Origin of the sequence: Cellulomonas uda (assembly GCF_006538705.1) — a bacterium.
In the GTDB taxonomy this organism is placed as follows: domain Bacteria; phylum Actinomycetota; class Actinomycetes; order Actinomycetales; family Cellulomonadaceae; genus Cellulomonas; species Cellulomonas uda.
The window spans coordinates 1-49,859 of sequence record NZ_BJLP01000031.1 but is presented as its reverse complement, the minus strand read 5'-3'; the positions used below and the strand labels follow the sequence as shown (position 1 = coordinate 49,859).

Annotated in this window: 42 protein-coding genes, 1 tRNA gene and 1 pseudogene; 16 read left to right on the top strand and 28 right to left on the bottom strand. The window is 74.3% G+C overall.

Annotated elements, in window-relative coordinates:
- Window positions 1–89: 89 nt before the first annotated feature.
- From CUD01_RS10195 to urtA, 8 genes are all read right to left on the bottom strand, one after another.
- Window positions 90–392, bottom strand: a complete 303-nt coding sequence (locus CUD01_RS10195; protein WP_094181834.1) for an urease subunit gamma — start codon at window positions 390–392, stop codon at window positions 90–92.
- A 22-nt stretch (window positions 393–414) separates the two neighbouring features.
- Window positions 415–4,029, bottom strand: a complete 3,615-nt coding sequence (gene uca, locus CUD01_RS10190; RefSeq protein ID WP_141320816.1) for an urea carboxylase — start codon at window positions 4,027–4,029, stop codon at window positions 415–417.
- A 285-nt stretch (window positions 4,030–4,314) separates the two neighbouring features.
- Window positions 4,315–5,043 carry a GntR family transcriptional regulator gene (locus tag CUD01_RS10185; RefSeq protein ID WP_243861317.1) on the bottom strand — a complete coding sequence of 243 codons (729 nt, stop codon included), beginning with the start codon at window positions 5,041–5,043 and terminating at the stop codon, window positions 4,315–4,317.
- Between the two features lie 54 nt (window positions 5,044–5,097).
- The gene (gene urtE / locus CUD01_RS10180) at window positions 5,098–5,793 is read right to left on the bottom strand and encodes an urea ABC transporter ATP-binding subunit UrtE (protein WP_141320812.1); all 696 of its coding nucleotides are present in this window, start codon (window positions 5,791–5,793) and stop codon (window positions 5,098–5,100) included.
- On the bottom strand, window positions 5,793–6,650 hold the full coding sequence (gene urtD, locus CUD01_RS10175) for an urea ABC transporter ATP-binding protein UrtD (protein WP_141320810.1): 858 nt from the start codon (window positions 6,648–6,650) through the stop codon (window positions 5,793–5,795). Before urtD ends, urtE begins: the two co-directional genes overlap by 1 nt.
- The gene (gene urtC / locus CUD01_RS10170) at window positions 6,647–7,810 is read right to left on the bottom strand and encodes an urea ABC transporter permease subunit UrtC (protein ID WP_141320808.1); all 1,164 of its coding nucleotides are present in this window, start codon (window positions 7,808–7,810) and stop codon (window positions 6,647–6,649) included. Before urtC ends, urtD begins: the two co-directional genes overlap by 4 nt.
- Window positions 7,807–8,691, bottom strand: coding sequence for an urea ABC transporter permease subunit UrtB (gene urtB / locus CUD01_RS10165; RefSeq protein ID WP_141320806.1), 885 nt, complete (start codon window positions 8,689–8,691; stop codon window positions 7,807–7,809). Before urtB ends, urtC begins: the two co-directional genes overlap by 4 nt.
- Window positions 8,692–8,800: 109 nt before the next feature.
- On the bottom strand, window positions 8,801–10,057 hold the full coding sequence (urtA, locus tag CUD01_RS10160) for an urea ABC transporter substrate-binding protein (RefSeq protein ID WP_244937743.1): 1,257 nt from the start codon (window positions 10,055–10,057) through the stop codon (window positions 8,801–8,803).
- Window positions 10,058–10,308: 251 nt separating this feature from the next.
- Between urtA and CUD01_RS10155 the strand changes: the two genes are divergently transcribed.
- Window positions 10,309–11,532 (top strand): pyridoxal phosphate-dependent aminotransferase, encoded by a 1,224-nt coding sequence (locus tag CUD01_RS10155; protein ID WP_094181826.1) that lies wholly within the window; start codon window positions 10,309–10,311, stop codon window positions 11,530–11,532.
- 10 nt (window positions 11,533–11,542) lie between these two features.
- Here CUD01_RS10155 and CUD01_RS10150 read toward each other — a convergent pair whose 3' ends face one another.
- From CUD01_RS10150 to groL, 3 genes are all read right to left on the bottom strand, one after another.
- Complete coding sequence (locus CUD01_RS10150; RefSeq protein ID WP_141320802.1) at window positions 11,543–12,220, bottom strand: SIMPL domain-containing protein; 678 nt, start codon at window positions 12,218–12,220, stop codon at window positions 11,543–11,545.
- Window positions 12,221–12,277: 57 nt separating this feature from the next.
- The gene (locus tag CUD01_RS10145; protein ID WP_141320800.1) at window positions 12,278–12,835 is read right to left on the bottom strand and encodes a VanZ family protein; all 558 of its coding nucleotides are present in this window, start codon (window positions 12,833–12,835) and stop codon (window positions 12,278–12,280) included.
- Window positions 12,836–13,082: 247 nt separating this feature from the next.
- Window positions 13,083–14,708 (bottom strand): chaperonin GroEL, encoded by a 1,626-nt coding sequence (groL, locus tag CUD01_RS10140; RefSeq protein ID WP_141320798.1) that lies wholly within the window; start codon window positions 14,706–14,708, stop codon window positions 13,083–13,085.
- Window positions 14,709–15,021: 313 nt separating this feature from the next.
- Here groL and CUD01_RS10135 point away from each other — a divergent pair, with 313 nt between their 5' ends.
- Window positions 15,022–16,422: a glycoside hydrolase family 15 protein gene (locus CUD01_RS10135; RefSeq protein ID WP_141320796.1), complete on the top strand. Its 1,401-nt coding sequence runs from the start codon at window positions 15,022–15,024 to the stop codon at window positions 16,420–16,422.
- Window positions 16,423–16,464: 42 nt separating this feature from the next.
- On the opposite strand, the gene CUD01_RS10130 is transcribed toward CUD01_RS10135, so the two are convergent.
- The 3 genes from CUD01_RS10130 to CUD01_RS10120 all read right to left on the bottom strand — a co-directional run bounded on the left by CUD01_RS10130 (window position 16,465) and on the right by CUD01_RS10120 (window position 17,802).
- Window positions 16,465–16,668, bottom strand: a complete 204-nt coding sequence (locus CUD01_RS10130) for a cold-shock protein (protein WP_094181821.1) — start codon at window positions 16,666–16,668, stop codon at window positions 16,465–16,467.
- 114 nt (window positions 16,669–16,782) lie between these two features.
- Window positions 16,783–17,397 (bottom strand): LytR C-terminal domain-containing protein, encoded by a 615-nt coding sequence (locus tag CUD01_RS10125; protein ID WP_141320794.1) that lies wholly within the window; start codon window positions 17,395–17,397, stop codon window positions 16,783–16,785.
- Window positions 17,398–17,496: 99 nt separating this feature from the next.
- Window positions 17,497–17,802 carry a DUF3263 domain-containing protein gene (locus CUD01_RS10120; RefSeq protein WP_141320792.1) on the bottom strand — a complete coding sequence of 102 codons (306 nt, stop codon included), beginning with the start codon at window positions 17,800–17,802 and terminating at the stop codon, window positions 17,497–17,499.
- Window positions 17,803–17,905: 103 nt separating this feature from the next.
- Here CUD01_RS10120 and CUD01_RS10115 point away from each other — a divergent pair, with 103 nt between their 5' ends.
- Both CUD01_RS10115 and CUD01_RS10110 read left to right on the top strand, forming a co-directional pair.
- Window positions 17,906–18,583, top strand: a complete 678-nt coding sequence (locus CUD01_RS10115) for a uracil-DNA glycosylase (RefSeq protein WP_244937742.1) — start codon at window positions 17,906–17,908, stop codon at window positions 18,581–18,583.
- Between the two features lie 156 nt (window positions 18,584–18,739).
- Complete coding sequence (locus CUD01_RS10110; RefSeq protein WP_141320788.1) at window positions 18,740–19,576, top strand: SGNH/GDSL hydrolase family protein; 837 nt, start codon at window positions 18,740–18,742, stop codon at window positions 19,574–19,576.
- Between the two features lie 10 nt (window positions 19,577–19,586).
- Here the strand turns inward: CUD01_RS10110 and CUD01_RS10105 are convergent, their stop codons facing one another.
- From CUD01_RS10105 to CUD01_RS10090, 4 genes are all read right to left on the bottom strand, one after another.
- Entirely contained in the window at window positions 19,587–20,702 is a 1,116-nt protein-coding gene (locus tag CUD01_RS10105) for a hypothetical protein (protein WP_141320786.1), read from the bottom strand.
- A 15-nt stretch (window positions 20,703–20,717) separates the two neighbouring features.
- Window positions 20,718–21,398, bottom strand: coding sequence for a signal peptidase I (locus tag CUD01_RS10100; protein WP_141320784.1), 681 nt, complete (start codon window positions 21,396–21,398; stop codon window positions 20,718–20,720).
- 11 nt (window positions 21,399–21,409) lie between these two features.
- A complete protein-coding gene (locus tag CUD01_RS10095; protein ID WP_094181814.1) occupies window positions 21,410–21,826 on the bottom strand; it encodes a hypothetical protein in 417 nt (138 codons plus the stop codon).
- A 238-nt stretch (window positions 21,827–22,064) separates the two neighbouring features.
- Window positions 22,065–23,171: a sensor histidine kinase gene (locus CUD01_RS10090; RefSeq protein WP_244937741.1), complete on the bottom strand. Its 1,107-nt coding sequence runs from the start codon at window positions 23,169–23,171 to the stop codon at window positions 22,065–22,067.
- 107 nt (window positions 23,172–23,278) lie between these two features.
- On the opposite strand from CUD01_RS10090, the gene CUD01_RS10085 reads away from it, so the two are divergent.
- Both CUD01_RS10085 and CUD01_RS10080 read left to right on the top strand, forming a co-directional pair.
- Window positions 23,279–23,950: a response regulator transcription factor gene (locus CUD01_RS10085; RefSeq protein WP_141320780.1), complete on the top strand. Its 672-nt coding sequence runs from the start codon at window positions 23,279–23,281 to the stop codon at window positions 23,948–23,950.
- A 33-nt stretch (window positions 23,951–23,983) separates the two neighbouring features.
- Window positions 23,984–24,060, top strand: a tRNA-Thr gene (locus CUD01_RS10080).
- Window positions 24,061–24,131: 71 nt separating this feature from the next.
- Here CUD01_RS10080 and CUD01_RS10075 read toward each other — a convergent pair.
- On the bottom strand, window positions 24,132–25,061 hold the full coding sequence (locus CUD01_RS10075; RefSeq protein ID WP_141320778.1) for a DsbA family protein: 930 nt from the start codon (window positions 25,059–25,061) through the stop codon (window positions 24,132–24,134).
- A gap of 124 nt (window positions 25,062–25,185) precedes the next feature.
- Window positions 25,186–27,570 carry a serine/threonine-protein kinase gene (locus CUD01_RS17110; protein ID WP_243861316.1) on the bottom strand — a complete coding sequence of 795 codons (2,385 nt, stop codon included), beginning with the start codon at window positions 27,568–27,570 and terminating at the stop codon, window positions 25,186–25,188.
- A gap of 140 nt (window positions 27,571–27,710) precedes the next feature.
- On the opposite strand from CUD01_RS17110, the gene CUD01_RS10065 reads away from it, so the two are divergent.
- The 6 genes from CUD01_RS10065 to CUD01_RS10040 all read left to right on the top strand — a co-directional run bounded on the left by CUD01_RS10065 (window position 27,711) and on the right by CUD01_RS10040 (window position 36,768).
- Window positions 27,711–29,333, top strand: a complete 1,623-nt coding sequence (locus CUD01_RS10065; protein ID WP_141320776.1) for an HNH endonuclease signature motif containing protein — start codon at window positions 27,711–27,713, stop codon at window positions 29,331–29,333.
- A gap of 164 nt (window positions 29,334–29,497) precedes the next feature.
- Complete coding sequence (locus CUD01_RS10060; RefSeq protein ID WP_141320774.1) at window positions 29,498–30,937, top strand: alpha,alpha-trehalose-phosphate synthase (UDP-forming); 1,440 nt, start codon at window positions 29,498–29,500, stop codon at window positions 30,935–30,937.
- The gene (gene otsB, locus CUD01_RS10055; protein WP_279589776.1) at window positions 30,930–31,916 is read left to right on the top strand and encodes a trehalose-phosphatase; all 987 of its coding nucleotides are present in this window, start codon (window positions 30,930–30,932) and stop codon (window positions 31,914–31,916) included. The genes CUD01_RS10060 and otsB overlap by 8 nt, the downstream gene beginning before the upstream one ends.
- A 403-nt stretch (window positions 31,917–32,319) precedes the next feature.
- Window positions 32,320–33,981, top strand: a complete 1,662-nt coding sequence (locus tag CUD01_RS10050) for an outer membrane protein assembly factor BamB family protein (protein WP_243861337.1) — start codon at window positions 32,320–32,322, stop codon at window positions 33,979–33,981.
- A 167-nt stretch (window positions 33,982–34,148) separates the two neighbouring features.
- Window positions 34,149–35,276 carry an ABC transporter ATP-binding protein gene (locus tag CUD01_RS10045; protein WP_141320771.1) on the top strand — a complete coding sequence of 376 codons (1,128 nt, stop codon included), beginning with the start codon at window positions 34,149–34,151 and terminating at the stop codon, window positions 35,274–35,276.
- 202 nt (window positions 35,277–35,478) lie between these two features.
- Complete coding sequence (locus tag CUD01_RS10040) at window positions 35,479–36,768, top strand: DUF4032 domain-containing protein (RefSeq protein ID WP_141320769.1); 1,290 nt, start codon at window positions 35,479–35,481, stop codon at window positions 36,766–36,768.
- Between the two features lie 51 nt (window positions 36,769–36,819).
- Here CUD01_RS10040 and rlmB read toward each other — a convergent pair whose 3' ends face one another.
- The 4 genes from rlmB to CUD01_RS10020 are packed head-to-tail and all read right to left on the bottom strand — an operon-like array spanning window position 36,820 to window position 42,376.
- Window positions 36,820–37,815 carry a 23S rRNA (guanosine(2251)-2'-O)-methyltransferase RlmB gene (gene rlmB / locus CUD01_RS10035; protein ID WP_141320767.1) on the bottom strand — a complete coding sequence of 332 codons (996 nt, stop codon included), beginning with the start codon at window positions 37,813–37,815 and terminating at the stop codon, window positions 36,820–36,822.
- Window positions 37,815–39,248, bottom strand: a complete 1,434-nt coding sequence (cysS, locus tag CUD01_RS10030; protein WP_094181805.1) for a cysteine--tRNA ligase — start codon at window positions 39,246–39,248, stop codon at window positions 37,815–37,817. The genes rlmB and cysS overlap by 1 nt, the downstream gene beginning before the upstream one ends.
- Before the next feature lie 25 nt (window positions 39,249–39,273).
- Window positions 39,274–40,452 (bottom strand): alanine racemase, encoded by a 1,179-nt coding sequence (locus tag CUD01_RS10025; protein WP_141320765.1) that lies wholly within the window; start codon window positions 40,450–40,452, stop codon window positions 39,274–39,276.
- Window positions 40,439–42,376 carry an MFS transporter gene (locus tag CUD01_RS10020; RefSeq protein ID WP_371860781.1) on the bottom strand — a complete coding sequence of 646 codons (1,938 nt, stop codon included), beginning with the start codon at window positions 42,374–42,376 and terminating at the stop codon, window positions 40,439–40,441. Before CUD01_RS10020 ends, CUD01_RS10025 begins: the two co-directional genes overlap by 14 nt.
- A gap of 131 nt (window positions 42,377–42,507) precedes the next feature.
- Here CUD01_RS10020 and CUD01_RS10010 point away from each other — a divergent pair, with 131 nt between their 5' ends.
- Window positions 42,508–43,830 carry a D-arabinono-1,4-lactone oxidase gene (locus CUD01_RS10010; RefSeq protein ID WP_141320761.1) on the top strand — a complete coding sequence of 441 codons (1,323 nt, stop codon included), beginning with the start codon at window positions 42,508–42,510 and terminating at the stop codon, window positions 43,828–43,830.
- A gap of 95 nt (window positions 43,831–43,925) precedes the next feature.
- Window positions 43,926–44,945 (top strand): NADP-dependent oxidoreductase, encoded by a 1,020-nt coding sequence (locus tag CUD01_RS10005; protein ID WP_141320759.1) that lies wholly within the window; start codon window positions 43,926–43,928, stop codon window positions 44,943–44,945.
- A 35-nt stretch (window positions 44,946–44,980) separates the two neighbouring features.
- Here CUD01_RS10005 and CUD01_RS10000 read toward each other — a convergent pair whose 3' ends face one another.
- Complete coding sequence (locus CUD01_RS10000; RefSeq protein WP_141320757.1) at window positions 44,981–45,886, bottom strand: LysR family transcriptional regulator; 906 nt, start codon at window positions 45,884–45,886, stop codon at window positions 44,981–44,983.
- Between the two features lie 72 nt (window positions 45,887–45,958).
- On the opposite strand from CUD01_RS10000, the gene CUD01_RS09995 reads away from it, so the two are divergent.
- Window positions 45,959–46,999: an EamA family transporter gene (locus CUD01_RS09995; RefSeq protein ID WP_424945248.1), complete on the top strand. Its 1,041-nt coding sequence runs from the start codon at window positions 45,959–45,961 to the stop codon at window positions 46,997–46,999.
- Here CUD01_RS09995 and CUD01_RS09990 read toward each other — a convergent pair.
- The 3 genes and pseudogenes from CUD01_RS09990 to CUD01_RS09980 all read right to left on the bottom strand — a co-directional run.
- A pseudogene (locus CUD01_RS09990) lies at window positions 46,939–47,382 on the bottom strand (2-C-methyl-D-erythritol 2,4-cyclodiphosphate synthase); the annotation flags it as partial. The gene CUD01_RS09995 and the pseudogene CUD01_RS09990 sit on opposite strands and share 61 nt — an antisense overlap.
- Window positions 47,379–48,161 (bottom strand): 2-C-methyl-D-erythritol 4-phosphate cytidylyltransferase, encoded by a 783-nt coding sequence (ispD, locus tag CUD01_RS09985; RefSeq protein WP_141320818.1) that lies wholly within the window; start codon window positions 48,159–48,161, stop codon window positions 47,379–47,381. The gene ispD and the pseudogene CUD01_RS09990, both read right to left, overlap by 4 nt.
- Window positions 48,162–48,257: 96 nt before the next feature.
- Window positions 48,258–48,740: a CarD family transcriptional regulator gene (locus CUD01_RS09980; protein ID WP_048341557.1), complete on the bottom strand. Its 483-nt coding sequence runs from the start codon at window positions 48,738–48,740 to the stop codon at window positions 48,258–48,260.
- Window positions 48,741–49,187: 447 nt separating this feature from the next.
- On the opposite strand from CUD01_RS09980, the gene CUD01_RS09975 reads away from it, so the two are divergent.
- On the top strand, window positions 49,188–49,757 hold the full coding sequence (locus CUD01_RS09975; RefSeq protein ID WP_174773862.1) for a hypothetical protein: 570 nt from the start codon (window positions 49,188–49,190) through the stop codon (window positions 49,755–49,757).
- Window positions 49,758–49,859: the final 102 nt, after the last annotated feature.

Sequence of the window (49,859 nt, the reverse complement as noted above, 5' to 3'; positions counted from 1 at the left end):
CGTTGAGCACCACCGGCTCGTCCTCGCGGCCCGGTGCGAGCCGCACCGCGCCCGGCCCGCTCGTCGTCGTGCCTGCCATGTGCCGCCCCCTACGCGATCGGCTCGTGGATGGTGACGAGCTTGCGCCCGTCGGGGAACGTCGCCTCGACCTGCACGTCCGGCAGCAGCTGCGCGACACCGTCCATCACGTCGTCGCGGCCCAGCACCTGCCGGCCCTCGACCATGAGGTCCGCGACCGACCGTCCCTCGCGGGCGCGCTCGACCACCCACGTGGTGAGCAGCGCGACCGTCTCCGGGTAGTTGAGCCGCACGCCGCGCGCGAGCCGGTCGCGCGCGACCATGCCCGCGACCGCGAGCAGCAGCTTCTCGGTGTCCGACGGCGTCAGGTGCACGGGACCTCCTTCGTCTTCGTCGTCACGGGCCGACCGCCACGACCGCGAGCGCCTCACCGGGCGCGACCTGCTGACCGGGTTCGACCAGCACCTCGACGAGCCGCCCGTCCACCGGAACCGGCACGGCGAGCTCGAGCTTCATGGCCTCGAGCGCGACGAGCGCGTCGCCCGCCCGCACGCGCTCGCCCACCTGCGCCTCGACGCGCCACACCGCACCGACCATGGGCGCCTCGACGAGCACGCACCCCGGCGGGGCGGTGCGGGTCGCGACGCTGACCGGGGGTGCGGTCGCGGCCTCGTCGGGCGCGTCGATCTCGCCCGCCGCTGCCCACGCGGCGCGCTCGGCGGCGAACGCCTGCGCGCGGCGAGCGGTCACGGCCGCGATCTCGGCGGCGTCCCGCGCGAGCGACTCACGGTGCTCGCGCGCCGAGAACCAGCCGTCCTCGACCTCGAGCGTGCGCCGCCCGGACGCGAGGTCCTCGCGCCACCCCTGCAGCTCCTCCGGCGTGACCGCGTGCCACACGATCCGGTCGAAGAACCGCAGCAGCCACGGCACCCCGGGCTCGAACGCCCCGTGCTGCGCGTACGACGACCACACCGGCACGGTCCGCCCGACGAGCTGGTACCCGCCCGGGGAGTCCATGCCGTACACGCACAGGTACTGCCCGCCCAGACCGACCGTGCCCTCCGCGGTCCACGTGCGCGCGGGGTTGTACTTGGTCGTCAGCAGCCGGTGCCGCGGGTCGAGCGGCACCGCGAGGGGCGCGCCCAGGTACACGTCACCGAGGCCCAGCACGAGGTACTCGGCCGCGAGCATCGTCGCGAGCACGTCGTCCACCGAGTCGAGCCCGTTGACGCGCCGCACGAACTCCGCGTTCGACGGCAGCCACGGCGCGTGCGGCCGCACCCCCGCGACGTACCGCCCGACCGCTGCGCCGACGACGGGGTCGTCGAACGACAGCGGCAGGTGCACGCGGCGCGACGGCACGACGAGGTCGTCGGTGTGCGGCAGCGCGTGCTCGAGCTCGACGAGCACGCCGACGAGCGTGCGCACCGGCAGGGCGTCCGGGTCGACGTGCACGTGCAGGCTCCGCACGCCCGGCGTCACGTCGACGACCCCGACGAGCCCGCCGCGCACCCGAGCGCGCAGCGCCTCCGCGAGCGCGTGCACGCGCACCCGCAGGCCCAGGTCGAGCACGGGCGGGCCGTACTCGACGAGCACGTTGTCGTCGCCGCCGCGCAGGTAGCGCACGCGTGGCCGCCCGACCGTGTCGTTCGCGTCGCCCGGGACCACGGCGAGCACGCCGTCGTCGCCGTCCGGTCCGGTCGCGACACCCGGCGGCAGCAGTGCCGCGGCGCGCAGGCGCTCGTCGGCGCGCAGGCGCTCGGCCGTGCGGGTGGGGACCGCGTCGAGGCGCACGGTGTCCCCCGGGCGGATCTGGCCGAGCTTCCACCGGTGCCCCGAGACGACCGTCACCGGGCACGCGAACCCGCCGAGCGACGGGCCGTCCAGCCCGAGCAGGATCGGGGTGTCGCCGCTGATGTTGAGCGCGCCCACCGAGTACGGGGTGTCGTGCACGTTCGACGGGTGCAGGCCCGCCTCGCCGCCGTCGGGGCGGGCCCAGCGCGACCGCGGGCCGGACAGGCGGATGCCCGTGCGGTTCGCGTGCGCCTGCACCTGCCACGTCGCGTCCAGGAGCGTGGCCATGTCCTCGCGCGTGAGGAAGTCCGGCGCCGGGTGCGGGCCCTCCTGCACCGCGAGCCGCCAGGCGTGCGTGAACCGGGGCCGCAGCTCCGCCGGGACCGGCGCCCGGTCCGGGCTCGGGTCCGCGAGGGTCGCGGGACGCAGGACGTCGCCGACGACGAGCGCGCGACCCGTGGTCCCGCCGAACCCGCCGAGCGTGAACGTCGAGGCCGACCCCAGGTAGCGCGGCACGTCCAGGCCGCCCGCGAGCAGCACGTACGTGCGCAGGCCGGCGCCGGAGGGCGCGCCCACGTCGAGCACTCCCCCGGGCGGCACCTCGACGGGCTCCCACTGCTCCACGGTGCGGCCGTCCACGCGCACCGGCGCGGGCGCTCCCGTGACGCACACCGTCGCGGCGTGGCTGAACCGCAGCCGCGGCCCGGTGAGCGTGCACTCCAGCCCGGGCGCACCCTCGTCGTTGCCGAGCGCACGGTTCCCGAGCCGGAACGACAGGTCGTCCATCGGGCCGGACGGCGGCACGCCGACCTCCCACAGCCCGCGCCGCCCCGGCCAGTCCTGCACGGTCGTCATGTCCCCCGCGCGCAGCACCTCGACCCACGGCTCGTCGTCGACGACGTCCGCGAGCAGCGCGGTGTCCACCCGGCCCGCCAGCACACGCGGGTGCGCCACGGCCGCCCGCAGCTGCGGCAGGTTCGTCTCGACCCCGTCGACGCGCGTGCCCGCGAGCGCGTGCGCCGCGCGCGCGAACGCCTGCGCACGGTCGTCACCGTGGACGACGACCTTCGCGAGCAGCGGGTCCCAGTGCGGCGTCACCCGCTGCCCCGGCTCGGCCCACGTGTCGACCCGCACGGGCGGGAGCGTGACGTGCGTGAGCGTCCCGGTCGAGGGCAGGCCGCCGCGCCGCGGGTCCTCCGCGTAGACGCGGGCCTGCACCGCGTGCCCGGCGGTCGGCACGTCGTCGGGTCGGCCCGCGAGCACGTCCTCGCCGTCCGCGAGCCGCAGCATCCACGCGACCAGGTCCACGCCCGTGACCTCCTCGGTCACGGTGTGCTCCACCTGCAGCCGCGCGTTCACCTCCAGCAGCGCGGCCTCGCCACGGTCCAGGTCGACGACGAGCTCGACCGTCCCCGCCGAGCGGTACCGCGCGGCGGCCAGCAGGTCCCGCGCCCACGTGCGCAGCTGCGCGTGCAGCTCGTCGGGAAGACCGGGCGCGGGCGCCTCCTCGAGCACCTTCTGGTGGCGGCGCTGCAACGAGCAGTCGCGCGTCCCGAGCGTCACGATGCGCCCCGACCCGTCGCCGAACGCCTGCACCTCGACGTGCCGCGCACGCGTCACGAGCCGCTCGACGACCATCGCGGGGTTGCCGAACCGCTGCGCCGCGACCCGACGCACCTCCTCGACCGCCGCGGCCAGCGTCGCGGCGTCCGCGCACCTGCGCAGCCCGAGCCCGCCACCGCCCGCGACGGCCTTGAGCATCAACGGGTAGCCGATCTGCTCGGCCGCGCGCAGGGCGTCGTCGGCCGTCGTGACGAGCCCCGACGCCGCGAGCACCGGCACGCCCGCCGCGAGCGCCGCCTGCCGTGCGCGGAACTTGTCGCCGAACGTCGCGACCTGGCCGGGCGTCGGCCCGACGAGCGTGATTGCCGAGCTCTCCACGTCCGCCGCGAACACCGCGTCCTCGGACAGGAACCCGTACCCCGGGTGCAGCGCGGTCGCCCCCGACCGGCGGGCGGCGTCCAGCACGCGCCCGCCGTCGAGGTACGCGTGCGGGTCGGCACCCAGGTGCACGACGTCGTCGGCCAGCCGCACGTGCGGCGCCGCCGCGTCCTCGCTCGTGCACAGCGCCACCGTCCGCCACCCGAGCCGCCGCGCGGTGGTGATGATCCGCACCGCGATCTCCCCCCGGTTCGCGACGAGCAGCGTGCCGACCATGCCGTCTCCTCGTCGTCGTCCCTGGTCGCGGTGCGTATACACCGACGTATCCGGGACGGTACGAACCGGATGTTTCGACTCCGGACGCCGGGTGTGAACGCGGCGTTACGCCACCTGCACCCCCGACCCCGCCGAGACCGTCATCGCTCCGGGTCTGGTCCGCCGGAACCGGAGGAAACGCGGGGTCGACGAGGACCACCCCGCCGAGACCGTCATCGCTCCGGGTATGGCGCGCCGGAGCCGGAGGAAACGCGGGGTCGGCGGGGCGGGTGCGCCGGCGCGGGGTCAGCCGGCGAGGGCCATGCGGGTCATGGCGCTCGTCGCGCGCTCCATGACGACCTCGAGGGACTCGCCGACGTGCTTGTGCAGCGCGGTGAGCGCCTCGGGCAGGCGGCGGGCCAGGACGAGCTCGACGATCTCCACGTGCTCGTCGATGGTCGTCGCGATGCGGGAGGTCTCGACGAAGTCGTGCATGCGCACCGCGCGGATCTTCTGGTTCACGGCGACGAGGGCCTCGGTGAGCTGCGCGTTGCCGGAGGACGCGGACAGGACCTGGTGGTAGCGCTCGTCGAGCAGGACGAACGACGGGTCCGGCGCGGGCGGGTCGTCGCGCAGGCCCACCCAGAACTCGAGCTCGGCGCGCAGCGCGGCCTCGTCGTGCACGACGGACGGGTTCTCGATCGCCCGCTGGATGCCGCGCAGCTCGAGCGTGATGCGCAGCTCGTAGAGGTTGCGCAGGTCCTCGAGCGACGGCACGACGACGGCGTACCCGAAGTCGGTGCGCTCCACGAGCCCGTCGGACAGCAGGCGGGACAGCGCCTCGCGCACCGGGGTGCGGGACACCTCGAACGCCTTGCCGAGCTTGGGCTCGGTGAGGCGCTCGCGCGGGCTGATCCGGCCGTTGAGGATCTCGTCGCGCAACCGGTGGTAGACGATCTCGCGCAGCGACAGGCCGTCGGTGGGAGTGCTGGTGCTCTCCCGTGCGGCCGGCTCGGAGCCCGGTCCGGTGCTCATGGACATGGAGCGTATCCCCCCTGCTGACGCGAGCCGCCCGTGGACGCGGCGACGTCAGATCGCCATCGCCGCACGCACGTCCTCCTCCTGGTCGAGGCCGCCCGCGCCCTCGCTCGTAACGCGCCCGGACTCGAGCACGTAGTAGCGGGACGCGGCGGACAGCGCGAACCCCACGTGCTGCTCGACGAGCAGCACCGCGAGCCCGCCGGCGGCCGTCAACGTCGTGATCGCGTCCTCGATCTCCTGCACGACGTTGGGCTGGATGCCCTCGGTCGGCTCGTCGAGGATCAGCACCTTCGGGCCCGTGATGAGCGCGCGGGCGATGGCGAGCTGCTGACGCTGACCGCCGGACAGCAGGCCCGCTCGTCGTCCCAGCAGGCCGCGCAACGCCGGGAACAGGTCGAGCGACTCGTCGAGCCGGCGCCGCCCGGCCGCACCCGCACCGTCCGCGACGAGTTGCAGGTTCTCGCGCGCGGTGAGCGTGCCGAACGACTGCTGCCCCTGCGGGACGTACGCGAGGCCGCGGCGCACGCGCTGGTGCGGGCGCAGCTTCGTGACGTCGTCGCCGTCGAGGCGGACGCTGCCCGAGCGCACGGGCAGCAGCCCGACCGCGGCGCGCAGCAGCGTCGTCTTCCCGGCGCCGTTGTGGCCCATCACGGCGGTGACGGAGTCCGCGTCCACCGCGACGTCCACGCCGTGCACCACGGCGGTGCGCCCGTACCCGACATGCACGCCGGTCAGCTCCAGCATCACGCCACCTCCCCTGCGGCGCCCCGGGCGCCGGCTCCCCGGCCCAGGTACACCTCGACGACCGACGGGTCGGCCTGCACCTGCGCGACCGACCCTTCCGAGAGCACGCGCCCCTGGTGGAGCACCGTCACGGACGACGCGAACGTCCGCAGGAACTCCATGTCGTGCTCGACGACGACGACCGTGCGCTGCTCGCCGATGCGTCGCAGCAGCTGCCCGGTCTGCTCGCGCTCGGCGTGGGACATGCCGGCGACGGGCTCGTCGAGCAGCAGCAGCCGCGCGTCCTGGACCAGGAGCATCCCGATCTCGAGCCACTGCTTCTGGCCGTGCGCGAGGACCCCGGCCGGGGCGTCCGCGAGCGCGGTCAGGCCGATGGTCTCGAGCGCCTGCGCGACCTCGTCGGGGATCCCCGAGCGCCGCCGCAGCAGGGTCGGCAGGCGCCGACCGGAGCCCGCCGCGATGTCGAGGTTCTGCAGCACCGACAGCTCGTCGAACACGCTCGCGGTCTGGAACGTGCGTCCCACACCCGCCCGCACGATGCGGTGCGCGGGCCTGCCGACCAGGTCCACGCCGCCGAACCGCACCGAGCCGCTGCACCGGGCCAGGCCCGTGATCGCGTCGACGATCGTCGTCTTGCCGGCGCCGTTGGGCCCGATGAGGAAGCGCAAGTCGCCCTGCGTGACCGTGAGGTCGACCCCGTCGACCGCGACGAAGCCGTCGAACTCGACGCGCAGCCCGCGCACCTCGAGGTAGTCGTGCCGGAACCGGGACTCGGGTGCCGCGATCACGGCCTCGAGGGCCTGCGGGTCGAGCTGGACCTCGACCTCGTCGGCCGCGGATGTCGTGTCGTCGCTCATGCCGTCCTCCCGGCGCTCGCGGTGGCCTCGTCGTGCTCGTCCTCGTCGGACGCCTGCTCGTCGGACGCGTGCTCCTCGTCGGACGTGCCCACGGGCTCGTCGGGACCAGGACGACGACGCCGCAGCCGCAGCCTGCCCAGCGTCGCGAAGCCGTCCGGCAGGAACGCGACGACGACGATGAACAACCCGCCCAGGAAGTACGTCCAGAACGACGGGAACCGCTCGGACAGGCTCGTCTCCGCCCACGAGACCGCGATCGACCCGACGACCGGGCCGAGGAGCGTCGCGCGTCCGCCGATCGCGACGCCGACGAGGAACGCGATCGACGGCACGACGCCCACGTCCGCGGGCGAGATGATCCCGACGATCGGCGCGAACAGCGCCCCGCCGATCGCGGCGAACGCGGCCGCGAGCGCGTACGCGAGCACCTTGACGAGCGCCGGGTCGTAGCCCAGGAACCGCACGCGGTTCTCCTGGTCGCGCACGGCCACGAGCAGCTCGCCGTACCGCGAGCGCATGACCAGGCGCACGACGAGCACCATCACCAGCAGCGTGCCCGCGGCGATGTAGTAGAGCATCTGCTTGTTCACCGGGTCGGCCAGGTCGAACCCGAAGAAGGACCGGAACCCGTTGAGCCCGTTGGTCCCGCCCGTGACCTTCTGCTGGCCGATGAGCAGGATCGCGAACGCGGCGGCGAGCGCCTGCGACAGGATCGCGAAGTACGCACCGCGCACGCGGCGCGTGAACACCGCGAGGCCGAGCAGCGCGGCGAGGCCTGCGGGCAGCAGCAGGATCGCGAGCACCGTGACGACCGGGCTGCGGAACGGCTCCCACCACGCCGGGACCGTGCCGTCGCCGTACAGCAGCATGAAGTCCGGCACGCCGCCCGGGCCCGCGTCCGCGAGCTTGAGGTGCATCGCCATGAGGTAGCCGCCGAGGCCGAAGAACACGCCCTGCCCGAGCGTGAGCATCCCGCCGCGCCCCCACGCGAGCCCGATGCCGACCGCGACCATCGCCAGGCAGCAGAACTTGGCGAGCAGGTTGAGCCGGAAGTCCGACAGCACACCGGGTGCGACGACGAACAGCAGCAGGCCCGCCACGCCCACCCCGACGAGCAGGCGCGCCCGCTCGTGGCCCCAGATCCGCGCGACCGCGCTCATGCCAGGCTCCTCGTCCGGACGGCGACGAGCCCCTGCGGCCGGACCTGCAGGAACGCGACGATGATGACGAACACGAGGACCTTCGCGAGGCTCGCGGTGCTCGAGTACTCGATGCCGGCCTGCAGCAGCCCCAGCCCGAGCGCCGCGATCACGGCCCCCTTGAGCTGACCGATGCCGCCGACGACGACGACGAGGAACGCGTCGACGATGTAGTTGGTGCCGAGCGTCGGGCCGATCGACCCGAGCAGCGTGAGCGCGACCCCGGCGACCCCCGCGACCCCGGAGCCGAGGAAGAACGTGAGCCGGTCGGTCGCGCGCGTCGAGATGCCCGCGGTCTCGGCGAGGTCCCGGTTGGCGACCGTGGCGCGGATGCGGCGTCCGAGCGGCGTGAGCCTGAGCGCGAGGCCGAGCGCGACGACCGCGAGAGTCGCCAGGCCGAGGATGAACAGCCGCGTCTTCGGCACGCCCACGCCGAGGATCTCGACCGCGCCGGACAGCCAGGCCGGGGCGCGCACGTCGACGTTCGGCGCACCGAACACGTCGCGCGCGAGCTGCTGCAGCACGAGCGCGACGCCGAACGTCACGAGCAGCGTGTCCAACGGCCGGTGGTACATGCGGGAGATCAACGTGACCTCGAGGACCAGGCCGAGCAGACCGCCGACGAGGAACCCGATGACGAGCGACACGAGCAGCGAGACGCCCGCGTCGGCGACCACCTTCTGCACGACGAACGCGGTGTACGCGCCGGCCATCATGAACTCGCCGTGCGCCATGTTGATGACGCCCATCTGCCCGAACGTGAGCGCCAGGCCGAGCGCCGCGAGCAGCAGCACCGACCCGAGGCTCAGCCCGGCGAAGAGCTGGGAGACCAGGGCTTCCATGCACCCCGTCCTTCCTGCGTCCCGGGTGGGACGCGGCCGACCTCCCGCGGGAGGGGGCGGTGACCCGGCGCACGGAGAGAACGCCGGGCCACCGCCCGTCAGGGGTGGGTCAGGACAGGCCCTCGGCCCAGTCGTAACCCTCGAGGAACGGGTCCGGGTCGATCGGGCCGTCGGACTCCCACACCGGGTAGATCAGGCCGTCGGCGTCGATCTTGCCGATGAGCGCGGTCTTGGCGATGTGGTGGTTGTCGCCGTTCACCGTGACCGTGCCCTCGGGGGCGTCGAACGTCACGCCGTCCGCCGCGGCCTGCACGTCCGCGACGTCGAACGACTTCGCCTTCTCGACCATGCCCTTCCACAGGTAGAGCGAGGTGTAGGCGGCCTCCATCGGGTCGGAGGTCACGCGGTCGTCGCCGTACTTGGCCTTGAACGCCTTGACGAAGGTCGCGTTCTGCGGGCTCTCGACCGTCTGGTAGTAGTTCCAGGCAGTGAGCTGGCCGACGATGTTGTCGACGCCGATGCCGCCGACCTCCTCCTCGGCGATCGACACCGAGACCACCGGCGTCGTCTCCGCCGTCAGGCCGACGTTCTTGTACTCCTTGAAGAACGCGACGTTCGAGTCGCCGTTGAGCGTGTTGAACACCGCCTCGGCGCCCGAGCCCTTGAGCTTGGTGACGATCGTCGAGAAGTCCGTGTGGCCGAGCGGCGCGTACTCCTCGCCGACGATCTCGATCCCGTTCGCCTCGGAGTAGGCGATGATCTCCTTGTTCGCGGTCCGCGGGAACACGTAGTCGGAACCGACGAGGAAGACCTTCGTCACCCCCTGCTCCTTGAGGTAGTCCATCGCGGGGATGATCTGCTGGTTCGTCGTCGCGCCCGTGTAGAAGATGTTCGGCGACGCCTCGAGGCCCTCGTACTGCACGGGGTAGAACAGCAGGCTCTTGTTGCTCTCGAAGACCGGCAGCATCGCCTTGCGCGACGACGAGGTCCAGCCGCCGAACACGGCCGCGACGCAGTCCGACTTGATGAGCTTCTCCGCCTTCTCGGCGAACACCGTGGGCTCGGACGCGCCGTCCTCCGCGACGATCTCGAGCTTCTTGTCGAGCACGCCGCCCGCAGCGTTGATCTCCTCAGCCGCGAGGTCGAGCGCATCCCGGACGGTCTGCTCCGAGATCGCCATGGTGCCGGACAGCGAGTTGAGGAAGCCGATCTTGATGCTGTCGCCGTCCGTCTTGACGCATGACGCCGCCGAGGTGGACGACGCCTCGTCGTCCGTGCGGGAGCCGCAGGCGGACAGGGCGAGGAGGGCGACGAGCGCCCCGGAGGACAGTGCGAGCGCGCGGGTGGTGCGGATCGATCTGGTCACGGAGGAGACCCTTTCGTCGGGGCTGTGCTCACGAGCGGAACCGGACGCGGGCTCAGGAACCGCGCGACACCGCGCTGTGTCCCGGGGTGTATACATCCCTGTGCCCATGACGCAGGACGGTAGGGACCGGGTGTTTCGGGCACCGACCCGAAGGCGTGAACGGGGTGTTTCGGACGTGTCCCGATCCGGTCACGCCCGTCCCGGCCGGGCGCGGGCACCGGCACGGGCGCGGCCGGGCCTACGCTGCCCTCATGCACCTGCGTCCCCTCGACCAGTCGGCCAAGCTGCAGCACGTCCTGTACGAGATCCGCGGGGCGACGCTCACCGAGGCGGCACGGCTCGAGGCGGAGGGCCACGCGATCCTCAAGCTCAACACGGGGAACCCCGCCGCGTTCGGCTTCGAGGCGCCGCACCAGATCGTGCGCGACATGATCGCCGCGATCCCCACCGCGCACGGGTACAGCGAGTCGCAGGGCATCCTGTCCGCGCGGCGAGCGGTCGTCACGCGCTACGAGACCGAGCCCGACTTCCCGACGTTCGACGTCGAGGACGTCTACCTCGGCAACGGCGTCTCCGAGCTCATCACCATGGTCATGCAGGCGCTGCTCGACGAGGGCGACGAGGTGCTGATCCCCTCCCCCGACTACCCCCTGTGGACCGCGATGACGTCGCTGTCCGACGGCAAGCCGGTGCACTACCGCTGCGACGAGTCGCAGGGCTGGCAGCCGGACCTCGAGCATCTCGAGTCGCTCGTCACGCCGCGCACCAAGGCGCTCGTCGTCATCAACCCCAACAACCCGACCGGTGCGGTGTACTCACGCGAGACGCTCGTCGCGCTCGCCGACATCGCGCGCCGGCACTCGCTGCTGCTGCTCGCCGACGAGATCTACGACCGGATCCTGTTCGACGGCGCCGTGCACACGCCGCTCGCGTCCGTCGCGCCCGACCTGCTGTGCCTGACGTTCAACGGGCTGTCGAAGACGTACCGCGTCGCCGGGTACCGCTCCGGGTGGATGGTCGTCACCGGACCGCGGGAGCACGCGTCCGGGTTCCTCGAGGGCATCCAGCTGCTCGCGTCCACGCGACTGTGCGCGAACGTGCCCGCGCAGCACGCGCTGCAGGCCGCGCTCGGCGGCGTGCAGTCGATCGAGACGCTCGTCGCGCCCGGCGGACGCCTGCACGAGCAGCGCGACGTCGCCTGGCGCGGGCTGACCTCGATCCCGGGCGTCACGTGCGTGCGCCCCGACGGCGCGCTCTACCTGTTCCCGCGCCTCGACCCCGAGGTGCACGAGATCCACGACGACGCCCGCCTGGTGTACGACCTGCTCGTGAGCGAGCACATCCTGCTGGTGCAGGGCACCGGCTTCAACTGGCCGGACCCGGACCACCTGCGCATCGTCACGCTCCCCGAGGCGCGTGTCCTCGGCGAGGCCGTCGAGCGCCTGGGCAACTTCCTGGCCTCCTACCGCCAGTAGCGCGCGACCCTCAGGACGCCGCGAACCGCGCGTGCACCCGCACGGCGACGGACAGCTCGTCGGGCTTGAGGTCGAGCCGACCCTCGGCGGCGTCCGCGACCATCGCGCGCGCCGCGGCGAGGACCGGCGGCTCGTCGCCCGGTGAGCCCGGACCCGGGTCGCCCAGCATCCCCGGCTCGGCCACCGCGAGCGGCCGCACGTCCCGCATCCCCAGCGCGCGGGCGTAGGCGCGCGCCCGGTCGATCGCGTCCGCGACCGCGCGCTCGCGCGCGTCCTCGAGCAGGCGCGTGCGGGTCGGGTCCGTGAGCGCCCACTGCACGCCCAGCACAGTGACGCCGTCGAGCACCGCGACCTGCTCGACCCACGCCGCGAGCCGCGCCAGGTCCGCGAACGTCGCCTCGAGCTGCACCGACGCGTGGTGCACGAGCGGCGGGCGCGCACCCTGGTCGCTCCACGGGCGCTGCGCCCACACCGCGACCCGCTGCGACGCCCACCACGTGACCGGCCCGGCGCTCTCGTCGTGCATCGACCGGACCTGGTCGACGAGCCGCGCGTGCGCGTGCGTGGTGCGGCGCACCGCGTCGTCGCGCACGTCGGACTCGAAGCCGACGTCGAGCGACACGGTCCCCCGCTCCGCGGCGTGCCGGTGCTCGAACCGGCCCTCGACGGTGACGACGGTGTCCTGCACACGCCGAGGCTAGCCGCGCACGGCCGCGTCACAGCGGGTGAAAGCGCCGGCTGCGCGTCAGCCCATCGCCTCCGCGCGCAGCACACCGGTCCCCCGCCGCGCGCGCGTCCGTCCCGCGCGACCGCGCAGCGCGACGACGACCGCCGCGCCGACCGCACCCGCGAGGGCCGCGACGAGCACGTCGTCGGTCGCCACGTGCCGCCCGGTGTGCAGGACGTGCTGCAGCCCCTCGACGAGCGCCGCGACCGCCGCCATCGCGAGCGCGGGCCGCACGACACCCCACCGCAGCCGCGCCGAGAGCAGACCCCCACCCACGACGAACAGCAGCGCCGTCCCGCCGAGCTGCACCGCGGGCACCTCCCACGAGCCGGCGTCGAGGCCCGCGGGTATCCCCGTGAACGGGGCGAGGTCCGGTCCCGGGTCGCTCGGGTACGGCAACGGGCGCAGCATCACCGCGAGGAGCGCGATCGCCCACGCGACGACCAGCGCCTCGCCGACCGACCGCCACACCGCGGACGCGCTGCGCTCGACCCCCCGGTACGCCCACGAGCCGAGGAACACCCCACCGCCGACGACCACGCCCAGCACGGTCGCCACGGTCCCCAGATCCGACACGTCACGCCACAGTCCTGTCACCGGAAGCCCCCCGCCCCGTCGCGCCAGGCCGCCTCACCGGACGGCGGAACGACACTACCGGGTGATACCGGGCGCCGACGAGCCCCCCGCACCCGCCGGTCGGCCCGCACATGCCGGACGGGCCGGCCGCCCGAAGGCGACCGGCCCGTCCTGGGTCGTGCAGTGCTGCGTCAGGCGCGTGCGACGCGCCCGGGCAGGACCGGCTGAGGCAGGCTCAGCGGTCGGCTCAGAAGCCGCCGCCGAAGTCCTCGCCGCCGCCGGCGGGGGCCGCGGGGGCCTTCTCCGGCTTGTCGGCGACGACGGCCTCGGTCGTGAGGAAGAGCGCGGCGATCGACGACGCGTTCTGCAGCGCGGAGCGCGTGACCTTGACCGGGTCGTTGACGCCCGCGGCGAGCAGGTCCTCGTACGAGTTGGTCGCGGCGTTGAGGCCGTGACCCGTCGGCAGGTTGCGGACCTTCTCGGCCACGACGCCACCCTCGAGACCGGCGTTGATCGCGATCTGCTTGAGCGGGGCCTCGATCGCGAGCTTCACGATCGCGGCACCCGTCGCCTCGTCACCCTCGAGCGCGAGGTCGGCGAACGCGGTGTTGCCGGCCTGGATGAGCGCGACGCCACCACCGGCGACGATGCCCTCCTCGACGGCCGCCTTCGCGTTGCGCACGGCGTCCTCGATGCGGTGCTTGCGCTCCTTGAGCTCGACCTCGGTGGCCGCGCCCGCCTTGATGACGGCGACGCCGCCGGCGAGCTTGGCGAGGCGCTCCTGCAGCTTCTCGCGGTCGTAGTCCGAGTCCGAGTTCTCGATCTCGGCGCGGATCTGCGTGACGCGACCGGCGATCTGGTCGGCCTGGCCCGAGCCCTCGACGATCGTGGTCTCGTCCTTGGTGACGACGATCTTGCGCGCCTGGCCGAGGACCTCGAGGCCGACCGTGTCGAGCTTGAGGCCGACGGTCTCGCTGACGACCTGGCCACCCGTGAGGATCGCCATGTCCTGCAGCATCGCCTTGCGGCGGTCGCCGAAGCCGGGGGCCTTGACGGCGACCGACTTGAACAGGCCACGGATCTTGTTCACGACGAGGGTCGCGAGGGCCTCACCCTCGACGTCCTCGGCCACGATGAACAGCGGCTTGCCGGACTGGATGACCTTCTCGAGCAGCGGGAGCAGGTCCTTGACGTTCGAGATCTTGCCCTCGACGAGCAGGACGTACGCGTCCTCGAGGACGGCCTCCTGGCGCTCCGGGTCGGTGACGAAGTACGCCGACAGGAAGCCCTTGTCGAAGCGCATGCCCTCGGTGAGCTCGAGCTCGAGGCCGAGCGCGTTGGACTCCTCGACGGTGATGACGCCTTCCTTGCCCACCTTGTCGAGGGCCTCGGCGATGAGCTCGCCGATCGCGGTGTCACCGGCGGAGATGGCGGCCGTGGCGGCGATCTCCTCCTTGGTCTCGACCTCCTTGGCCTGCGCGAGCAGGGCGGCGGTGACGGCCTCGACGGCCTTCTCGATGCCACGCTTCAGCGCGATCGGGTTCGCACCCGCCGCGACGTTGCGCAGACCCTCGCGCACGAGCGCCTGGGCCAGGACGGTCGCCGTCGTCGTGCCGTCACCGGCGACGTCGTCGGTCTTCTTGGCGACCTCCTTGACGAGCTCCGCACCGATCTTCTCGAAGGGGTCCTCGAGGTCGATCTCCTTGGCGATGGAGACACCGTCGTTCGTGATCGTCGGCGCGCCCCACTTCTTGTCGAGCACGACGTTGCGGCCCTTCGGGCCGAGCGTGACCTTCACGGTGTCGGCGAGGACGTTCAGACCCCGCTCGATGCCGCGGCGGGCCTCCTCGTTGAAGGCAATGATCTTGGCCATGTGGCGAGCGATCCTTCGCTTGGGTTCGGGTCGGCCGGTCGGTGCCCGCGACGGACGACGACCGGGCGCGCGGTCTTGTCCCGCACACCCGACGCCTCACCTGACGGCCGGGGTGGTTCTGTCACTCTCAACCCGAGAGTGCTAAGTCAATGGTTAGCACTCGACCCCTGCGAGTGCAAGCACGCGTCCCCGTCCGCGCACCGCCCTTCACGCACCGCGAACACACCCGGCCCACGGCACCCGGACGACGGGGCCCGCGGACGCGAGTCCGAACGGGCCGTCCGGACCGCCCCGCTCGGCTAAGGTCCGGGACGTGCCCGGTGACGACGCCCGCACCTCCCGCAGCCGACGACGCACGCGTCTCGTCGTCGGCGCGCTGGCGGCCGCCGGGGCGGTCGCCGCCGCCGTGCTCCCGGTCACTGCGGCCCGGCCCGCGGCCGCGGCCGCGGAGCCTGCGGCCCTCCCGTACGCGGTGGTCCCGCTGCACCAGACCGGCGTCGCGCTCGCCCCCGACGGCTCGGTGGTCGATCTCCCCGCCGACGCCGACGTCGCCTACCTCGACGGCACACGCGTGCTCGACCCGCGCGTGGGCCACCTGGGCTCGGTGCTGCGCGGCGAGGCGGGTGCGCCCGGCGTCGCCGCGGCACGTCGGCTCGCGGACGAGCAGGCGGCCTGGCTCGCGCAGGGCACGGTCCCGGGCGCCGGCGGCCCCTTCGAGGACCTCGCGCGCGACGCGCTGCTGGACCTGCGCACGCTGCTGCTGCCGGACGGCGCGGTCGTCGCGGGCTGGACGCCGGCCTGGCGGTACGTGTGGCCGCGGGACGCGTCGTTCGTCGCCGTCGCGCTCGCGCGCACCGGGCACCCGGCCGACGCGCTCGACGTGCTGGGCTTCCTCGCCGACGCCCAGCGCGCCGACGGCGGGTTCGAGGCGCGCTACCTGCCCGACGGCTCGGGCCCGCCCGACGACCGCACGCCCCAGACGGACGGCCAGGGCTGGGCCATGTGGGCCGCGGGGCTCGTGCTCGACGAGGTGCCACCGGGCACCGCCCGGACGGCGGCCGCGCACCGACTCGCCCCGCTCGTCGCGGCCGCGGTCGACGGCACCGCCGCGCTGCTCGACCCTCGCGGGCTGCCACCGGCGTCCCCGGACTACTGGGAGCGCGACGAGACCCGGCTGACGCTCGGCACGGTCGCACCGCTCGTCGCCGGGCTCGAGCAGGCCGTCGCGGTGCTGCGGGAGGCGGGCGACGACGAGCGGGCGCTCCTCGCGCAGCGCACGGCGCGCACCGCGGGGGCGGCCGCGGTCGAGACGTTCGGCCCCGCCGGCTGGACCCGCTACCCGGACGGCGCCGCCCACGACGCGGCCTCGGCGTTCGTCCTCGCGCCGTTCTGGCAGGCGCCCGCCGCGGGCGGATGTGACGCGTGGCTGCGCTCGATCACCGAGATGAGCCGACCCCTCGGCGTCGCCCCCGCGGGCGAGTGGCGCCGCGACGGCGTCACGTGGACACCGCAGACCACCCTGTACGCGTGGGTCGCCGCGGAGAACGGCGAGGACGAGCGCGCCCGGGCCTGGCTCGCGGCCGTCGAGACGCACCGCACCCCGACCGGCTCGATCCCCGAGAAGATCCTCGCGGACGGCAGGCCGGCGGCCGTCGCGCCCCTCACCTGGAGCGCCGCGTGCGCGCTGCTGGCGATCGACGCCCTCGACCGCTGACCGCCGCCGCGGGCAGCTACCGGGTGAGCTACGAGGTGAGGCTCAGAGCGGGCGGACCTGGTCGGCCTGCGGGCCCTTGGCGCCCTGCCCGACCTCGAACTCGACCTGCTGACCCTCCTCGAGGCTCCGGTACCCGTCGACCTGGATCGCGGAGAAGTGCACGAACAGGTCCGCACCTCCCGCGTCCGGCGTGATGAAGCCGTAGCCCTTCTCCGCGTTGAACCACTTCACCGTGCCGTGCGCCATGCCGTCAGCTCCTTGCTGGGGAGAACCCCCCACGCCGCTGCGCGGGGTGCGCCGAAGCCTAGTGGGAGCGCACCCGCCGCGAACAGAGCCCGTCGCAGACCTGTGGAGGACGGCTCAGGGCAGCGCGGAGACGAGCACCACGACGACGCCCGACGGCGCCTGCGCGGGGTCGAGCTCCACCGCGGAGATCCCGAGGGCCGAGGCGACCACCGAGGCGGTCGTCGAGTCCTCCTCGGAGGCGTAGTACACCGTCGACGCCTCGGGCTTGGTGCCCGTGAAGTTCGTCGGGACGACCTCGGTGAAGCCGGCCTGCTCGAGCCGCTCGGCGCCCTTCGCGGCAAGGCCCTGGATGCCGGCCGCGTTGTACACCGTGACCGTCGTGGCGAAGTCCGGCGCGGGAGCGCTCGTCTCCTCCTGCGTCGGCTCCTGCTCACCCGCGGGCTCGGTCTCCTCGCCCGTCGGCTCGGCACCCGGCGTCTGCGGCGCGGTGGCGGTCGGCGCCGGCGTCTCGTCGGCGTCGCTGCCGCCGGACGAGATCGGGAGGTCGCCGCCGCGCGTGGCGAACGCGACGATGCCGTACGCCAGGGCCGGTGCGAGCACCAGGACCGCGAGGAACGGCCACCAGCGGCTCCATGCCGAACGGGGCGCGCGGTGGACACCGCGGGGGGCGGTGGGGTCCGGGGGCGCGTCGAACTCGTCGTCCGGGTACGGGTAGTCGGCCTTGCTCACGGCAGGAAGGCTATCCGGCCCGACGCCGTGCGCATGCACCGGCGCGTCGGACACGCTCACGCACGGGTGACGACGCGCGGGCGAGCCGTGCGAGCGGGGTCAGGCGTCGACGCCCAGCCGGCGCGCCGTGCGGGCCCGCTGACGCGACTGGCGCATCCGGCGCAGGCGCTTGACGAGCATCGGGTCGTGCGCCAGGGCCGCCGGGTCGTCGATCAGCGTGTTGAGGATCTGGTAGTACCGCGTGGCCGACAGGTCGAACAGCTCACGGATCGCCTGCTCCTTGGCGCCCGCGTACTTCCACCACTGACGCTCGAACGCGAGGATCTGCGCGTCCCGCTCGCTCAGCCCGTCGACCTCGCCCGCGGGCATCGGCTCGAGCTGTGCGGTCGAGAGGGCTGCGTCCATGAGCGCCAGGATAGGCCGCGAACCACACCGGTGTCATTCGCCCGCCCGAGCCCGGCCGCGGGCCGCGCCCGCGGTTCACCCGCCCGCCGGTAGGGTCCAGCGCGTGGTTCCCGCACCGCTGTCCGAGCTCGTCGCACCCGACTGGGCCGCCGCCCTCGCCCCCGTCGAGGCCCACGTGCACGCCGCCGGGCGGTTCCTGCGCGACGAGGTGGCCGCGGGCCGCGAGTACCTGCCCGCACCCGACGCGATCCTGCGCGCGTTCCACCGCCCGCTCGCCGACGTGCGCGTGCTCGTCGTCGGCCAGGACCCGTACCCCACGCCCGGGCACCCCATGGGGCTGTCGTTCTCCGTGCAGCCCGACGTGCGGCCCGTGCCGCGCTCGCTCGCCAACATCTTCCGCGAGCTCGTCGACGACCTCGACGCGCCCGCCCCGACGAGCGGCGACCTGACGCCGTGGGCGGACCAGGGCGTGATGCTGCTCAACCGGGTGCTCACCGTCCGGCCGGGCGCACCCGCCTCCCACCGCGGCAAGGGGTGGGAGGCCGTCACCGACCGGGCGATCGCCGCGCTCGTCGAGCGTGGCGGACCGCTCGTCGCGATCCTGTGGGGGCGCGACGCGCAGACCCTCAAGCCCGCGCTGGGCCGGGTGCCGACCGTCGAGTCCGTGCACCCCAGCCCGTTGTCCGCGTCGCGCGGGTTCTTCGGCTCGCGGCCGTTCTCCCGCGTGAACGACCTGCTGGTCGCGCAGGGCGGGACCCCCGTCGACTGGCGCCTGCCGTAGTCAGCGCGTGCAGCTCGGCGTCGCACCGTTCTGCGCACCTGCCTCGACGAGGTCGATCTCGACGTACGTCCCGGGGCGGCGGTCCACTCCGGGAACAGCCGCGCAGGTCGATCGCCGTGTCGAGGTCGACCGCGGTCGCGCTGGCGGAGAGGCAGAATGTCCGTCGTGTCGACTGACGAGGGTGTGCGCTGGAGCCGGTACGTGGCCGTGGGTGACTCGTTCACCGAAGGGCTGTGGGACTCGCCCGACGGACGGGCGCCGGCCGACCCGACCGCCCCCCTGCGCGGCTGGGCGGACGTGCTCGCCGCACGCCTGTCCGCACGGCGGGTCGCCGCTGGCGGGGCGCCGCTCGAGTACGCGAACCTCGCGATCCGTGGGCGGCTGCTGCGCCCGATCCTGCGCGACCAGGTCCCGGCGGCGCTCGGCCTCGAGCCCGACCTGGTGAGCCTCATCGGCGGCGGGAACGACATCCTGCGGCCCGCCGCCGACGTCGACCGGCTCGCGCGCGACCTCGAGGCCGCCGTCGCCCGGCTGCGCGCGGCAGGCGTCGACGTGCTCCTCGGGACCGGCGTCGACACCGTGGACAGCGGGCTCCTGCGCGCGACCCGCTCGCGGGTCGCGACGTACAACACGCACATCTGGTCGATCGCGCACCGGCACGGTGCGCACGTCCTCGACCTGTGGGGCATGCGCTCCCTGCGCGACTGGCGCATGTGGGCCGACGACCGCATCCACCTCACCACGCAAGGGCACGCACGGGTCGCGCAGGCCGCGCTCGTCGCGCTCGGCCTGCCGCCCGACGAGGAGCGCTGGGACGACCCGCTCGCCCCGCAGCCGCCCACGCCACGGCTCGACCGGCTGCGCGGCGACGCCCGCTGGGCACGCGAGCACGTCTACCCGTGGGCCACCCGGCGGCTGCACGGGCGCTCGTCGGGCGACACCCGCACGCCGAAGCGGCCCGCGGCCGCCCCCGTCACGTCCGAGGAGGGCTGAGCCCGGCCCGTCAGCGGGTCGCGCAGTAGGTGAACACGTAGGTCTGGGTACCCGAGATGTTCGCCGCGGTGTTGCTCGTGAACCGGAACTTGTTGCCGCCCAGGTCGGTGCGGGTGAGCTGCCAGAAGTTGTCGGTCAGCTCCGACCACCCGGACCCTCCCACCGCGGCGCGCGCCGCCGACATGTCGATCTCGGCGGTCCACCCGAAGAAGAACCGCGACGTGCCGTTACCCGTGACGGTCGCCGTCACGCACGCCCGCGTCGCGGTCCACGCGGGGCTGTTCGAGTAGGTCACCGTGTACGCCGACGGCGTCTGGACACCCGGCGGCAGGTTGTAGTTGCACACCTGGAAGCGCAGCGTCGTGGCGCTCGTGATCGTCGTGACCGGCGCGTCGACGTCCGGCTTCCCGGCGATCAGCGCGGTCATCGCGGTGTGGTCGTACGTGATGCCGAGCTTCCACGCGATGTCCGCACCGCCGGGCGCGTTGAGCAGCGTGAACTGGCTCGTCGTCCCGTTGAACGGCGCCTGCGCCAGGTCCATCTTCAGCTGCCACGGCACGGGCGTGGTCGACGTCGTCGAGACCGTCGCGGTGAAGCACACCTGCACGGGGTTGTTGGTGACGAGCGTCCACTCGATGTTCGGCATCACCGTGTTCCCGTTGCCGGGGCTCACGGGACCGGCGGGCGGCGTGTAGGCCCACGTGGCGGGGACGGGCCAGCCGTTGACGGTCACCCAGGCACGCCCGCTCCCCGTGACCGGGGGCGTGAACGCCGGGCCCGTCGCGGTGAACGCGCCACCCGTGATCGCGGACGACGACGACGAGACGAACGCCTGCGTCCACGCACCCGTGGAGCCCGACGCGACCCGCACCGCACCGATCGTGCACCCACCCGCGAGGCCCGACACCGCGACCTGCGTGAACTGGCCCGCGCTCGACGTGCCCGTCGGGCTGACCGTCACCGGGCCCGGCGCGCAACGCGCGAGCTGCTTCGCCGTCGGGCGGACCGGAGACATCAGCGACAGCCCGGCCGCCTGGGCACCGGCGACCGACAGGACCGCGAGCGCGAGCACGACGAGCAGCGCCACCACCGGGTGGCGTCGCGGGGCTCGGGCACGCGTGGGCATGTCGGTCCTCTCCGGTCAGTCGGGGGGAGCGGTCGAGGCGGCGTCGGGGTGGGAGCCGGTGCCCGGCCCACCCGCGGCCTCGTCGTCGGACCCGCGCTCGGCAGAGCCGTCGTCCCCGGGCTCGTCGTCCACGGGCTCGTCGGCCACGTCCTCGTCGGCTATGTCCTCGTCGTCCATGGGCTCGTCGTCCACGGGCTCGGCGTCCTTCGACGGCCAGGCCCACAGCGCGAGCGCCAGGAACAGCAGCCCGAGCCACAGGTACGCGTTGGTCACGACGCGCAGCGCGAGCCCGATCTTCGGGATGTGCACCTGCGCGACGCCGAGCACCTCGTCGCCCGCGGGCTCGAACGGGTCCGTGAACGAGTTGTTGTCGCCGCGCACCACCCACCCGTCGGCGTCACCGCCGATGACACGGTGGATGATGCGCACGCCGTGCTCCGAGGCGGGCGCGTAGACGATCACGTCCCCCACCTCGGGCTCGCCGCAGCGCGAGATCACGATGTCGCCCGTGTGGTAGGTCGGCTCCATCGAGTGACCGTTGACATAGGTCAGCGTGGTGCAGCCACCCAGGCTCGTCGGCCACACGAACCACGCCGCCAGCAGCGCGGCCGCGTAGAACAGGACGGTCGGGACAGCGCGCAGCACCCGACGCGCGGGGGGCGCGTCGGGTGCTGCGGCGACGACCGTGCCGGGCACGAGGCCTCGGGTCAGCTGTGCAGCGAGAGGGCGAAGCCCGTGATCGAGGCCGGGTCGACGCCGGACGGGGCCGCGACGGTCAGGACGCCGGCGGCGGCGTTGCCCGTGGCGAGCGCCTGCCAGTCACCGGTGGTCTTGTAGGCCACCGAGTACTTCGCGCCCTGCGTCGCGCACGCGGCGTCGATCGAGCTGAACGTGATGTTCGGGACCTTCCACGGGTTCGTCGTCGTCCCGTCGAACGTGGGGGCGCTGAACGCGACCGCGACGGCGGACGACTGGCACTCGCCCGAGACGGTCACGTTGCCGGCCTGGAACTGGCCGCCCCAGCTGAGGTTGAGCTGCGACGCGGAGGCGAGGGACAGACCGGCGACGCCGACGAGCGCGAGGCCGACGGCGATGGCCTTGCGGCGGTTGTTCTTGGTGCGCATGGGGTTCTCCTGGAGGGGGGAGGCGGACGGCGGCTCCGGGGGTGGGCGCCGAGCGGCCCGCTCACGCGGACGAGATCGACGGTAGGACGGTTGTCGGAGCGCTCCCATGGCCGGGTGAGGTGCTGCCACCCACCGCGCCGGGTATGCCGATTTCTTTCACCCTGGACAACCGTCCAGGTATCCGGACATCTCCCGAGAAAGCGGTCGCCACCTGCGACGCGGCCGTTCGGGTGACATCTCAGAGCGGGAGCCGCGCCTCCAACCGCGCGCCCCGGGGACGCAGCGCCTCCAGACGCACCGTCCCACGCACCAGATGCAGCCGCGACGCGAGCCGCGCGGTGCCCCCGTCGGGGTCGCTGCCCCGCGACGGGTCCGGCGACGGCCCGTCGTTCTCCACCGCGACGACGAGCGCGCGGTCCACCACGGCGAGCGCGACGACGATCGTCGCGGCCGGTCCGTTCTTCAACGCGTTGGTGACGCCCTCCTCGACCACCCGCACCGCGAGCAGTCGCTGCGCGGTCGAGAGCGTGCCCTGCACCGGGTCGTCGACCGTGCGCACCTCGGGAGCCACCGTCAGGCGCGTCGCGATCGCGGTCGGCAGCCGGCCCAGCAGCGCACGCACCGCCGGCACCAGGCCCAGCTCGAGGCGCTCCGGGTACAGCAGCCGGCTCATCTGCCGCACATCCAGCTCCCGCACCACGTCCAGCTCGTCACGCACCCGGCGCAGCGTCTCCACGTCGTCCGGGTCCGCACCGCGCTCGACCAACCGGCCCAGGACCTCGTCGAGATGCGCGTTCACCACCACGAGCTTGCCCTGCAACGAGCCGTGCAGACCCTCCGCGACCTCGCGGCGCACCCGGATCTCCTCGGCCTCGAGCGCCTCCAGCACGTGCTCCACCTCGAGCGCCTCACGCTCCGCGCGCCTCAGGTGCGCACGGCTGCGCCGCCGCGCCGACATCCCCCACACCCCGATGCAGCCCGACACCAGCGCGAGCACCAGCCCCGCCACGAACTCCGCCTCGATCGTCGCGCGCTCCGGGTTCGAGTACACGCTCAACAGCTCCTGCGCCGCCGTGCGCCCGCCCGCCGCGACCACCGACGCCAACACCAGACCGCCCAGGATGCGCGCCAACGACACCCAGCGGTACACACCCATCGCCCACAGCGCACCCACCAGCAGGAGGACCGCCAGCACGTTCGCCGCGACCCGCGCCCACACGCTCACGTCCTGCCACGCGGGGATCAGGTTCGAGTACACGTACGCCGCCTGGATCGACGCCCCCAGGCCGTACCCGAGCGCGACGATGCCCGTGAGCCGCAGGAGGACCCTGCGGTCCGCGGTCACGTCACCCCGCCTCGTCGGCGCCCCCTCGACCATCGTCCTCCTACCCGTCGGGCCCGGTCCGCCGTGTCCGCACGCGCACTCCGCCCGAGCCGACGATACTGAACCCGATGAGCACACCCCTGGCCGAGGTCATCCGAGTGGCGGTCGTCGAGGACCAGCCGCTCTTCCGCTCGATGCTCGAGCGGACCCTCGCGCAGATGCCCGGCCTGCGGGTCGTCGCGTCCGTGGGGACGTTCGCCGAGGCCCGCGCCGCGCTGCGGCCCGGCAGCGTCGACGTCGCGCTGCTCGACATCGACCTGCCCGACGGGAACGGCATCGCCCTCGGCGTCATGCTCCGCCGCGAGCAGCCCCGGCTCGGGGTCCTGCTGCTGTCCGCGCACGACGCGATGGACCTGCTCCTCGACCTGCCGCCCGACGTCGCCGACGGGTGGGGCTACCTGTCGAAGAACAGCTCCACGAGCGAGGAGCTCCTGCTGTCCGCGGTGCGCTCCGCCGCAGTCGGCGTGACCGTGCTCGACCCCGAGCTGCTCGCGCGCGCGACCCCGCGCGCCGGGTCCGACGTCGCCCGGCTCACGCACCGGCAGTACGAGGTCCTGCGACTCCTCGCGTCCGGGCTGTCCAACGCCGGCATCGGTGAACAGCTCGGGATCACCGAGAAGTCCGTGCAGAACCACGTCAACGCGCTGTACGCCACGCTCGGCATCGACGCCGACCCGTCACGCAACCCGCGCGTGAGCGCTGCGCTGCGGCTGCTCGAGGAGACGGGCACAGGCACCTGATCCCGTGCGCGGTTCGGTAGGCTGACCGCCCTCGCCTCCTTAGCTCAGCTGGCCAGAGCAGCTGTCTTGTAAACAGCAGGTCGTCGGTTCGAATCCGACAGGGGGCTCCACACCGGCGCCACCGACGACGACGGGCCCGGCCCCCGCTCCTGCGAGCGGTGGCCGGGCCCGTCGGTCGACGTCAGCCCTTCGCGGCCAGCGCGGACTCGACAGCGGCACGCAGCGGACCCTGCTGGTACAGGGCCCCCTTGTCCTCGCCCTCGCCCGGCCACTCCTGGCCGTCGATCAGGACGGTCGGGGTACCGACCCCACCGCGGTCGATCGCCATCTGCTGGGTCGCGGCCGTGACCCACGGCGCGAACGTGCGCCACGTGCCGGTCTTCTCCTCGGCGTCCTTGCCGACCTCGAACGTGCCGTCCACCGTGTCCGTGAACGTGTCCGCGACATCCTGCGGGACGCCGACCCCGACCGCGATCTCCGCGATCTTGTCGTCCGTCAGACCCGTCGTGCCCTCCTTGGGCTCGCTCTCGTACATCGCGGTGATGAAGTCCTGGACGTGCTCCGGGGACTTGTCGGCGACGACCGCGAGCGCGTTCGCCGCACGCGTCGAGAACGAGGTGCCCTTCGACTGACCGTCGAGGAACGACACCGGCCGGTAGTCGACCGTCACGCCGTCGGACGCGGCGAGCTCCTCGAGGTCCGCCGCGTTCGCGGCGTCGAACATGCCGCAGTAGGGGCACATGAAGTCGAAGTACACAGTCACGACGACGTCGTCCGCGCCCTGCTCACCCACGCCGGCCGCGCTGATGGGGATGCCGCCCTTGTCGTTCGCGGTCGACGGCGCCGTCACGTCCGCGAGCTTCGGCGCGACCACCTGCGACTCGCTGCCGCCGTAGACCACGTCGCTGTACTTCGCCTCGGTATCCGCTTTGTTCTTGATCGTGACGCCCACGAACACGCCCACCGCAGCGATCACGACGACGAGCAGGCTCGCCGTCAGGATCTTCGTGCGCCGCGCGCGGCGCTCCTGCTCTTGACGCATCTGCAGGGCCTTGGCGCGAGCCTCGTCGCGGCGCTGCGCCTTGGTCGGCCTGGGGTCGTTCGTGGGCACGGGATCTCCTCGGTCGGTGGGCGACACGGCACAGGGTACGGGTCGAACCCGTGCGTCGGCACGGACCTGTCGGCCCGACCCCGAACTGGCACGGTTCAGCGCCTTGCCGCACACCCGCCGCAGGTCACGGGACCGTGGGCGTCGGCGCAGGCGACCACACGGTCCCCGCACCGTTCGACACCAGCGACGCCACGACGACCGCCGCGAGCACGCACGCGACCACGAGCACCGCCGCACCCAGACGCCCCGGCGCGACGACCGCGAGCACGCGTCGCGCACCCGTGCGCGTCATCCGCGACAGCGGCCCCCACCACGCGACCACCAGCCACAGCAGCACCGCCGACGCCACGACGAGCGCCGCCGTCCCCCCGTCCACCGGGTCACCCGAGCGCAGGTCCCCGATCGTCCACGTCCCGTTGTCGACGAGCCACGCCACCACCCCGCCCACCAGCACCGTCACGCACGACGCGACGACGAGCGACGGCACGAGCGCCACCACCGCCCGCACCAGGTACCACGGCGTCGCCACGACCGTGCGCGGCACGTCGGAGGCGCGCACCCCCCGCTGCTCACGCCGCCCGTACATCGCCTCGACGGCCGTCCCGGCCGTCCGCACCAGCACCAGCAGCACGACGAGCACGCCCACCGTCACCACCGGCGCGAGCGCACCCAGCGCCCCCACCAGCGCCGCGAGCGCCAGCAGCGACCCCCAGCGCCGGCGGGCCGGCGGGCGCACGTAACCCGAGCCGTCCGGGACCACCTCCGAGGCGTCCAGGTCGTCCTCGATCCAGTCGACGCCCTCCTGCGCCTCCGGGTCCGCCTCCCCGTCTCGCGAGTGCCACACCTGGGGCCCGCCACGGTCGAACGCGTCGTCCGCCAGGTGCTGGCCGTACCGCGGGTCGAGCGCCAGGTCGTCCAGCTCGTCCAGGTCCGGGTTCTCGAACACCGTCGCGTCGCGCCCCGAGCCGTCCCGCACGGAGCGGTCGAGCGTGTTCCCGGACGTCGCGCCGGCGCGGTCGTCGGCCGCTGGGCCGGCGGATGTCGCCGAGGGGCCCGCCGGCAGGACGGTCGTCGGGTCGCCGGCCGGCAGGACGCGCGTGTGGCCGTCCTGCACCGGGAGGCTGCGCGTGTCGATCACGACCGTGCCCGGCTCCTTGCCGGGGTTCGCGGGGCCCGCGTCCGCGAGCGCCGTGGCGGTCAGGGCGACGGTGCTCGTGGCATCGCGCTCGTCGTCGTCCGACGAGCCGTCGTCCGACGAATCGTCGTCCTCGTCCTCGCCTTCCTCGTCTTCCTCATCCTCGTCGGTGTCGTCGTCCGCGTCGTCCGCGACTGCGTCGTCGTCCGACTCCTCGTCGGCCGGGTCGGCCTCGTTCGCGGCGGACGCCTCCGGCGGGGGTTGGTCGTCGCGGCCCTCGTCGTCGGGGTGGGTGTCGTCGGAGTCGGCGGGGACGTCGTCGTCGGAGTCTGCGCGGACGTCGTCGTCGGCGTCGGACCCGTCGGGGGCGGACTCGTCAGGGGCGGACTCGTCGGAGGCGGACTCGTCGGAGGCGGACTCGTCGGAGGCGTCGTCGTCGTCCTCGTCGTCCGCACGAGCGCCCGCGCCGGTCGAGGCGAGCGCGACGGTCGCGGCGACGGCGGCGGGCACGGCGGCGTCCGCCACGACCGCCCCGCCGGGGCCCGTCTCGACGGGGTCGCCGTCGACCGCGGCCACCGCGAGCGCGGCCACCAGGTCGTCGGCGTCGAGCCGCGCGGCGGGGTCGGGGTCGAGCGCGCGGCGCAGCGCGTCACTGGTCAACGGCCCCAGGCCGGTGAGGTCCGCGTCCCCCGCCCGGGCACGCGCCAGGACGGTCTGCAATGGGCGCGTCCCGAACGGCGGCCGGCCGGTCGCGGCGAACGCGAGGACCGCCGCGAGACCCCACAGGTCAGTCTCGGGCGAGGGCTCGGCGCCGTCGAGCAGCTCGGGCGCGAGGTAGCCCGGGGTGCCGACGACGAGGCCCGCCGTGGTCACCTGGGCCGAGCGGTCGCCCGCGGCCTGCGCGATCCCGAAGTCGATCAGCACGGGACCGTCCTCGCCGACGACGACGTTCGTGGGCTTGAGGTCGCGGTGCACGACGCCCGCGGTGTGCACCGCGGTGAGGGCGTCGGTGAGGTCGCGCGCGAGGTCGCGCAGGTCGTCGGGACCGAACGGCCCGTGCTCGCGGACGTGGTCCTCGAGGTTCGCGCCGGCGACGAGCTCGGTGACGATGAACGCCTCCGTGGAGTCCGCCTCGGCGTCGAGGACGGACGCGACGGACCGGTGCCGCAGCCGCTGGAGCGCGAGGACCTCGCGGCGCAGGCGGTCGCGGCCCTGCGCGTCGGCGCCGATCTGCGGGTGGAGGAGCTTGAGCGCGACCGCCGTGCCACCGTCGTCGACCGCCCGGTAGACCGTGCCCATGCCCCCGGAGCCGAGGGGGGCGACGACCGTGTAGCCGCCGATCTGCGCCCCCGGCGCGAGGCCGATCCGTTCCATGCCAGGTCACGCTAGGCGGCTGCGGGCGTGCGTGCGAACAGGCGCGCTGGTCCTGGACGGGCGGTGCGCGGGGCACGACCGGTGCCCGAGGTGTGGACAGGCGGTGGTGCGGTTCGTCCGGGTTGCGTATCATCGAACACATGTTCGAGTCGGAGGCCGTGGCGGTGGGGGGTGCCTTGTCGCGCGCCTCCGCGGCGGCGGACGTGCTCGCATCGCTCGCCCAGGTCGCGGAGCAGCTGCGCGCGGTCGCCGAGCGGTCTCGCGGCTCCCGGGCGTGGGACGGGGCGGCGTGCGCGCGCGTCGTGCGGGCGCTGGACCAGGTGGCGAGCCTCGTCACCGCCGCGCGGGGGCCCGTCCTCCTCGCGCAGCACGCGGCGGCCGCTCGCGCAGGGGCCGAGCGGGCGTTCGTGGACACCCGGGCACGGCTGTCGGGGACGACGAGGTTCGCCGCGGCCCGGGAGGTCGCCGCGGCCCACGCGATGGACCGGCTGCCGCTCGTCGGCGTGGCGGTGGCCGAGCACGCCGTGCCCTGCGGGCACCTCGACGTGCTCGGCCAGGCGCTCGCAGGTGCGAGTGACCAGGTCGCGCGCGTGCTCGCCGACGAGCGGACGCAGGAGCAGCTCGTCGAGCTCGCGCAGCAGACCGACGCACGGCAGTTCTCCCGGCACGTCGCGGCGCTGGTCGCGGAGCACGACCCGGACCGGGCGGAGGACGAGCGAGAGGACGCACGCCGCGCGCGGCACCTCACGCTGAGCCACGGTCCACGCGGGACCGCGCTCAAGGGGCTCCTCGACCCGCTCGCGGGTCAGGTGCTCGCCCGCGCGCTCGACGCGACGGGCCACCGCGAGGACGACGACCGCACACGCGACCAGGCGCGCGCCGACGCCCTGACGGCCCTGGCCCAGCACGCGCTGGCGGGTGGGCTCGGGGCCCGTGCATCCGGGACCGGTGGGTTCCATGCCGGTGAGCACCGCGCGCAGCCGGCACCCGACGCCGACGTGTCCGGCCGCGCCGGCGGGGAAGACGACCGCCCGGCGGCGGCGGTCGCTCCCGACGGCGCCGTGAGCGCGCCCGCCGCGCAGGTGAGCCTGCTCGTACCGGCCGAGACGTGGCACGCGGTGCGTGAGCACCAGGCACGCCGTCGTACCGGTGCGGGGCGTGGCGCCGGTGCGGGGCATGGCGTGGGTGCGGCCGGGCCGCCCGATGACGCGGCGGAGACCCTCGGGGGTGAGCATCAGCGGGTGGCGCCCGCGGTGAGCGACGACGGGACGGTCCTGACGCGCACCGAGCTCGCGGCCGCGTTGTGCGACTGCGCGATGACGCGCGTCGTCATGGACGCGGGCGGTCTGCCGCTCGACGTCGGGCGCACGCGGCGCATGTTCACGCCCGCGCAGCGGCTCGCCGTGGTCGCACGCGACCGGCAGTGCGCGTGGAACGGCTGCTCGGTCGCCGCTCGGTACTGCCACGTGCACCACGTCCGCTGGTGGCACCGGGACGGCGGGCGATCCGACCTGGACAACGCCGTGCTGCTCTGCTCGCACCACCACCACCTGGTGCATGCGCTCGACCTCGACGTCGAACGGGTGGCTCCCCCACCTCGCGCGACGGACCACCGGGCACCTGCCCACGCAGAGCTGCCGGGGAGCACCGGGGAGTCCGCTCCGGAGCCCGGCCCCGGGTTGGCGAGTCTCGGCGTGCGCTACGTGTTCCGGGGGCGCCGGGGCACGGTCCACAACGGTCCGAGCCGCGAGCCGCCCGGTTGACCGGCCAGGCGACCGGCGGTCCGAGCCGCGTCACCTGCGGTTGGAGTGCGCGTCGAGGGCGGTTCGCCCCGGGCGGCTCGGCCTGCGTGTGACGTGCGTCGTTCGGCAGGCGGGGTCGCGGGGGCACCGACTAGGGTCAAGATTCAGTCAACCCAGGAGATGCAGTGTCTGCTGTGCCTAAAGATGGCTACGACCTCGTGGTCGTCGCGAATCGGTTGCCCGTCGACGTGTCGCTCGGCGAGGACGGCGAGCCCACCTGGACCCGGTCCCCGGGAGGGCTGGTGACGGCCCTCGCACCGGTCATGGCCCAGGCGGACGGCGCGTGGGTCGGCTGGGGCGGGTCGCCCGACCTCACGCTGGACCCGTTCGAGGTCGACGGCACCCAGCTCGTGCCCGTGACGCTCTCGGCTGACGACGTCGAGCGGTACTACGAGGGCTTCTCGAACGACACGCTCTGGCCGCTGTACCACGACGTCATCGCTCCGCCCGCGTTCCACCGCCAGTGGTGGGAGGCCTACCGGCGCGTGAACCGCCGGTTCGCCGAGGCCGCCGCGGCGCAGGCCGCACGGGGCGCGACGGTCTGGGTGCACGACTACCAGCTCCAGCTCGTCCCCGCGCTGCTGCGCGAGCTCCGCCCGGACCTGCGGATCGGGTACTTCCACCACATCCCCTTCCCCCCGCTCGAGATCTTCGCGCAGCTGCCGTGGCGCAAGGCCGTGGTCGAGGGACTGCTCGGGGCGGACCTCATCGGGTTCCAGCGAGGTGGGGACGCCGCGAACTTCGTGCGCGTGGTCCGCCGCCTGACCGACCTGACCACACGTGGCCAGGTCGTCACGATCACCGACGAGCACGGCCGCACCGAGCGGCACGTGCGCGCCGCGGCGTTCCCGATCTCGATCGACTCCGCCGCGTTCGACGCGCTCGCCCGCACCGACGCCGTGCAGGAACGTGCCGTCGAGATCCGCCACGAGCTCGGCAACCCCACGATCCTGCTGCTCGGGGTCGACCGCCTCGACTACACCAAGGGCATCCGGCACCGCATCAAGGCGTACGGCGAGCTGCTCCAGGACGGCCGCCTGTCACCCAGCGAGACGACGCTGGTGCAGGTCGCCTCACCGAGCCGGGAGAACGTCGGCGCCTACGCGCAGCTGCGTGACGAGGTGGAGCTGCTCGTCGGCCGGATCAACGGCGACTTCGGCCAGGTGGGGCACGCACCCGTGCAGTACCTGCACCAGTCGTTCCCCATGGAGGAGATGGCCGCGCTGTACCTCGCCGCGGACGTCATGCTCGTGACGGCGCTGCGCGACGGGATGAACCTGGTCGCCAAGGAGTATGCGGCCGCACGGTCCGACGACCGCGGCGCGCTGGTCCTCGGCGAGTTCACCGGTGCGGCCGACGAGCTCGCGGGCGCGATCCTGGTGAACCCGCACGACATCGACGGGATGAAGGACGCGATCACGTACGCCGCGCACCTCGACCCGCGCGAGGCCCGCAAGCGCATGCGCCGGCTGCGGCGGCGCGTGCTCGGCCACGACGTCAACGCCTGGTCTCGCGAGTTCCTCGCGGTGCTCACCGCCGTCCCCCAGCGAGACAGCCATGTCTGACGCCAGCACGGGCGCGTCGACCGGCCGGCCCGACCCCGCGGTGCCGACCCCCGCACCGCCCGACATGGAGCCGACGACGGCTGCCCCCGCACAGCCCGACCAGGGGCCGACCACGCCTACCCCCGCACCGCACGACCGCCCGGCAGCGCCGTCTCCCGCACCGCACGACCGCCCGGCAGCGCCGTCTCCTGCGCCACGTGACCGTGGGGCGGTCGTCGACGCGCTCGTGGCGCTGGCGGACGACGCCAAGGCCCGGCCGCTGCTCGTCGCGCTCGACTTCGACGGCACGCTGGCCCCGTTGCAGGACGACCCGTCGCTGTCTCGGGTGCTGCCGGAGGGCGTCGAGCCGCTGCGGCGCATCGCCGAGGCGGACGACGTCGCGCTCGCGCTCGTGTCCGGGCGCGCGCTGCACGACCTGCACGCACTGGCCGAGGTCCCGGTGGGCACGTACCTGATCGGCTCGCACGGTGCCGAGCGGGCGCGCGTGACGCGGCACGGCCTCGACCGGGACGTGGTCCGGCTCACCGACGAGCAGGCCGACCGGCTCGCCGCGCTCGGCGCGCAGGCGTCGGCCATCGCGCGCGGACGCGACGGGATCTGGGTCGAGACCAAGCCCACCGCCGTCGTCCTGCACACCCGGCTCGCGGAGCGCGCCGACGCGGCCGCGGCGCACGAGCAGGCGCTCGCGCTGGGCGCCGAGCTCGGCTCGGGCGTCCTGAGCGGTAAGGACGTCGTCGAGATCTCCGTGCTGCACGCCAGCAAGGGCGAGGCCCTCGGCGCGCTGCGTGACGAGCTCGGCGCACGCGTCGTGGTCTACGCGGGCGACGACGTCACCGACGAGCACGCGTTCGAGGCCCTCGGCGAGCACGACGTCACGGTCAAGGTCGGTCCTGGCGACACCGCCGCCAGGCTGCGCGTGGCCGACCCGCACGAGATGACGCACGCACTGGCCGCGCTCGCCGACGCCCTGCCCGGCTGACCCGCACGAGATGACGCTCGCCCTAGCCGCCCTCGACGACACCCTGCCCGGCTGACCCGCACAGCGCACCGCACATCTGAGCCACCCCGCCGCCCGCTGGACCCGCCGTCCGCTGGACCCGCCGTCCGCTGGACCCGCCGTCCGCTGGACCGCCGGACCCCAGCTGACGCCCTCGCCTCGGACCCGTGCGGCCGTCCCGCGTGCACCCGCCGGGCGGTGGAGCGCGGGCTGAGGCACCAGGGCGATGGCGGGGCGGTTCGGCCGGGCGCGGCCAGGGGGTGTGGTTGGCTGGGCATCGACCGCGCACGTGCGGTCGGTCGCGGGTCGGTCGCGGGTCGGACGGTGTCGTCGGTCCCGGGCGGACCGCGGCAGGCACCCCGGCCGAGGAGGCGCCGTGGCCCCGATGCGGCCCGTCGAGCTCGAGGACGACGACCCGGGCCCGCGCGACGCCGCGCCGCCCGCCGGGCGGTCGTCGAGCCAGCGCGCCGCGGCCCAGCCCGGTGACGCCGGACGCCGGGGGTGGGGCGTCCGGCGCGGCAGGCGCGGCCGGGGAGAGCGGACGACCGTCGTCGAGCTGGACGACGACCCCGCCACCGCGCACACGGCGGACGTCGACCCGGCGGACATCGACGCGACGGACATCGACGCGGCGGACGCCGATGGCGCGGGCCAGGGACGAGACCAGGGACCGGGTCGTCGGCACCGGGGGCGCTGGTTCGTCGTCGGGGGCGCGGCGGTGCTCGTCGTCGGCGCGGTCGTCGCGCAGCACGTGCTCGACGAGCGTCGCGAGGCGCGCGCGACGCGGTTCGACGACGTGCCGGGCGTGCTGCTCCCGCTCGACGGCCCGCCGCGCATGCGCGACGACGTGCGGTTCGAGGCCCTGTACGCCCCGGTCCAGGTGGGCGGCGTCCTGCTCGTGCACCGCGCGGTCCCCGACAGCCGCACGACCGCACGCGTCGAGGCGCTCGACCGCGCGACGGGCGACATCGTGTGGCGCCGGGACCTCGCGGTGCCGCCGGCGCTCGAGACCCTTGTGCGCGAGGACCTCGAGCCGCTCGACGTGACGTGCCGGCCGCTGGGGACGCAGGCCGCGGCGTGCGTGGTGACCACCGGCACGGTGTTCGCGGGCTCCGGGGTCGACGACCTGCTCGTCGTGCTCGACGCGACGGACGGGACCGTGCTCGAGCAGCGCGACCTCGGCGCGGCGGGCTGGACGACGTCGGGGACGTCGATCGTCACGGCGGACCCGGGCCGTGACCCGCTGCGCCCCGAGCGCGAGCTCTGGACGGTCCAGTCGCGGGTCGGCACGGGGCCGCGGGCGGGGACGCTCGAGTGGACGTGGACCGCCGACGAGCCCCTCGACCGGGACGCGCCCACATACACCACTGGCCAGGCGATCGACGTGCTGGGCGACCGCATCCTGCTGACCCCGCTCGACGCCCCGTGGTGGCTGCTCGACACGAGCGGCGCGCTCGTCGCGCAGGGCGAGCTCGCCGAGGGCGAGTTCGCGGCGCTCGCACGCGGTGGCGTCGTCATGGTGAGCCCCGTGCTCGGCAGCGACCTGAACGACGGCGCGCTCGTCGTCGGCGACCGGCGCGTCGAGGCGGGCTGGGTCACGCGGGCGTCGGTGGACGACGGCACGGCACCCGACGTGACGTTCACGGTGCGGCAGGACGGCGCGGCCGTCTCGGTGCACGCGTGGGACGCCGCCACGGGCGACGCGCTGTGGGACCGCACGGTCCTCAGCCCCGACCCGCTCGTGCTCGACGGGCGGGTGTACCTGCTCGGTGCCGGGGGCACGGTCGCCGCCGTCGACGCGCGCACGGGTGAGGAGGTCTGGTCCGCATCCGCCGGGGACTTCGCGTCGTGGCTCGCGACGGACGGCCGCCGGGTGCTGGCGCTCGGCACGTCGGACCGCGTGCGAGCCCTGGACCTGGACAGCGGCGCGCGGGTCTGGGAGGGCACGGTGCCCGGGGCGGAGTACGGCCTGTGGCCGACCGGCGGAGTGCTCGCCGCCCCCGAGAGCGGCCTCGAGCGCCCGGCGCTCGTCGTAGCACGCCCCTGACGGTGCGGACCAGGGACCTCCGGATGACGGAGGTCACACCGGCGTGTGGCAGGATGTGCGAAGGCCGGTGCGGGTCCTTCCGCGTCGGCCGTGTCAGTGAAGACACTGAACACCCTCCACGACGGATCGTCCGGCACGTACCTGCCGGTGAAGGGATTGGTAGCACCATGGCTACGGTCACGTTCGACCACGCAACCCGGGTGTACCCCGGCACGGAGCGTCCCGCGGTGGACGCCCTCGACCTCCACATCGAGGACGGCGAGTTCCTCGTCCTCGTCGGCCCCTCGGGCTGCGGCAAGTCGACCTCGCTGCGCATGCTGGCGGGCCTCGAGGACGTCAACGCGGGCCGCATCCTCATCGGCGACCGCGACGTCACGGACGTCCAGCCGAAGGACCGCGACATCGCGATGGTCTTCCAGAACTACGCGCTGTACCCGCACATGACGGTCGCCGACAACATGGGCTTCGCGCTCAAGATCGCCGGCACGCCGAAGGCGGAGATCCGCCAGCGCGTCGAGGAGGCCGCCCAGATCCTCGACCTCACCGAGTACCTCGACCGCAAGCCGAAGGCCCTCTCGGGTGGTCAGCGTCAGCGTGTCGCCATGGGTCGCGCGATCGTGCGTCAGCCCCAGGTGTTCCTCATGGACGAGCCGCTGTCGAACCTCGACGCGAAGCTCCGCGTGCAGACGCGTACGCAGATCGCGTCGCTGCAGCGCCGCCTCGGCGTCACCACGGTCTACGTCACGCACGACCAGACCGAGGCCCTCACCATGGGTGACCGCATCGCGGTGCTCAAGGACGGCATCCTGCAGCAGGTCGGCACGCCGCGCGAGATGTACGACACGCCGGCCAACGTCTTCGTCGCCGGCTTCATCGGCTCGCCGGCCATGAACATCGGCACGTTCCCGGTGCTCGACGGCCACGCGTCGCTCGGCCGCTCGCGCGTGCCGCTGTCGCGTGAGGTCATCTCGCAGCTCACCGAGGACGACAAGAACCACGTCACGCTGGGCTTCCGCCCCGAGTCGGTCGACGTCGTGCCCGCCGGCACGCCGGACGCCGTCCCGGTCATCGTGAACATCGTCGAGGAGCTCGGCTCTGACGCGTTCGTCTACGGCTCGCTCACCAACGAGTTCGGCCAGACCAACACGGTCCACTCGGGCGCCGGCGACGCGCAGGTCATCGTGCGCGTCGACCCGCGTCAGGTCCCGGCCAAGGGCGAGACGGTCGCGATCCGCATCCGCGCGGGCGAGCAGCACCTGTTCCACGCGGGCTCGGGCGAGCGCATCGACGCCTGACCTTCGCACGCACCTCGGGAGGGGCGGTCGTGGCCTTCGGGCCCGGCCGCCCCTCCTGCCTGTGCGGACCGCCTGACCTGCATCCTCCCCCCGCCCGCCGCCCGGTCCGCGCGAGACCGGTCGGGGATCTTCACGCCCTCCCCGCGTTCGTTGTGGGGTTCCGACGATCGCGCCGTCGGGCCCCGCTGGCAGGATGGAGCCCATGAGCACCACGCCGCAGCGCCTGCAGATCACGGCGGCCAACCCCGACCCGGCGCTGCTCGACCTGCCCTGGCACATCCCGCTCGAGGGGTGGCCCGCCGAGACGCTCGCGGCGCTCCCCCGCGGCATCTCGCGCCACATCGTGCGGTTCGCACGCCTGTCGGGCCGGGTCATCGCCATCAAGGAGATCGGCGAGACGGTCGCGTACCGGGAGTACGAGCTGCTGCGGCAGCTGCGTCGGCTGGATGTCCCGTCGGTCGAGCCGGTCGGCGTGATCACGGGACGCCGCTCACCGGAGGGCGAGCCGCTCGAGGCGGTGCTCATCACGCAGCACCTGCAGTTCTCCCTGCCGTACCGCTCGCTGTTCAGCCAGTCGCTGCGGCCGGACACCGCGACCCGGCTGATCGACGCGCTCGCCGTGCTCCTCGTGCGGCTGCACCTCGCGGGCTTCTACTGGGGCGACGTGTCGCTGTCGAACACGCTGTTCCGCCGGGACGCGGAGACGTTCGCGGCGTACCTCGTGGACGCGGAGACGGGCGATCTGCACGAGCGCCTCACGGAGGGCCAGCGCGGGTACGACCTCGAGGTCGCGCGCGTGAACATCATCGGCGAGCTCATGGACCTGCAGGCGGGCGAGTTCCTCGACGAGGACGTGGACGCGGTCGCGATCGGCGACGCGCTCGCGGTGCGGTACCGGGACCTGTGGACGGCGCTCACGGAGGTCGAGTCGTTCAGCTACGGCGAGCGGTGGCGCGTGCAGGCACGCATCGACCGGCTCAACGACCTGGGCTTCGACGTGGGCGAGCTGGACATCACCACGGACGTGGACGGCACCACGGTGCGCATCCAGCCGAAGGTCGTGGAGTCGGGGCACTACTCGCGCCGGCTCATGCGGCTCACGGGGCTGGACGTGCAGGAGAACCAGGCGCGCCGCCTGCTGAACGACCTCGACGAGTACCGCGCGGCCACCGACCGTCAGATGGAGGACGAGGCGTTCGTCGCGCACGACTGGTTGACGGAGATCTTCGAGCCCGCGGTGCGCATGGTGCCCAAGGAGATGCGCGGCAAGCTCGAGCCCGCGCAGGTGTTCCACGAGCTGCTCGACCACCGCTGGTTCCTGTCGCAGCAGCAGCACCGTGACGTGCCGCTGCAGGAGGTCGCGCGCAGCTACGTGAAGAACATCCTGCCGAACCGGCCCGACGAGCAGTCGATCCTCGGCGTGCAGCCCGGCGACCTGCGGGACCAGACGGAGTCGATCCCGACGATCGACGGCGAGACGCTCATCGGCTGACCGGCGGCGCCCCGAGGCCTCGACCCCGGGGTGAGTGGACGGCTGCGGCGCTCAGGCGCGCTGCCGTGCCACCTCGTACAGCGCGATGCCGGCCGCGACACCCGCGTTGAGCGACTCGACGTCCGAGGTGATGGGGATGGACGCGATCGCGTCGCACTGCTCGCGCACGAGCCGGGACAGCCCCTTGCCCTCGGAGCCGACGACGAGCACGAGCGGGTCACCGGCGTAGGGCAGGTCGGCGACCGCGACGTCCCCGCCGCCGTCGAGCCCGACGACGAACACACCGGACTTCTTCCACTCCTGCAGGGTCCGCGCGAGGTTGGTGACCCGGGCGACGGGCACCCGCGCCGCGGCACCGGCGGACACCTTCCACGCGGAGGCGGTGACGCCGGCGGCTCGCCGCTCGGGCACGATCACGCCGTGCGCCCCGAACGCGCCCGCGGAGCGGAGCACCGCGCCGAGGTTGCGGGGGTCGGTCACGCCGTCGAGCGCGACGGCGAGCACGGGCGCACCCGTGGCCGCGGCGATGTCGAGCAGGTCCTCGTCGTCCCGGTACGGGTACGGCGGGACCTGGATCGCGACGCCCTGGTGCACGGCGCCGTCGGTGAGGCGGTCGAGCTCGAGGCGCGAGACCTCGAGCAGCGGGTAGCCCGCGTCGGCGACGATCGAGATGATCTCGCGCGTGCGGTCGTCGGCCTCGAGCCGCGCCGCGAGGTAGACGGTGGTGACGGGCACGCCGGTGCGCAGCGCCTCGAGCACGGAGTTGCGGCCGGCGACGATCTCGTGGGTCGACGACTTGCGTCCGCCCTTGCCGCCCGCGGCGGACCGCGACGCGGCGGCGGACGGCCGCCCGGACGTGCCGCGCGCGCCTGCGGGGCGCTCGGCGGCGATCTTGCGCTTGTGCGCCACGTGGTAGACGCGGTCCTCGGCCTTGGGGGTCGGGCCCTTGCCCTCGAGCGCCTTGCGGCTGTGCCCGCCGGTCCCGACCGACGAGCCCTTCTTGCCGCCCTTGCGCGTCGCGCCGCGACGCGAGGAGTTGCCGGCCATCAGTCCTCCGATCGGGGTGCGAGCGTCCACCGGGCGCCCGCGGGTGAGTCCTCGACGACGACGCCGGCGGCGGTGAGCCGGTCCCGGATCGCGTCGGCGGTGGCGAAGTCGCGTGCGGCGCGCGCCGCGGCGCGGGCCTCGAGCTGCGCCTCGACGAGCTCGTCGAGCGCGTGCGCGTACCGCTCGTCGGCGCCGTGGGAGCGCCACTGCGGCGAGCCGGGGTCGAGGCCCAGCACGTCGAGCATGGAGCGCACGGTGACCATCGCGTCGCGGGTGGCGAGCGAGTCGCCCGCGGCGAGCGCGGTGTTGCCCGTGCGCACGGTCTCGTGGACGACCGCGAGCGCGGCCGGCACGTTGAGGTCGTCGTCCATCGCGGCGACGAACTCGTCGGGCAGGGTCGCGGACGCGACCTCGTCGGCGGACGCGGCGCCCGTGCGCTCGGCGGCCCGCTCGACGAACCCGGCCACGCGGTCCCAGGTGGCCTCCGCCTCGCGCAGCGTGTCGTCGGTCCACTCGAGCATCGAGCGGTACTGCACGGTGGTGAGCGCCCAGCGCAGGACGACGGGCCGCACGGTCTGCAGCACGAGGTCGACGAGCAGCCCGTTGCCGAGCGACTTGCTCATCTTGGCGCCGCCCTGCGTGACCCAGCCGTTGTGCAGCCAGTAACGCGCGAAGCCCTGACCGGCCGCGCGGGACTGCGCGAGCTCGTTCTCGTGGTGCGGGAAGCGCAGGTCGAGGCCGCCGCCGTGGATGTCGAACTCCGACCCGAGGTAGCGCGCCGCCATCGCGGAGCACTCGAGGTGCCAGCCCGGGCGGCCGCGCCCGAACGGCGTGTCCCACGACGCGGTCTCGGGCTCACCGGGCTTGGGGGCCTTCCACAGCGCGAAGTCGTGCGGGTCGCGCTTCGCCCCGCCCGTGGGGGCGTCGTCGGGTGCGGGCACCATGTCGTCGACCGGCTGGTGCGTCAGCGCGCCGTACTCGGGGAACGACCGGACGTCGAAGTACACGTCGCCGGGTGCGGCCTGGTAGGCGTGCCCCTTCTCGACGAGCGTGCTCATGAGCTCGACCATCGCGGGCACGTGCCCGGTCGCGCGGGGCTCGTACGTGGGGGGCAGGACACCCAGCGCGTCGTACGCGGCGGTGAACGCGCGCTCGTTCGTCATCGCCCACGCCCACCACGCGACGCCGGCGTCCGCGGACTTCGCGAGGATCTTGTCGTCGACGTCCGTCACGTTGCGCACGAGCGTGACGCGCTGGCCCTGGCGGCGCAGCCAGCGCACGAGCACGTCGAACGCGACGCCCGAGCGGACGTGCCCGACGTGGGGCGGCGCCTGGACGGTCGCCCCGCACAGGTAGATGCCGACCTCGCCCGTGACCCGGGGGACGAAGTCGCGCACCGTGCGGGTGGCGGTGTCGTACAGGCGAAGGCTCACGTCGGCAAGGCTACCGGCCCGCTCGTCAGCCGAACGTCCGGCCCTCACCGCGGTACGTGGGCACGGTGCGCTCGACGGCCTCGCCGCGCACGAGGTGCACCCGGTCGAACCGCTCCATCACCTCGCCGGACTTCGCGTGCCGGAACCACACGCGGTCCCCGATGCGCAGGTCGGCGCGTGCGGGCACGCGCAGCGGGGTCTGGACCTCGCCCGCACCCTCGCGCGGCGTGAGCGCGAGCCCCGCGGGCCACACGGGCCGCGGCTGGCGGGACGCGGTCGGCGGACCGGACGCGACGTACCCGCCGCCGAACGTCGTCGCGAACCCCGGCGCCGGGACACGGACGACGTCGAGGCCGAAGAACGCGGCGGGCCGCGGCTCGAACGAGCGGTAGTGGTCGAACAGCGTGGGCACGAACAGCCCCGACCCGGCCGTGACCTCGGTGACGGTCGGGTCCGACACGGACGTCTCGACCGAGCCCGAGCCGCCCGAGTTCACGAGCTCCAGCCGCTCGCCGGTGACCTGCGAGACCGCGTCGACGACGAGCCCGCGCCGCCGTGCGAGGTCGCGCACCGACAGGCGCTTGACCGCGCGGACCGCGGCGCTCGAGTCGGGCATGCCCGCGACCTGCGCCTCGTAGAACATGACGCCGCGCACGCTCAGGCCGTCGCGCTGCACCACGGCGTGCGCGAGCGCGGCGGCGTCGTCGGGCGTGTGCACGGGCGAGCGCCGCACACCGAGGTGCGCGCGCAGCCGCCCGAGCCCGACGCGCAGCGACGCGTCGACGTCGAGGCACACGCGCAGCGCCGAGCCGTGCGCGGCGGCCGCCTTCGCGGCGAGGTCGGCCTGCGCGACGTCGTCGACCATGAGCGTGACGGCCGCCGCGGCCACGGGGTCGGCGGCGAGCTCGTCGAGCCCGCCCGTGTCGACGCTCGGGTACCCGACGAGCACGTCGGTCACGCCCTCGCGCGCGAGCCACACCGCCTCGCGGACCGAGTACGCCATGACGCCCGCGAAGCCGGGGCGCGCGAGGACGGCGTCGAGCACGGCGCGCACGCGCACCGACTTCGACGCGACGCGCACGGGTGTGCCCGCCGCGCGGGCGACGAGGTCGCTCGCGTTGGCCTCGAGCGCGTCGAGGTCGACCACCGCCAGAGGCGCGGGCAGGTGGCCCGTGGCGGCGTCGAGCCGGTCACCGAGCGTCATGCGACGTCTCCTCGCTGGTGGGTGCGTGGACGCCCTGGTCCTGCCGGGTCGGCGTCGGTGCCGGTGCAGGTGCCGGTGCCGGTGCCGGTGAAGGTGAAGGTGAAGGTGCCGGTGCAGGCGCAGGTGTCGGCACGGCGGCGCGGCGGGCGGCCTCGTGCGCCGGCGAGTCGAACCTGCCGGACAGCGCGACGATCACGAGCGACACCGCGACCGGCACCAGGAACGCGTATCGGAACGTGCTGGTCGAGCCGATCGCGCCGACGAGCACCGCGCCGAGCAGCGTCCCCACGTAGTTGAAGACGTTGAGCCGCGCGACGACGGCGTCGGCGTGCTCGGGTGCGAGCTCGCCCGCGGCGGCGAACGCGAGGGGCGCGACGAGGCCGAGCCCGGCACCCGCCACGGCGAACCCGACGATCGCGACGAGGGCACCGGGCGCGATGACGACGAGCAGCAGCCCGACCGCGGCGACCGACCCGGCGACGCGCACGACGCGCACGCGCCCCCAACGCCGCACGGCGCCGTCGCCGACGACGCGGGAGCCGAGCGTCGTCGCGAGGTACGCGCCGAGCGCGAGCGGACCGAGCCAGTCCGCCGCACGGAGCGTGTCGCGCACGTAGAGGCTGCCCCACGTCTGCGCGGCGTTGTCGGCCACGTAGAACGCGACGAGCGCGACGCCGAGCAGCGTGATCGCACGCCACGGGACGGGGGTCGAGCCGACGAGCCGGACGTGGTCGGAGTCGGCGGGGTCCACCGCGTCGTGCACGCGCAGCCCGTCGCGGCGCACGAGCGCGGCGGCGGCGAGCCCGACGAGCAGGCCGGGCAGGAACACGAGCATCACGGGGTCGACGGACCAGCGCCCGACGGTCGCGGAGCACACGAGGGTCGCGATGATCGCTCCGACGGACCAGGACGCGTAGAAGCTCGACAGGAGCGGGCGGCCGTAGGCGCGCTGGATGGCGACGGCCTGCATGTTGGTGCCCGCGTCGACCATGCCCAGCGCGAGGCCGTACAGCGCGAACGCGGGCACGGCGAACGCATAGCTGGGTGCGACGGCGACGAGCGTGACGGTCAGCCCGATGCCGGCCAGACCGGCCGCGAGCGCGACGCGGCTGCCGGAGCGCCGGCTCACGTAGTCCGCGATGCCCGTGCCGATCGCGGCGGCGACGAGCACGCCGAGCACCGCGGCGGTGATCTGGTCGTCGCCGATGCCGTAGCGGTCCTTCACGTCGGGCAGGCTCGCGAGGATCGTGACGAGCACGTACCCCTGGGCACCGAACGCGACGGACCCGGCGACGCGGGACCGCGTGAGCGCCCCGGTCACTCCTCGACGCCCGCCGGCTCGAGCGGCTCGGCCTGCGTCGCGAGGAACGTGCCGAACCCCGCGATGGTCTGCCGCGCGATCTCGTCGTCGCCGTCGACGAGCCATGCGAGCGACAGCCCGTCGACGACCGCGACCGTCGCGCGGCACCGGGACGACCCACCGGACGCGTGAGATGCGTGCGATCTCCTCGAGCACGGCCTCGGCCGCCGACCACTGCCCGCGGTACTGCTCCATCGCGACCTCGCGCAGCTCGGGGTGGCGCAGGGACGACGTCGTGAGCTCGTACGAGAGCAGCTGCGGGCCGCGGGACGCGGTGATCTGCGTCCACAGCGCGGTGACCACCGCCTCGATGACGGCCTCGGTGGGCGAGCCCTCGGGGACGTCGGACAGGTCGGCCTGCGCGTTCTGCTCGGTGATCGCGTGCGCCATCGCACGCATCAGCTCGGACTTGTCCTGGAAGCAGTAGTGCACGACCCCGAGCGAGACGCCGGCCTCCGCGGCGACCGCCCGAACGGTCGCTGCCTCGATCCCGTCCCTGCTCGCGACCGTCATCGCGGCCTCGATGAGCTGCTCGCGCCGCTCGGCCACCGGCATGCGGTTCATGTGGTCCCCTCCACTGCACCGGCCAGGGCCCGGGCCCCCGCCCGCGACCGGTGTGCCACCGTGCGACAACGATAGCCAAGCATGGACGTTCCGCTTGACTTGGACAAGTGTTCAGTCCACAGTCGCCAGTGATGGAGACGACGCGCTGGGTCAACTGGGCGCGCACCGCCTCGTCCACGCCCGTGCGCCGCGAGCGCCCGAGCGACGTCGACGAGCTGGCGCGTGCCGTCTCGCGCGCGGTCGACGAGGGCCTCCACGTCCGCGCCGTCGGTGCGGGCCACTCGTTCACGGCCGCGGCGGTGACCGACGGCGTGCTGCTCGACCTCGACGCGCTCGACGCGATCGAGCGCGTCGAGCGCCGCCCGGACGGCTCCGCGCTCGTGACGGTCGGCGCGGGCATCCGGCTCGCGGCGCTCAACGGCGCGCTCGGCGCGCTCGGCCTCGCGATGCGCAACCTCGGGGACATCGACCAGCAATCGATCGCGGGCGCGATCTCCACCGGGACGCACGGCACCGGCGTGCGCCTCGGCGGGCTCGCCACGCAGGTCGTCGGCGCGCGTCTCGTGACCGCCGCGGGCGACGTCGTCGAGACCTCGCCCACGCAGCAGCCCGAGCTGTTCGAGCTCGCCCGCCTCGGTCTCGGGTCGGTCGGCGTGCTCGCCGCGGTCACGCTCGAGGTGGTCCCCGCGTTCCTGCTCGAGGCCGTCGAGGAGCCGTGGGCGCTGGACGACGTGCTCGAGCAGCTCGACGGCCCGGACGGCCTGGTCGAGGGCAACGACCACTTCGAGTTCTACTGGTTCCCGCACACGCGGCGCGCGCTGACCAAGCGCAACAACCGCGTCCAGGACGGGCCGGGCCTCAACCCGGTGCGCCGGTGGGTCGACGACGAGCTGCTGTCGAACTCGGTGTTCGAGGTGACCAACCGCATCGCGACCGCGGTGCCCGCCGCGACGCGCCGCATCAACCAGCTCGCCGCGCGCAGCCTCTCGGCGCGCCGCTACGTGGCGCCCTCGCCCGAGGTCTTCGCGTCGCCGCGTCGCGTGCGGTTCCGGGAGATGGAGTACGCCGTCCCCCGGGCCGCACTGCGTGACGTGCTCGCCGAGATCGACCGCTGGGTCGAGACGTCGGGCGAGCACCTGCCGTTCCCGGGCGAGGTGCGGTTCGCCGCGGCCGACGACGTGTGGCTGTCGACCGCGCACGGGCGCGAGACCGCGTACGTCGCGGTGCACCAGTACTGGCGTCTGCCGTACCAGCGCTACTTCTCGGCGGTCGAGCGGATCATGGCGGAGCACGAGGGGCGCCCGCACTGGGGCAAGCTGCACTGGCTCGACGCGCGGCGCCTGGCCGAGCTGTACCCACGGTTCGCGGACGCGCAGCGCGTGCGTGCCGCCGCCGACCCGGACGGCGTCTTCGACAACGACTACCTCACGCGCGTCTTCGGCCCACGTCCCTGACTCGTGTCACCCGGGCGGGTGGTCGCCCGGTCCTGACCCGTTTCGGTCGTCCCCAGGTCTGGTACCGCTCCGGCGGGTGCGGCACGCTGCCTTCCGTGCACCCGACCACAGTCGTCGCCGCGGTCGCCTACGGCGGCCCCGAGAACCTCCGCCTGATCGACGCGGACGCGGGCGAGCCCGGTCCCGGCGAGGTCCTGCTCGACGTGCGCGCCGCGGCGGTCAACCCGATCGACTGGAAGGTGTACTCGGGCGCCATGGGCGCCGACCCGGCGCGTCTGCCGATGCGGCTCGGTGCCGAGGTCGCGGGCGTGGTCGCGGCCCTCGGCCCCAACGTGCGATGGCTCGCGGTGGGCGACGAGGTCGTGGCGTGGCCCGTGCGCGGCGGGTACGCGCGCCGGCTCGTCGTGCCCGAGCTCGCGACCGTCCGCAAGCCGCGCGCGCTCGGCTGGGCGCCCGCCGCGGCGCTGCTCGTCGCCGGCACCACCGCGGTGCACGCGCTGACCGCTACACGCACGGGCCACGGTGACGTGGTGCTCGTGCACGGCGGCTCGGGATCGGTGGGTCGCATGATCGTGCAGCTCGCCGAGCTGCGCGGGGCGCGCGTCGTCGCGACCGCGTCCCCCGCGAGCCACGACGACCTGCGCGCGCTCGGCGCGGTCCCCGTCGCGTACGGCGGGCCCAGCGGGTCCGGCAGCGAGTCCGACAGCGGGTCCGGCAGCGGGTCCGACGGGGCGCCCGACGGCCGGACGCTCGCGGACCGCGTCCGGGCCGCGGCGCGCGAGCTCGGCTCCCCCGTGACCACCGCGATCGACGCGGTCGGGTCCGACGAGGCACTGGACACCTCGGTCGAGCTCGTCGCGGACCGCACGCGCATCGCGACGATCGCCGGCTTCGCCCGCGCGCGCGAGCTCGGGATCCAGCTCCTCGGGGGCGGGCCCGGGGCCGACCCGGGCACCGAGGTCCGCGAGGCGGCGCCTGCGCAGCTCGTCGAGCTCGCGACCGACGGCACGCTCGACGTGCACGTGACGCGCACCTACCCCTTGGAGGACGTCGCGCAGGCGCACGCCGACTCCCGTGCGGGCCACGCGCGCGGCAAGCTCGTGTTGCTCCCCTGACGCGCGCTCCCGCCCGGACCGCGCGGCGCGGGCCGTCAGGTGGCGGGTGCGGTGAGGCTCGCGGCGAGCGCCTCGAGCTCGCCGAGGACGCGCTGCACGACGAGGCGCTCGGCACGGTCGGGGCGCAGCAGGGCCTCGACGTGGCGGCCCGCGCGGACGCCGGCGAGCGGGACCAGCCGCACGCGCGGGTCGGCGCCGAACGTGTAGCGCGGGAGCAGGGACACGCCGTGCCCCGCCCCGACGAGCGCCGCCACCACGTGGAAGTCGTTGATGCGGTGCCGCACGCGCGGGGTCACGCCCGCTCGTGCCCCGATCGCGTCGAGCACGCGCGCCACGGGGAACCCCTCACGCACGGCGACCCAGTCCTCGTCGGCGAGGTCGCGCGGTTCGAGCGCGGCGCGCCCCGCGAGGGGGTGCGCGGGGGCGAGCGCGACGTCGAGCGGCTCGCGCAGCAGGTGCCGCACGACGACGCCGGGCCCCCAGCCCGGGGAGTCGTCGCCGCGGTGCGCGACCACCACGTCGATCTCGTCGGTGAGCGCGACGAACGCGTCCTGCGCCACGTCGTCGTCCGAGCACTCGACGACGACCCCCGGCAGCGCCGCGGCGCGGGCGAGCAGGCCGGGCAGCAGGAGCTGCGCCCCGCTCGCGAACGCGCTGACGCGGACCGTGCCGCCCGGGTGGGCGCGCAGCCGGTCGACGGCCGCCGCCGCGCGCTCGACCGCGACCGCGACGTCGACCGCCGCATCGGCCAGCGCACGGCCCGCCGCGGTGAGCCGCACGCCCCGACCGGCGCGCTCGGTGAGCGGGACGCCCACGCCGCGCTCGAGGTGGGCGAGCTGCTGGGACACGGCGGACGGCGTGAGGTGCAGCACCCGGGCCGCGGCGGTCACGCCGCCCTGGGTCGCGACCGCGCGCAGCGCCTGCAGTCCCCGCACGTCCATGAAGCGACGCTACATCGTCAGTTCACGACTTTTCGCTTGTCCTGCACGCTCAGCACGCGCACGCTCGTCGTCATGCCCACCCGCGACCGCCTGCTCGCACTGCTCGTCGCCGTGACGTGGGGCCTGAACTTCCCCGCGATCCACCTCACGCTGCAGCAGTTCCCGCCGTTCCTCGCGGTCGCGCTGCGGTTCGCGGTCATCGCCGTGCCCACCCTGCTGCTCGCCCCCCGCCCACGCGTCCCCGTGCGGTGGCTCCTGCTCTACGGCACCGGCTTCGGCGTGCTCCAGTTCGTGTTCCTGTACGCGGCGATGGACGCGGGCATGCCGACCGGGCTCGCGTCGCTCGTGCTGCAGTCGTCCGCCCCGTTCACCGTGGTCCTGGCCGCCGCGCTCCTTCGGGAGCGGGTCACGCCGCGCCAGGCAGTGGGGGTGCTCGTCGCGGTGGTCGGGCTCACGGGCATCGCGCTGCACCGCGCGGGGCTCGAGGGCGGCGCGACGCTCGTGCCGGTGCTGCTCACGCTGTGCGGCGGCCTGGGCTGGGCGCTCGGCAACCTCGGGAACCGGCTCGCGACCCGCGCGGCACCGCGCGAGTCGTTCCGCCTGATGCTCTGGATGTCGGTCGTCCCGCCCGTGCCCATGCTCGCGCTGTCGCTCACGCTCGAGGGGCCGGACCGGATCACCGCGTCGTTCGACGGGCTGACCACGCCCACGGGCCTCGCCGCGCTCGGCGGGCTCGCGTTCACGGTGCTCGTCGCGACCGTCGGCGGGTCGGGTGTGTGGACCGCGCTCATGTCGCGCCACCCCGCCGGCGTCGTCGCACCGTTCTCGATGCTCGTGCCGGTGGTCGGCATCGGCTCGTCGTGGCTCCTGCTGCACGAGGCCACCGCACCGGCCGAGCTCGCGTGGGGCGCCCTCGTCGTCGCGGGCGTGCTGCTGGGCAGCACCGCGCGCCGACGGCCGGCCGGCCCTGAGCCCGCGCGTCAGCCCTGGGGGACGACGAGCGCCGTCGCGATCGCCGCGACACCCTCGCCCCGCCCGGTGAGCCCGAGCCCGTCGGTCGTCGTCGCCGAGACGGTCACGGGCGCGCCCACCGCCATCGACAGGACCGCCTGAGCCTCCGCGCGCCGCGGCCCGAGCTTCGGCCGGTTGCCGATGACCTGCACCGACACGTTGCCGATCAGGAACCCGGCCGCGCGCACCCGGCGCGACGCCTCGGCCAGCAGCGACACCCCCGACGCCCCGGCCCAGCGCGGGTCGGCGGTACCGAAGTTCGAGCCCAGGTCGCCCTGCGCGGCCGCCGAGAACAGCGCGTCCGCCGCCGCGTGCGCGGCCACGTCCGCGTCGGAGTGTCCCGCGAGCGGTCGCTCGCCCGGCCACTCGAGCCCCGCGAGGTGCAGCACCGCACCCGGCGCGGGGTCCTCGTCGTAGGCGTGCACGTCCACACCGATGCCGGTGCGCGGCAGCGGGACCCGGGCCTGCCCGGAGCCTGTCGTCATGCGTCCCCCAACAGCTCGGCGACCCGCAGGTCGCGTGCGGTGGTGATCTTCGCGGCGCGCTCGTCGCCGGGCACGACGACGACCGTCGCGCCCAGCCGCTCGACGAGCCCCGCGTCGTCGGTCGCCGCGAGCGACTCGTCGTGCGCGTGCCGTGCGGCCTCGTCGTGCGCGCGGCGCAGCAGACCCAGCCGGAAGCCCTGCGGCGTCTGCACCGCGCGCAGCTGCGCACGCTCGACGGTGCCGACCACGGGCGCCGCGCCCGCGAGCTCGGCGCCGACGCGCTTGACCGTGTCCGTCACCGGGAGCCCGGGCACCACCGCGTCGTGCCCCGCCTCGACGGCCGCGACGACGCGCGCCACGAGCTCGGGCGGCACGAACGGGCGTGCGGCGTCGTGCACCAGCACCACGTCCGCCGCCTCGTCGTCGTCCGACGACGTTGTGTCCGACGGCCCTGCGCCGGAGGACCCCGCGGGCGGCACGAGCGCCGCGAGGCCGGCCGCGACGGATGCCTGCCGCGTCGCTCCCCCGGCCACGACCCGCACCCGGCCCGGGTCGACCGTGAGCGCGGCCAACGCCGTGCCGAACGCCGCGAGGTGCTCGGGCGGCGCCGTCACGACGACCGTGTCGACGAGCGGGCCCCGCGCGTCCCGGGCGTCGAGCAACCGCCGCGCGGCGTGCACGACGAGCGGCTCGCCGCGCACCGGCACGAGCGCCTTGGGCAGCGCGTGCCCGAGGCGGGATCCGCTCCCGGCAGCCGTGAGCACGGCGACGACGCTCACGCGACCGCCACCCGTCCCCCGCCGCAGCAGCACGTCACGCACCGCAGCACGTCGCGCACCCGCGCGTGACGAACCCCGCCCGGACGCCCGAGGGCGTCAGGAGGCGAGGACCTCGTCGAGGATGGCCTCGGCCTTCTCCTCCTCGGTGTGCTCCGCGAGCGCGAGCTCCGAGACGAGGATCTGGCGGGCCTTGGCCAGCATGCGCTTCTCGCCCGCGGACAGCCCGCGGTCGGCGTCACGGCGCGACAGGTCGCGGACGACCTCCGCGACGCGGATGACGTCACCCGACGCGAGCTTCTCGAGGTTCGCCTTGTACCGGCGCGACCAGTTGGTCGGCTCCTCCGTGTACGGAGCGCGCAGGACCTCGAACACGCGGTCCAGGCCCTCCTGGCCGACGACGTCGCGAACACCCACGAGATCGACGTTCTCGGCAGGGACCTCGATGGTCAGGTCGCCCTGGGCGACCTTGAGCTTGAGGTAGATCTTGTCCTCGCCGCGGATGGTCCGGGTCTTGATCTCTTCGATCAACGCTGCACCGTGGTGCGGGTAGACGACAGTCTCCCCAACCGTGAAAGTCATCTGCAGGTGTCCCCTTTCGCAGGCGACCCATCCTAGCACGGTATATTTCGGCCCCTTTCGGCCCGTGCTGCCGCCGCGACACCCCCAGGACGAGCGTCGTCGCAGGTCAGAGACTTGCAGATCCGCGCGCGCTCGCGCGCGAGGGGCGCCGCGGCATCCCGGACGCGCGCCCAGGTGGGGCGGCCGGGACAGTCCTCCGACGGCCCGGCCGCCTCTCCCGCACACCGAAGGGCCCAGGCACCCCCGCCGTCGACACCTTCGTCCCCGATGGGGTGGCCGGTCTCACGCACGCGCGAGGGCCGAAGGTCCCGCCCGCGCCCGTCCGGACGCCTCCGGGCCGCCGCCGCCCGATAGGCTGGCCCCGCTCCACGACGGTCCCGCGAGCCTCGCGTGGGACGCCCGGACCGCCCGAGCGCCGCACCGGCCGTCCCGTCCGCAGGAGTCATCGTGAGCTCGCACCATTCCCGTCGGTCCCCTCGGTCCCTCCGGCCCCTTCGGTCCCGCCGGGCCCGCGCCGCCGTCGCGGCGACCGGCCTCGCCGCCGCTCTCGTGCTCGCCGGCTGCTCCGCGACGAACCCGATCCAGACGCAGGACCAGTACGACGCCTCCGACGGCGTCTCGGTCCGCCTGGGCGACGTGCGCGCGTCGAACCTGATGATCCTGAGCGCGGCCGAGGGCGAGGAGGGCGTGCTGCTCGGCGCGCTGACCAACACCGGCGCGGACGGGGTCACGGTCACCGTGACGTTCGGCGCCCCCGGCGAGGGAGGCGACGCGGCCCCCGCCGCCGACGCGACGACCGTCGACGTCCCCGCACGCGGCACCGTGCTGCTCACCGGCAGCCTGGGCAGCGACGAGGACGACACGAAGGTCGACGTGCGCGTCTCGCAGACGCCCGCCGCGCCGGGCGGCGTCGCGCTCGTCGGCATCGACGTGGACACGGCCGGCTCGACCGCCGTCCAGGTCCCCGTGCTCGACGGCACGCTGCCCGACTACGCGACGCTCCTGCCGACCCCCTGACGCTGTCCCACTGACGCTGTCCCCCTGACGCCGGCCCGTCCCCCTGACGCCGGGCCGGCTCGTCAGTCGGACTCGTCCGGCCGACGAGCACGTCGGCCGGAC

Bases quoted from the DNA above. Each gene is read 5' to 3' on its own strand.
- CUD01_RS09995 (WP_424945248.1), top strand. From the start codon at position 45,959: ATGCCCACCCGCGACCGCCTGCTCGCACTGCTCGTCGCCGTGACGTGG.
- CUD01_RS10010 (WP_141320761.1), top strand. From the start codon at position 42,508: ATGGAGACGACGCGCTGGGTCAACTGGGCGCGCACCGCCTCGTCCACG.
- urtC (WP_141320808.1), bottom strand. From the start codon at position 7,810: ATGAGCGCGGTCGCGCGGATCTGGGGCCACGAGCGGGCGCGCCTGCTC.
- otsB (WP_279589776.1), top strand. From the start codon at position 30,930: ATGTCTGACGCCAGCACGGGCGCGTCGACCGGCCGGCCCGACCCCGCG.
- CUD01_RS10155 (WP_094181826.1), top strand. From the start codon at position 10,309: ATGCACCTGCGTCCCCTCGACCAGTCGGCCAAGCTGCAGCACGTCCTG.
- CUD01_RS10025 (WP_141320765.1), bottom strand. From the start codon at position 40,452: ATGACGCTCGGTGACCGGCTCGACGCCGCCACGGGCCACCTGCCCGCG.
- CUD01_RS17110 (WP_243861316.1), bottom strand. From the start codon at position 27,570: ATGGAACGGATCGGCCTCGCGCCGGGGGCGCAGATCGGCGGCTACACG.
- urtD (WP_141320810.1), bottom strand. From the start codon at position 6,650: ATGAGCGACGACACGACATCCGCGGCCGACGAGGTCGAGGTCCAGCTC.
- CUD01_RS10045 (WP_141320771.1), top strand. From the start codon at position 34,149: ATGGCTACGGTCACGTTCGACCACGCAACCCGGGTGTACCCCGGCACG.
- CUD01_RS10065 (WP_141320776.1), top strand. From the start codon at position 27,711: ATGTTCGAGTCGGAGGCCGTGGCGGTGGGGGGTGCCTTGTCGCGCGCC.
- CUD01_RS10095 (WP_094181814.1), bottom strand. From the start codon at position 21,826: ATGCGCACCAAGAACAACCGCCGCAAGGCCATCGCCGTCGGCCTCGCG.
- CUD01_RS10020 (WP_371860781.1), bottom strand. From the start codon at position 42,376: ATGAACCGCATGCCGGTGGCCGAGCGGCGCGAGCAGCTCATCGAGGCC.
- CUD01_RS10185 (WP_243861317.1), bottom strand. From the start codon at position 5,043: ATGAGCACCGGACCGGGCTCCGAGCCGGCCGCACGGGAGAGCACCAGC.
- groL (WP_141320798.1), bottom strand. From the start codon at position 14,708: ATGGCCAAGATCATTGCCTTCAACGAGGAGGCCCGCCGCGGCATCGAG.
- CUD01_RS10000 (WP_141320757.1), bottom strand. From the start codon at position 45,886: ATGGACGTGCGGGGACTGCAGGCGCTGCGCGCGGTCGCGACCCAGGGC.
- CUD01_RS10110 (WP_141320788.1), top strand. From the start codon at position 18,740: ATGTCCGTCGTGTCGACTGACGAGGGTGTGCGCTGGAGCCGGTACGTG.
- CUD01_RS10085 (WP_141320780.1), top strand. From the start codon at position 23,279: ATGAGCACACCCCTGGCCGAGGTCATCCGAGTGGCGGTCGTCGAGGAC.
- urtB (WP_141320806.1), bottom strand. From the start codon at position 8,691: ATGGAAGCCCTGGTCTCCCAGCTCTTCGCCGGGCTGAGCCTCGGGTCG.
- urtE (WP_141320812.1), bottom strand. From the start codon at position 5,793: ATGCTGGAGCTGACCGGCGTGCATGTCGGGTACGGGCGCACCGCCGTG.
- CUD01_RS10130 (WP_094181821.1), bottom strand. From the start codon at position 16,668: ATGGCGCACGGCACGGTGAAGTGGTTCAACGCGGAGAAGGGCTACGGC.
- CUD01_RS10040 (WP_141320769.1), top strand. From the start codon at position 35,479: ATGAGCACCACGCCGCAGCGCCTGCAGATCACGGCGGCCAACCCCGAC.
- CUD01_RS10105 (WP_141320786.1), bottom strand. From the start codon at position 20,702: ATGCCCACGCGTGCCCGAGCCCCGCGACGCCACCCGGTGGTGGCGCTG.
- rlmB (WP_141320767.1), bottom strand. From the start codon at position 37,815: ATGGCCGGCAACTCCTCGCGTCGCGGCGCGACGCGCAAGGGCGGCAAG.
- uca (WP_141320816.1), bottom strand. From the start codon at position 4,029: ATGGTCGGCACGCTGCTCGTCGCGAACCGGGGGGAGATCGCGGTGCGG.
- CUD01_RS10050 (WP_243861337.1), top strand. From the start codon at position 32,320: ATGCGGCCCGTCGAGCTCGAGGACGACGACCCGGGCCCGCGCGACGCC.
- CUD01_RS09980 (WP_048341557.1), bottom strand. From the start codon at position 48,740: ATGACTTTCACGGTTGGGGAGACTGTCGTCTACCCGCACCACGGTGCA.
- CUD01_RS10120 (WP_141320792.1), bottom strand. From the start codon at position 17,802: ATGGACGCAGCCCTCTCGACCGCACAGCTCGAGCCGATGCCCGCGGGC.